At 49.2% G+C, this 53,176-nt stretch carries 46 protein-coding genes and 1 other annotated feature; of the genes, 28 read left to right on the top strand and 18 right to left on the bottom strand.

Going from position 1 to position 53,176, the window contains the following annotated elements:
* Nucleotides 1-534: 534 nt before the first annotated feature.
* A complete protein-coding gene (gene yegD / locus ABK821_RS22155; protein ID WP_138359896.1) occupies nucleotides 535-1,890 on the bottom strand; it encodes a molecular chaperone in 1,356 nt (451 codons plus the stop codon).
* A 136-nt stretch (nucleotides 1,891-2,026) separates the two neighbouring features.
* Between yegD and alkA the strand changes: the two genes are divergently transcribed.
* The 4 genes from alkA (at nucleotide 2,027) to asmA (ending at nucleotide 6,397) form a co-directional block, all read left to right on the top strand.
* Entirely contained in the window at nucleotides 2,027-2,875 is an 849-nt protein-coding gene (alkA, locus tag ABK821_RS22150; protein ID WP_343179205.1) for a DNA-3-methyladenine glycosylase 2, read from the top strand.
* A gap of 330 nt (nucleotides 2,876-3,205) precedes the next feature.
* The gene (gene udk, locus ABK821_RS22145; protein ID WP_138359895.1) at nucleotides 3,206-3,847 is read left to right on the top strand and encodes a uridine kinase; all 642 of its coding nucleotides are present in this window, start codon (nucleotides 3,206-3,208) and stop codon (nucleotides 3,845-3,847) included.
* 90 nt (nucleotides 3,848-3,937) lie between these two features.
* Entirely contained in the window at nucleotides 3,938-4,519 is a 582-nt protein-coding gene (gene dcd / locus ABK821_RS22140) for a dCTP deaminase (RefSeq protein WP_138359894.1), read from the top strand.
* A 27-nt stretch (nucleotides 4,520-4,546) separates the two neighbouring features.
* The gene (asmA, locus tag ABK821_RS22135) at nucleotides 4,547-6,397 is read left to right on the top strand and encodes an outer membrane assembly protein AsmA (RefSeq protein ID WP_395034165.1); all 1,851 of its coding nucleotides are present in this window, start codon (nucleotides 4,547-4,549) and stop codon (nucleotides 6,395-6,397) included.
* A 215-nt stretch (nucleotides 6,398-6,612) separates the two neighbouring features.
* Here asmA and ABK821_RS22130 read toward each other — a convergent pair whose 3' ends face one another.
* The 5 genes from ABK821_RS22130 to ABK821_RS22110 form a co-directional block, all read right to left on the bottom strand.
* Nucleotides 6,613-7,266 (bottom strand): RES family NAD+ phosphorylase, encoded by a 654-nt coding sequence (locus ABK821_RS22130; RefSeq protein ID WP_395034164.1) that lies wholly within the window; start codon nucleotides 7,264-7,266, stop codon nucleotides 6,613-6,615.
* On the bottom strand, nucleotides 7,259-7,969 hold the full coding sequence (locus tag ABK821_RS22125) for a DUF2384 domain-containing protein (protein WP_142503328.1): 711 nt from the start codon (nucleotides 7,967-7,969) through the stop codon (nucleotides 7,259-7,261). Before ABK821_RS22125 ends, ABK821_RS22130 begins: the two co-directional genes overlap by 8 nt.
* Before the next feature lie 254 nt (nucleotides 7,970-8,223).
* The gene (locus ABK821_RS22120; protein WP_395034163.1) at nucleotides 8,224-8,388 is read right to left on the bottom strand and encodes a hypothetical protein; all 165 of its coding nucleotides are present in this window, start codon (nucleotides 8,386-8,388) and stop codon (nucleotides 8,224-8,226) included.
* Nucleotides 8,388-9,974 (bottom strand): TerC family protein, encoded by a 1,587-nt coding sequence (locus tag ABK821_RS22115; protein ID WP_395034162.1) that lies wholly within the window; start codon nucleotides 9,972-9,974, stop codon nucleotides 8,388-8,390. Before ABK821_RS22115 ends, ABK821_RS22120 begins: the two co-directional genes overlap by 1 nt.
* Before the next feature lie 2 nt (nucleotides 9,975-9,976).
* Nucleotides 9,977-10,156: a hypothetical protein gene (locus ABK821_RS22110; protein WP_395034161.1), complete on the bottom strand. Its 180-nt coding sequence runs from the start codon at nucleotides 10,154-10,156 to the stop codon at nucleotides 9,977-9,979.
* A 2,844-nt stretch (nucleotides 10,157-13,000) separates the two neighbouring features.
* Here ABK821_RS22110 and galF point away from each other — a divergent pair.
* The 20 genes from galF (at nucleotide 13,001) to ugd (ending at nucleotide 38,033) form a co-directional block, all read left to right on the top strand.
* Complete coding sequence (gene galF / locus ABK821_RS22105) at nucleotides 13,001-13,897, top strand: UTP--glucose-1-phosphate uridylyltransferase GalF (protein WP_395034160.1); 897 nt, start codon at nucleotides 13,001-13,003, stop codon at nucleotides 13,895-13,897.
* Nucleotides 13,898-14,501: 604 nt separating this feature from the next.
* Nucleotides 14,502-15,131, top strand: coding sequence for a phosphatase PAP2 family protein (locus tag ABK821_RS22100; protein ID WP_395034159.1), 630 nt, complete (start codon nucleotides 14,502-14,504; stop codon nucleotides 15,129-15,131).
* A 1,003-nt stretch (nucleotides 15,132-16,134) separates the two neighbouring features.
* Nucleotides 16,135-17,574 (top strand): capsule assembly Wzi family protein, encoded by a 1,440-nt coding sequence (locus ABK821_RS22095; RefSeq protein WP_395034158.1) that lies wholly within the window; start codon nucleotides 16,135-16,137, stop codon nucleotides 17,572-17,574.
* A gap of 74 nt (nucleotides 17,575-17,648) precedes the next feature.
* On the top strand, nucleotides 17,649-18,785 hold the full coding sequence (locus ABK821_RS22090) for a polysaccharide export protein (protein WP_395034156.1): 1,137 nt from the start codon (nucleotides 17,649-17,651) through the stop codon (nucleotides 18,783-18,785).
* 2 nt (nucleotides 18,786-18,787) lie between these two features.
* Complete coding sequence (locus ABK821_RS22085) at nucleotides 18,788-19,222, top strand: protein tyrosine phosphatase (protein ID WP_395034155.1); 435 nt, start codon at nucleotides 18,788-18,790, stop codon at nucleotides 19,220-19,222.
* 17 nt (nucleotides 19,223-19,239) lie between these two features.
* Entirely contained in the window at nucleotides 19,240-21,408 is a 2,169-nt protein-coding gene (locus ABK821_RS22080) for a polysaccharide biosynthesis tyrosine autokinase (RefSeq protein ID WP_395034153.1), read from the top strand.
* 153 nt (nucleotides 21,409-21,561) lie between these two features.
* Nucleotides 21,562-22,905 carry a hypothetical protein gene (locus ABK821_RS22075; RefSeq protein WP_395034152.1) on the top strand — a complete coding sequence of 448 codons (1,344 nt, stop codon included), beginning with the start codon at nucleotides 21,562-21,564 and terminating at the stop codon, nucleotides 22,903-22,905.
* A gap of 25 nt (nucleotides 22,906-22,930) precedes the next feature.
* Entirely contained in the window at nucleotides 22,931-23,989 is a 1,059-nt protein-coding gene (locus tag ABK821_RS22070; RefSeq protein ID WP_395034151.1) for a glycoside hydrolase family 99-like domain-containing protein, read from the top strand.
* Between the two features lie 41 nt (nucleotides 23,990-24,030).
* Nucleotides 24,031-24,870 carry a hypothetical protein gene (locus ABK821_RS22065; protein WP_395034150.1) on the top strand — a complete coding sequence of 280 codons (840 nt, stop codon included), beginning with the start codon at nucleotides 24,031-24,033 and terminating at the stop codon, nucleotides 24,868-24,870.
* 42 nt (nucleotides 24,871-24,912) lie between these two features.
* The gene (locus ABK821_RS22060; protein ID WP_395034149.1) at nucleotides 24,913-26,031 is read left to right on the top strand and encodes a glycosyltransferase; all 1,119 of its coding nucleotides are present in this window, start codon (nucleotides 24,913-24,915) and stop codon (nucleotides 26,029-26,031) included.
* Nucleotides 26,028-27,131: a DUF1972 domain-containing protein gene (locus ABK821_RS22055; protein ID WP_395034148.1), complete on the top strand. Its 1,104-nt coding sequence runs from the start codon at nucleotides 26,028-26,030 to the stop codon at nucleotides 27,129-27,131. Before ABK821_RS22060 ends, ABK821_RS22055 begins: the two co-directional genes overlap by 4 nt.
* An 82-nt stretch (nucleotides 27,132-27,213) precedes the next feature.
* Nucleotides 27,214-28,617 carry an undecaprenyl-phosphate glucose phosphotransferase gene (wcaJ, locus tag ABK821_RS22050; RefSeq protein WP_395034147.1) on the top strand — a complete coding sequence of 468 codons (1,404 nt, stop codon included), beginning with the start codon at nucleotides 27,214-27,216 and terminating at the stop codon, nucleotides 28,615-28,617.
* Between the two features lie 242 nt (nucleotides 28,618-28,859).
* On the top strand, nucleotides 28,860-30,140 hold the full coding sequence (locus ABK821_RS22045) for a flippase (protein WP_395034146.1): 1,281 nt from the start codon (nucleotides 28,860-28,862) through the stop codon (nucleotides 30,138-30,140).
* Nucleotides 30,140-31,303: a polysaccharide pyruvyl transferase family protein gene (locus ABK821_RS22040; protein ID WP_395034145.1), complete on the top strand. Its 1,164-nt coding sequence runs from the start codon at nucleotides 30,140-30,142 to the stop codon at nucleotides 31,301-31,303. Before ABK821_RS22045 ends, ABK821_RS22040 begins: the two co-directional genes overlap by 1 nt.
* A gap of 159 nt (nucleotides 31,304-31,462) precedes the next feature.
* Complete coding sequence (gene gndA, locus ABK821_RS22035) at nucleotides 31,463-32,869, top strand: NADP-dependent phosphogluconate dehydrogenase (protein ID WP_395034144.1); 1,407 nt, start codon at nucleotides 31,463-31,465, stop codon at nucleotides 32,867-32,869.
* Nucleotides 32,870-33,109: 240 nt separating this feature from the next.
* Nucleotides 33,110-34,174, top strand: a complete 1,065-nt coding sequence (gene rfbB / locus ABK821_RS22030) for a dTDP-glucose 4,6-dehydratase (RefSeq protein ID WP_395034142.1) — start codon at nucleotides 33,110-33,112, stop codon at nucleotides 34,172-34,174.
* A gap of 14 nt (nucleotides 34,175-34,188) precedes the next feature.
* On the top strand, nucleotides 34,189-35,058 hold the full coding sequence (gene rfbA, locus ABK821_RS22025; RefSeq protein ID WP_395034141.1) for a glucose-1-phosphate thymidylyltransferase RfbA: 870 nt from the start codon (nucleotides 34,189-34,191) through the stop codon (nucleotides 35,056-35,058).
* Between the two features lie 31 nt (nucleotides 35,059-35,089).
* Nucleotides 35,090-35,980, top strand: coding sequence for a dTDP-4-dehydrorhamnose reductase (gene rfbD / locus ABK821_RS22020; protein ID WP_395034139.1), 891 nt, complete (start codon nucleotides 35,090-35,092; stop codon nucleotides 35,978-35,980).
* Nucleotides 35,981-35,995: 15 nt separating this feature from the next.
* Nucleotides 35,996-36,550: a dTDP-4-dehydrorhamnose 3,5-epimerase gene (gene rfbC / locus ABK821_RS22015; RefSeq protein WP_343179144.1), complete on the top strand. Its 555-nt coding sequence runs from the start codon at nucleotides 35,996-35,998 to the stop codon at nucleotides 36,548-36,550.
* A 316-nt stretch (nucleotides 36,551-36,866) separates the two neighbouring features.
* Nucleotides 36,867-38,033, top strand: a complete 1,167-nt coding sequence (ugd, locus tag ABK821_RS22010; RefSeq protein WP_395034138.1) for a UDP-glucose 6-dehydrogenase — start codon at nucleotides 36,867-36,869, stop codon at nucleotides 38,031-38,033.
* Nucleotides 38,034-38,600: 567 nt separating this feature from the next.
* Here ugd and ABK821_RS22005 read toward each other — a convergent pair.
* Entirely contained in the window at nucleotides 38,601-38,723 is a 123-nt protein-coding gene (locus ABK821_RS22005; protein WP_142503305.1) for a small membrane protein, read from the bottom strand.
* A gap of 454 nt (nucleotides 38,724-39,177) precedes the next feature.
* Nucleotides 39,178-40,182, bottom strand: coding sequence for an NAD-dependent epimerase (locus ABK821_RS22000; RefSeq protein WP_138362879.1), 1,005 nt, complete (start codon nucleotides 40,180-40,182; stop codon nucleotides 39,178-39,180).
* 159 nt (nucleotides 40,183-40,341) lie between these two features.
* Here ABK821_RS22000 and ABK821_RS21995 point away from each other — a divergent pair.
* A protein-coding gene (locus tag ABK821_RS21995; RefSeq protein ID WP_395034137.1) for an IS3 family transposase occupies nucleotides 40,342-41,855 on the top strand; the annotation gives its coding sequence in 2 pieces (ribosomal slippage) (nucleotides 40,342-40,795 and nucleotides 40,795-41,855; 1,515 coding nt in all).
* A gap of 576 nt (nucleotides 41,856-42,431) precedes the next feature.
* Here ABK821_RS21995 and hisIE read toward each other — a convergent pair.
* The 9 genes from hisIE to hisL form a co-directional block, all read right to left on the bottom strand.
* A complete protein-coding gene (gene hisIE / locus ABK821_RS21990; protein ID WP_142503303.1) occupies nucleotides 42,432-43,037 on the bottom strand; it encodes a bifunctional phosphoribosyl-AMP cyclohydrolase/phosphoribosyl-ATP diphosphatase HisIE in 606 nt (201 codons plus the stop codon).
* Nucleotides 43,031-43,807 carry an imidazole glycerol phosphate synthase subunit HisF gene (hisF, locus tag ABK821_RS21985; RefSeq protein WP_138361759.1) on the bottom strand — a complete coding sequence of 259 codons (777 nt, stop codon included), beginning with the start codon at nucleotides 43,805-43,807 and terminating at the stop codon, nucleotides 43,031-43,033. Before hisF ends, hisIE begins: the two co-directional genes overlap by 7 nt.
* Entirely contained in the window at nucleotides 43,789-44,526 is a 738-nt protein-coding gene (gene hisA / locus ABK821_RS21980; protein ID WP_395034136.1) for a 1-(5-phosphoribosyl)-5-[(5-phosphoribosylamino)methylideneamino]imidazole-4-carboxamide isomerase, read from the bottom strand. The genes hisF and hisA overlap by 19 nt, the downstream gene beginning before the upstream one ends.
* Complete coding sequence (hisH, locus tag ABK821_RS21975; protein ID WP_138361757.1) at nucleotides 44,526-45,116, bottom strand: imidazole glycerol phosphate synthase subunit HisH; 591 nt, start codon at nucleotides 45,114-45,116, stop codon at nucleotides 44,526-44,528. The genes hisA and hisH overlap by 1 nt, the downstream gene beginning before the upstream one ends.
* Nucleotides 45,116-46,183 (bottom strand): bifunctional histidinol-phosphatase/imidazoleglycerol-phosphate dehydratase HisB, encoded by a 1,068-nt coding sequence (gene hisB / locus ABK821_RS21970; protein WP_395034134.1) that lies wholly within the window; start codon nucleotides 46,181-46,183, stop codon nucleotides 45,116-45,118. The genes hisH and hisB overlap by 1 nt, the downstream gene beginning before the upstream one ends.
* Nucleotides 46,180-47,241, bottom strand: coding sequence for a histidinol-phosphate transaminase (gene hisC / locus ABK821_RS21965; protein WP_142503300.1), 1,062 nt, complete (start codon nucleotides 47,239-47,241; stop codon nucleotides 46,180-46,182). Before hisC ends, hisB begins: the two co-directional genes overlap by 4 nt.
* Nucleotides 47,238-48,542: a histidinol dehydrogenase gene (gene hisD, locus ABK821_RS21960; protein WP_395034133.1), complete on the bottom strand. Its 1,305-nt coding sequence runs from the start codon at nucleotides 48,540-48,542 to the stop codon at nucleotides 47,238-47,240. Before hisD ends, hisC begins: the two co-directional genes overlap by 4 nt.
* A 39-nt stretch (nucleotides 48,543-48,581) precedes the next feature.
* Nucleotides 48,582-49,481, bottom strand: a complete 900-nt coding sequence (gene hisG, locus ABK821_RS21955) for an ATP phosphoribosyltransferase (protein WP_138361753.1) — start codon at nucleotides 49,479-49,481, stop codon at nucleotides 48,582-48,584.
* A gap of 48 nt (nucleotides 49,482-49,529) precedes the next feature.
* Nucleotides 49,530-49,651: a sequence feature (His leader region), on the bottom strand.
* A complete protein-coding gene (hisL, locus tag ABK821_RS21950) occupies nucleotides 49,627-49,677 on the bottom strand; it encodes a his operon leader peptide (RefSeq protein WP_138361762.1) in 51 nt (16 codons plus the stop codon). It overlaps the preceding feature by 25 nt.
* A gap of 175 nt (nucleotides 49,678-49,852) precedes the next feature.
* On the opposite strand from hisL, the gene ABK821_RS21945 reads away from it, so the two are divergent.
* From ABK821_RS21945 to ABK821_RS21935, 3 genes are all read left to right on the top strand, one after another.
* A complete protein-coding gene (locus ABK821_RS21945) occupies nucleotides 49,853-50,677 on the top strand; it encodes an SDR family oxidoreductase (protein ID WP_138361752.1) in 825 nt (274 codons plus the stop codon).
* Between the two features lie 300 nt (nucleotides 50,678-50,977).
* Nucleotides 50,978-51,040, top strand: a complete 63-nt coding sequence (yoeI, locus tag ABK821_RS21940; RefSeq protein ID WP_395034166.1) for a membrane protein YoeI — start codon at nucleotides 50,978-50,980, stop codon at nucleotides 51,038-51,040.
* Nucleotides 51,030-52,388 carry an APC family permease gene (locus tag ABK821_RS21935; protein ID WP_395034131.1) on the top strand — a complete coding sequence of 453 codons (1,359 nt, stop codon included), beginning with the start codon at nucleotides 51,030-51,032 and terminating at the stop codon, nucleotides 52,386-52,388. Before yoeI ends, ABK821_RS21935 begins: the two co-directional genes overlap by 11 nt.
* A 552-nt stretch (nucleotides 52,389-52,940) precedes the next feature.
* Here ABK821_RS21935 and ABK821_RS21930 read toward each other — a convergent pair.
* Nucleotides 52,941-53,176: hypothetical protein (locus tag ABK821_RS21930; RefSeq protein WP_395034130.1), on the bottom strand; the 236-nt coding region annotated here is incomplete at its 5' end.

Below are 53,176 nucleotides of genomic sequence, written 5' to 3'. Positions count from 1 at the left end.
ATGTGGGCATGATAGCTAAATGGGCTTGTTATCCCCCGGTGGCGCTGCGCTTACCGGGGCTACAGGTCCTCAGCCGCCTGAAGGCGGGGAGCCCGGTATTTATGGGTTTCCAGGTCAGGTAAGGCGTTAACCGCCACCTGACAGGAATACGGGCATAATAGCAAAAACTCGCCCGTTATCCCCCGGTGGCGCTGCGCTTACCGGGGCTACGGGTCCTCAGCCGCCTGAAGGAGGGGGCCTGGTATTCATCAATTTCCAGGTCAGGTAAGGCGTTAGCCGCCACCTGACAGGAATACGGGCATAATAGCAAAAACTCGCCCGTTATTCCCCGGTGGCGCTGCGCTTACCGGGGCTACGGGTTCTCAGCCGCCTGAAGGAGGGGGGCCTGGTATTCATCAATTTCCAGGTCAGGTAAGGCGTTAACCGCCACCTGACAGGAATTCGGGCATGGTAGCTAAAATTTGCCTGCCATCCCCCGGTGGCGCGGCGCTACCCGACCCGCGCCTCGCTGCATTACCTGAAAAAGACCTGACGTCACTCACCAAACACCACCTGCGCCCAGCGGGCCAGCCCGGCGGTTACCGAACCAAAATCATCGCCACCGGCAACGGGAATTCCCGGCAGGTGGGCCGCCAGCGCCTGTTTAATCAGCGGAGAACGGGCGCTGCCGCCGGTCAGGTAAATGACATCCGGTTTGTCATTGCCGTTATCCAGCGCCAGCTGAACTTGCTCCATAATACGGGCCAACGGCTGACTCAGGGCGGCTTCCAGCCCCTGCTGACTAATGGCTGTCGCCAGATCTTCGCTGATAAAGGGGAGGCCAGTCGTAACGCTCGGCTGTGCGGAAAGGGCGATTTTGCTCTCTTCCGCGCTACGCACCAGACGATAGCTCAGACGCTGGCGCCAGACCTTCAGCAGCAGCGCGACCTTCTCGCTATCGCGGGCGCTGCGCAGCAAATCGTTCAGCAAGCGGCCATTGGCGGCGCTGTAAAAATCAGTCTGTGCCGGAACGTCGTTAATCGCCACCGCGTTCCACCACGGCAGAATTGGCAGCGCGATACCTTTTTCGCTGTCGCCGCCCATCCCCAGCAGCGGCATCAGGCATTTAAACGCCAGCGCGATATCCAGGTCGTTACCGCCGACGCGGCAGCCGCTGTGACCAAGCAGGCTTTGCTGGCGATCGGCCTTTTGCCGCCACGGCGGCCCCATCAGCAGCAACGAGCAGTCGGTGGTGCCGCCGCCGATATCGACAACCAGAACGCGTTTTTCCTCCGTGAGGGTCGCTTCGAAATCCAGCCCGGCGGCCACCGGTTCAAACTGGAACACCACGTCGCGGAATCCGGCGCGCTTTGCCGCACGTTCCAGAATCCCCTGAGCCTGCGCATTGGCCACATCGCCGCCGAGCCCCTGGAAATTTATCGGTCGCCCGATAACCGCCTGGTCGATAGTTTCCGTCAGCTGCGTTTGTGCCTGCAGCTTAATATGCAGCATCATGGCGCAGACTAAATCTTCGAACAACGCCACCTGCTGAGGCTTGAGCCCGCTGGCGCCGAGGAACGATTTTGGCGACTTGATAAAGTAGACCTCTTCCGGGTCATCAATGTACTGATGCAGAGAGGCGAGGCCAAACTGCACGCTATGACTGAGTACGTCGATATCTTCATCGCGGTTGTAACTGATGGCGCGCCGTAGCAGCGCCTGGTTCTCATCACCGTGGGTCGGGACGTTATGATGGCGATAAAGCCATTCGCTGACCGCTTCGCGCGTGGGGGCTGAAAGCATTGATGGCAGCAAGGCACTGCCATTCTCCAGCGTCAGCAGTTGCGGCGTATTTTCGCGCATTACCGCCACTGAACAGTTGGCGGTACCGTAGTCAAAACCAATAAACATAGCCTGCAAAATCCCCATGCCGGTGAAGAAGGGGGGCGACTTTAGCGGATTGGCGCGACAGCGACAACTGGAATTTAAAAGCAAGGCACCTCTGGCGCGAAACCGCTATCATTGACGTGCAGAAAAAGGAGCAATGATGACGCTGTTACCCTGGCACTCTCCCTATGACTGGCGGTGGATGTTTCGTTTTCTTGGCGCCCGTGCGGTGCAGGGCGTTGAAACCTTTACCGACGGGCGCTACATCCGCAGCTTCGCCCTGAAGGGGCATGCGGGGCTGATTACCGTCGTCCCGGATGACGCCGCGCAGGGGATGCGGGTGACGCTTTCCGCGGGATTACAGCCGGTAAAGGACCAATGCCTGGCGCGGATTGGGCGCTTGTTTGATTTATCCTGCGAGCCGCAGCAGATTGTCACGACGCTGGGTCCGCTTGCGCAGAACGGGCCGGGGTTGCGCCTGCCTGGCTCCCTCGATGCTTTTGAACAAGCAGTTCGCGCGGTGCTGGGGCAACTGGTCAGCGTGGCGATGGCGGCCAGACTGACCGGCAAAGTGGTGGCGCTTTGCGGCCAGCCGCTGCCCGATGCGCCCGGTTTTTTTCTGTTTCCGCAGCCGCAACAGCTGGCAGCGACCGATCCGCTGGCGTTGAAGGCGCTGGGGATGCCCCTACGGCGCGCGCAGGCGCTGATTCATCTGGCGCAGGCAGCCATCAGCGGCGACCTGCCGCTGGTCTCGCCGGATAATATTGAGGCCGGAATAAAGCAGTTACAGACGCTACCCGGTATTGGCCGCTGGACGGCGAACTATTTCGCGCTACGCGGCTGGCAGGCGCGGGATATCTTTCTGGCCGATGATTATCTGATTAAACAGCGTTTCCCCGGCATGACGCCAACGCGGATTGCGCGCTATGCCAGCCGTTGGCAGCCGTGGCGTTCCTATGCATTGCTGCATATATGGTATAGCGAAGGCTGGCTGCCGGAGGCGGAATAGGCCGGGCTGCATTGCCTGCCACGCGGCGGTTTACAGGATGAAACCTATAGCACTGGTATCAACGCGCTGAAATCCCTATAATTGCGGCGTTTGGCGGTTAACCGCCACCCTTCATATACGCAAAATCATTCAAGATGCGCCCCAGGCGCGTTAGCGTTTTGAACCGCGCTGGCCCCGAAAATGTGAGGCGGCAAGCGGTGTAACGCGGCGGGGACGTGAGCCCCGGAACTGACGAACGTCAGGGAACTGAGCGAGCAACGCCGCCGACAACAAGGCAGCTTGAACGGTCGAGTGTATACATTTCCAGGTTAATCAGGTCGCAAAAAAGTTATGACTGATACGTCTCATCAGTGCGTCATCATAGGCATCGCCGGCGCATCGGCTTCGGGCAAAAGCCTTATCGCCAGTACGCTTTATCGTGAATTACGTGAACAGGTCGGCGATGAACATATCGGCGTTATTCCGGAAGACAGTTATTATAAGGATCAAGGTCATCTGTCGATGGAAGAGCGGGTAAAAACCAACTACGATCACCCCAGTTCGATGGATCACAGCCTGCTGTTGCAGCATTTACAGATGCTGAAGAACGGCGAGCCGATTGAACTGCCGGTATATAGCTACGTTGAGCATACCCGAATGCCGGAAACCATCCATATTGAGCCGAAGAAAGTGATCATCCTTGAAGGGATCCTCCTGCTGACCGACGCCCGCCTGCGCAATGAACTCAGCTTCTCTATTTTTGTCGATACCCCGCTGGATATCTGCCTGATGCGCCGTATCAAGCGCGACGTGAACGAGCGCGGGCGTTCAATGGATTCGGTGATGGCGCAGTATCAGAAAACGGTGCGCCCGATGTTCCTGCAGTTTATCGACCCGTCCAAGCAGTATGCGGATATTATTGTGCCGCGCGGCGGTAAGAACCGCATCGCTATCGATATTCTGAAGGCCAAAATCAGTCAGTTCTTTGAATAACCCCAACGAATTGTGTAACGTGCAAAGAGAAGACAACCTGCCCTTATCCCCGGAAGGCGTAAGGGCGCAATGCCTTAAAGGAGAACGTTCATGCGTCTGTGCGACCGAGATATAGAAGCCTGGTTGGATGAAGGGCGGCTGGCGATTAATCCGCGCCCGCCGGTTGAGCGCATTAATGGCGCGACGGTCGATGTGCGTCTGGGGAATAAATTCCGCACCTTTCGCGGCCATACGGCGGGCTTTATTGACCTGAGCGGGCCGAAAACGGAAGTGAGCGCCGCGCTGGATCGCGTAATGAGCGAGGAGATCGTCCTGCAGGATGGCGACGCGTTTTTCCTGCATCCGGGCGAGCTGGCGCTGGCGGTGACGTTTGAATCGGTGACGCTACCGGCGGATCTGGTCGGCTGGCTCGATGGCCGTTCTTCGCTGGCGCGGCTGGGGTTAATGGTGCATGTGACTGCCCACCGTATCGATCCTGGCTGGTCCGGCTGTATCGTGCTGGAGTTCTATAATTCAGGTAAGCTGCCGCTGGCGTTGCGCCCGGGAATGCTTATCGGGGCGTTAAGCTTTGAACCTTTATCCGGCCCGGCGGCGCGGCCTTATAACCGCCGCGAAGACGCTAAATACCGTGACCAGCAGGGTGCGGTGGCGAGTCGTATCGACAAGGACTGATAATTTTAGTGGTTTGCTGAGGATGTCATGAGACGAATTCTGACCACGCTGATGATCTTGCTGACGGTGGTTGTCGCCGGTCTTACCGCGCTGGTATTGCTGGTTAATCCCAACGATTTTCGCGCCTATATGATTAAAGAGGTGGCGAATCGTAGCGGCTACCAGCTGGCGCTGGATGGCCCCTTGCGCTGGCACGTCTGGCCGCAGCTCAGCATCCTCTCAGGCCGTATGACGTTGACCGCGCCCGGCGCCGAAGAGCCTATTGTGCGTGCGGATAATATGCGCCTTGACGTCGCGCTGTTCCCGCTGATTACCCATCAGTTGCAGGTAAAGCAGGTGATGCTGAAAGGCGCGGTTATCCAGTTGACATCCAAAACCGCAGCCGTGCGCAGCCAGGATGCGCCGGTGGTCCCGCATGAAAATACGCTGCCGCAGGCGCCTGAGGATCGCGGCTGGTCGTACGATGTCCGGCAATTGCAGGTTGTCGATAGCGTGCTCTTCTTTCAGCATGAAGATGGCGAACAGGTTACGGTGCGAGATATCCATCTGCAGATGGAGCAGGATGAAAACCATCGCGCCGGGCTTGAATTTTCAGGGCGGATTAACCGCGATCAGCGGGATCTGGCGCTCTCTTTATCCGCGCAGATTCAGGGCGGGGATTATCCTCACTCCCTGAAAGCGGAGATTTCGCAGCTAGACTGGCAACTGCGTGGAGCGGAACTGCCTGCGGAAGGGATTAACGGCCAGGGCAGCATGCAGGTAAGCTGGCTGGAGGATGCCAAAAAGCTTAGCTTCGACAAGCTGAATTTATCGGCTAACGGCACGACGCTTGCCGGGAATGCCAGCGTCGTGCTGGGGGCGCAGCCCGACTGGACGCTGAACCTGCAGGCGGGGACGCTGAACCTTGACCGTCTCCTCAGCCATACCTCAGCGGCCAGGGATAACGGCGTTAATCAGCAAGGGCAAAATCTGAGCCCGCCGTTACGTCCGGTGATCGCGGATAGCGGTATGCAGCAGGATTATAATGCCCTGCGTGGTTTTAATGCCCGCATGACCCTGAAGGCCGACCAGTTGCAGTGGCGGGGCATGCATTTTACGCAGGTGAATGGCGATATTCGCAATCAGCAGGGGCTGCTGACGATCGCGAAGCTACAGGGGAATCTGGATGGCGGACGGCTGTCGTTGCCCGGTTCTCTGGATGCCCGCGGCGGGACGCCGCAAGCGTCGTTTCAGCCGCAGCTGGCCAATGTTGAGATCGGTTCGATTCTGCGGGCCTTTAACTATTCGCTAAACCTTAGCGGTAAGCTCTCTCTGAACGGCGAGTTCTCTGGCGAGAAGATTGATGCCGATGATTTCCGCCGCAACTGGCGGGGAGAGGCGCAAATTCAGATGACGGATACCCGCGCGGAAGGGCTCAACTTCCAGCAACTGGTGCAGCAGGCTATTGCGCGCAGCGCTAATCTCCAGACGGAGGATAACGTCGGTGATAACGCCACCCGGCTGGATACGTTTAACACCTCTCTGGCGCTGGCGAAGGGCGTGGTCACCTTAAGTCATATGCAGGGGCAATCCGCGCTGCTGGCGTTGACGGGGCAGGGTGAGCTTAACCTGCTGAAAGAAGCGTGCGATATGCGCTTCAACGTGCAGGTGCTCGGCGGCTGGAAAGGGGAGAGCAAGCTGATTGAGCGGCTCAGACAGACCGCGATCCCGCTGCGTATTTATGGCAACTGGCAGGCGATGAACTACAGTCTGCAGGTTGACCAGATTCTGCGGAAACAGCTGCAGGATGAAGCGAAAAAGCGGCTTAATGAGTGGGTCGAGCGCAATAAAAATAGCCGGGACAGCAAGGATGTGAAGACGCTGCTGGATAAGTTGTAAGCGCGTCAACGCGCGTTCTGCCGGCATTCCGGTTCGCCGGGTCGGCAACAGACCGGCACGGTAGCAACATCAGACTCGGTGATTTGTAGGCTGGGCAAGGCGTCAGCCGCCGCCCGGCAATCAGACGGGCACGGTAGCAACATCAGGCCCGGTGATTTGTAGGCCGGGCAAGCGCAGTTTGTCGGCAATCTGATTCTTTGGTAGAGATGTCTTCTCTATACCAACGCCTTGGGGATCAGCACCAGAGCCATTTCTTCGGCCAGAGCTGTGAGTTCGTTATTAACGTCCGTTGATATTGAGGCCGGTTCGGAATCGACAGTCACGTCGAGATCGCGAATATCTACGTGATCTCCAAACAACATAATGGCTTTATCGCCATGCTGTTTAGAAGGCCACTGGATTCCGTGGGCCTCAGGATTATCATTATGGATTTTTTCGGCCCATTTACGCGTTTCCGGGTAATTATCCGCGGAGGACCCGAGTAAATCGCCCTGCGTGATGCCAACTCTCTTCATAAACCGGGGATTGAGGTCAACAAGTTGAATATCTTTTTTGGCGGAAATCTGGCTTCGGGCAAGGTTGTCGAGAGTGGACAGCTCCACAGGCGCGTCTTCGCAGGGAATGGGGAGATCGTGTAACACCGTTTCCATTAGGGCGACAGGCAGGGTTTCCCCACCATATAATGTAGGGATGTTGCTGCCTTCGCTTTTAATGATTGGGCTGAACCTGCCTTTCCCTTTTCCTGGATTAAACTCTGTCGCGCCAAACTGTGATGAATGGATTCGCTCAATGGTTTTTCCTTTTGGCCAGGTTGTCAGCCTGGTCGAAAGATTATCAGTTTCTCTGGGGGTTTTGATTTTTTTAACCATGAACAGGCCCTTCCTTAGCCCTTAATGCGGCTTCCAATACCTGCTCTGGTGCTGAGATCAGGAGATCTTTGGGTTTTTTATTACCCAACCAACTGTTAGGGGTGCCAAACCAAACGGCCAGCGACCAGGCTGTTTTTGTTTCCCCGAACAGCGCTATAATCTTTCTCATCTGTGGCAGGGGCTGCCCGCCAATATCCAGCGCATATGCTGGATACAGGTCCCTCCCTTCCGATGTTATGGCGAAAATCTTTCCTGTCCGTTTCCAGCGATTGGGTAACCCACTGGGGTTTTTCACACTGGCGCTGGCCCCTCCCCGGCGTGAAACTTCCTGAGCAGGGAGCCATTCGCTATCATCCAGGATGTTCTTTTTAAGTTTCTCCAGACGTTCTGTATTAGTTGTGCCTGCGTTCTTTTGTCTGCCTTTGGCCTTAGCCTGTGCCGAAGCCGTTTTGTTTTGTGCAGTCGTGGGAAGTTGGCTCAACCCTGTTACCGCATGGAGAGCGGCTTCAAGTGCAATTTTAAAGGCGACGTCATTAATTGATGGGGGGTGTTTCAGTACATAGTACCGGTCTTCCTGTCCATCATGAAGATCCGGCACCGTAATAGTAACGTCGGCATGCCCGTCATGAGTCTTAACATACGAAATATTGCCTTCCGGGACTGCAATGATTTCAAAATCAGCGTCTTTGCCTCGTGTGATCATGATCTGATTCCTCGCCGTAGCTTAACCATATATCGTATATACCCTAAATAATTCGAGTTGCTTAAAGATGGTAAGGGAGTGAGTCCCCGGGAGCATAGATAGCAATGTGACTGGGGCTAATGAGCGAAACCAACACATAAGCAACCTGGAGTATGACGAGTATATATACAATATATTCGATATTCCGCTAGTGCGCCATGTGCAGAAGGTTCTGTTACATCGGATTATCGATTTTTTGGCAAAGTGTGGTGGGTTTACACTACCCGCTTGCGGTAAATCGGCAGAACATTGAGATCGTCGCTTTTGTCGGCCGGGCAAGGCGTCAGCCGCCGCCCGGCAATCAGACTGGCACAATAGCTAAAACAGCTTTGCCACCCGTCGTCGTTCGCAAGATTCTTACGCTGCCTCTCCGGCGGCATTACACATCATAATCCAGTTCTGCTTCTTCCTGCACCGGCGGGACTATCTGGACTTTTTGCACCCGATGGCTTTCAACCTGCAACGTGCGCAGAACATATCCGTCAATTACCACCTCTTCGCCCTCCTGCGGGACATGCTGCAGATACTCCATCAGCAGACCGGCAACCGTGTGGTACTCGCGTTTCTCATCCAGCGGCAGAGGAACGTACTGAACTAAATCCTCCAGCGGCATATGGCCATTGACCGTCCAACTGCCGTCGCTGTTGCTGTGAATATCATGGCGGGCATCAATCTCTTCCGCTTCATTAGGCATATTACCGGCGATGGTTTCCATCACGTCGCTGAGGGTCACAATTCCCTCAACGGAGCCAAATTCATCGACGACAAAGGCAAAGTGGGTTCTGGCGTTGCGGAACTGCTCCAGCGCGGGCAGCAGCGGCAGCGTTTCCGGGAATACCAGCGGCTGGCGAATCAAGGCCTGTAGATCAAGCGGCTGGTTATGGAGCGACTGCTGCAGTAGGTCGATAATATGCACGACGCCGAGCATATCATCATCGTCATTACCGCCGGTGACCACCAGACGGGTATGCTGATTTTTATCCAGCAGGGCGCGGATCTCTTCTTCCGGGGCGCTGAGGTTAATGTGTTCAATATCATGACGCGAGGTCATGATGCTGCTGACCGTACGTTGATTGAGATTCAGTACCCGCTCAATCATCCGCCGTTCCTGAGGGTTAAACAGCGGGGTGTCGTCATGCTCCGCAACCAGCGAGGCGCTGTCGCTGTCCAGCTCATTATTGTCCTTACGTCCGCTTAACAGATTCATCACCGCTTCGGTTGTTCTTTGCCGCAGCGTCATATTGGCGGAAAGAAAGCGACGGCGGTTGAAAATCGCCAGTTGGTTAAAGGATTCAATCATCACCGAGAAGCCGATTGCCGCGTACAGGTATCCTTTTGGAATCGGGAAGCCAAAGCCTTCGGCTATCAGGCTAAAACCAATCATCAGCAGGAAACTCAGGCAGAGAATAACGATCGTCGGGTGACTGTTCACAAAGCGGGTGAGGGCTTTGCTGGCCATCAGCATCAGGCTGATGGCAATGATCACCGCGGCCATCATCACCGCCAGATGGTCAACCATGCCGACGGCGGTAATCACCGAGTCGAGGGAGAAGATGGCGTCAAGCACCACGATTTGCGCGACCACGCCCCAGAATTTCGCCCCTCTGCGCTGGGTGGGGTTATCGCTGTCCTTCCCTTCCAGCCGCTCGTTAAGCTCAACCGTCGCTTTGAACAGCAGGAATAAACCGCCGAACAGCATGATCAGATCCCGGGCGCTAAAGCTCAAATCATGCCAGGTCAACAGCGGTTTGGTGAGCGTGACCAGCCAGGAGATAGACGCCAGCAGCAGCAGGCGCATCACCATTGCCAGTAGCAGGCCGGTTATCCGCGCCCGGTCGCGCTGCGCAGGGGGGAGTTTTTCCGCGAGAATGGCGATAAAGACCAGGTTATCAATACCGAGTACCAGTTCGATGACGACGAGCGTTATGAGACCTGCCCAGATTGAGGGGTCGGCAATCCATTCCATAATCAGTTAAAACCTTTACAACCTAAAAGTACCATCAATCGATCATGAATAAGCCAGAGATGAAATGCAATGTTTTCTGCCTTCTCCGGCGCATCAGGTGAGGAATCGCCATTGCGATAATTGTGCAGATTGATTGCTAAATGATGGGAATCTGGCTGATGCCGATCGGTTACGCGCGCCATCGGTGTTGTCGTTTGTTTGATAGGTCAATGGCAATCGCTATTTTAGTAGTTATGGAAAACATGCGCATTTTTCGTTTTTACCCATTTGATTCAGTGGGTTGTTCCGTTCACCGTCAGTTTCAGGTCAGGTAAGGCGCCAGCCGCCACCTGACAGGAATGCGGGCATGGTAGCGAAAACCGGCCTGTTATCCCCCCGGTGGCACCGTGCTGACCGGGAGGCGAACGCAGTGCCGGACTCTTATATTCCGGTCCCGTGGGCTGTTCCGTTCACTGTGAATACGCAGATAGTTTTTCTGACCCTTGCGAGTGAACGGGCAGGGGGACGTTTCGCCCGTCCCCCTGCACCCCCGGCATGGCGCTGGAAACCTGCCGCTTCGCGGTGCGCTCCACTCCGGCTTCATCTGGCGGACCGGGCGGGACTCGACGTCCCTGTCTCGACCCGCCCTCTGGCCGCCGTCCTGGCGGCCAGTCCTGGATGCGCGCCTGCGTTCCCGCCAGGTTTCCCTGATGCGCCCAACCCCCCTGCGGTGAGCCCGCAGGAAACCTGCAACTGCCTGGCCGCTGAAGATGATAAAAAACCGGGAGAAATATCTGCCACATCTGAAAGACTGACAATGAGTAGTCCGGGTAAGGCGTAGCCGCCACCCGGCAAAAATGCGGGCACAATAATTTCATACAGATTCGGCATCACACTCAAACCTGCTTCACATTCTGGTTCAGCGGGCTGTTCCGTTCACTGTGAATACGGAGATAGTTTTTCTGACCCTTGCGTGTGAACGGGCAGGGGAACGTTTCGCCCGTCCCCCTGCACCCCCGGCATGGCGCTGGAAACCTGCCGCTTCGCGGTCCGCTTCACTCCGGCTTCATCTGGCGGACCGGGCGCGCCTGCGTTCCCGCCAGGTTTCCCTGATGCGCCCAACCCCCCGGCGGTGAGCCCGCAGGAAACCTGCAACTGCCTGACCGCTGAAGGTGATAAAAACTGGGGAAAATACCTCTGCCTCACCTGAAAGACTGACATTAAGTAGGCCGGGTAAGGCGCCAGCCGCCACCCGGCAAAAATGCGGGCACAATAATTTCATACAGATTCGGCATCACGCTCAAACCTGCTTCACATTCTGGTTCAGCGGGCTGTTCCGTTCACTGTGAATGCGCAGATAGTTTTTCTGACCCTTGCGAGTGAACGGGCAGGGGGACGTTTCGCCCGTCCCCCTGCACCCCCGGCATTGCGCTGGAAACCTGCCGCTGCGCGGTCCGCTCCACTCTGGCTTCATCTGGCGGACCGGGCGCGACTCGACGGCCTTGTCTCGACACGCCCTCTGGCCGCCGTCCTGGCGGCCAGCCCTGGATGCGCGCCTGCGTTCCCGCCAGGTTTCCCTGATGCGCCAAACCCCCCTGCGGTGAGCCCGCAGTAAACCGGCAACTGCCTGACCGCTGAAAGTGATAAAAACAGGGGGAAATACCTGCCTCACCTGAAAGACTGACAGTGAGTAGGCCGGGTAAGGCGTCAGCCGCCACCCGGCAAAAATGCGGGCATGATAGCTAAATGGGCTTGTTATCCCCCGGTGGCGCTGCGCTTACCGGGGCTACGGGTCCTCAGCCGCCTGAAGGCGGGGAGCCCGATATTTATGGGATTCCAGGTCAGGTAAGGCGTAGCCGCCACCCGGCAAAAATGCGGGCACAATAATTTCATACAGATTCGGCATCACGCTCAAACCTGCTTCACATTCTGGTTCAGCGGGCTGTTCCGTTCACTGTGAATGCGCAGATAGTTTTTCTGACCCTTGCGAGTGAACGGGCAGGGGGACGTTTCGCCCGTCCCCCTGCACCCCCGGCATGGCGCTGGAAACCTGCCGCTGCGCGGTCCGCTCCACTCTGGCTTCATCTGGCGGACCGGGCGCGACTCGACGGCCTTGTCTCGACACGCCCTCTGGCCGCCGTCCTGGCGGCCAGTCCTGGATGCGCGCCTGCGTTCCCGCCAGGTTTCCCTGATGCGCCCAACCCCCCGGCGGTGAGCCCGCAGTAAACCTGCAACTGCCTGGCCGCTGAAGATGATAAAAACCGGGGGAAATATCTGCCACATCTGAAAGACTGACAGTGAGTAGGCCGGGTAAGGCGTCAGCCGCCACCCGGCAAAAATGCGGGCATGACAGCTAAATGGGCTTGTTATTCCCCGGTGGCGCTGCGCTTACCGGGGCTACGGGTGCTCAGCCGCCTGAAGGTGGGGAGCCCGATATTTATGGGATTCTCAAAATCATAATGTGGCAATATAAATGGCAAAAAAAACAGAGGTTAATTTTGTGTATCTAAAAAATAGACACAACAAGATAAAGTCACCAGGCGTGATGAATATCTGAGCGGCTGACTATAGCCGGGTGTTCAGCGAGCGAAATTGAAGAACGCGTAGTGAGCGTAAAATGCATCAAGTCTGGCTTAATTTTGCGCATTTTATCATGAAATGATAAATATCAGTGATTATTCTGCCTGACCAGAGGTTAATGAGTGGTCTCTTATCCTGCACGGGTTCATATTGAAAGATAGCCATGTGTCAAAAGCGTAATGAGGGACAAAAGATATGTATTATCGTTATATCTTATACGTTAAAATTACACGGTAAAATTATAACCTCTTGTAATTATTGAGGAATGCAGTTGGTTGAATGCACATAAGAATTTTCTCAAATCTGGCTACTGATCTGCGAGTTTTGTGCCTATTCTTAAGTACTAATCTGTAATTTCAGAATTTGACTGACAGTAGGGGAGTGATCAACCGTGTATCATCATAGATAAATGCCAGTGATACAATAATCTGACAGGAATCGATAGATTAATAACCATATGGGTGGGAATGATAATGGTGAGTTTGAAAGCAGTTATACCGGTTGCAGGGTTAGGGATGCATATGTTGCCTGCCACCAAGGCCATTCCAAAAGAGATGCTGCCAATTGTCGACAAACCGATGGTGCAGTACATCGTTGATGAAATTGTCGCTGCTGGTATTAAAGAAATTGTACTGGTGACCCATTCTTCCAAGAATGCCGTGGAAAACCATTTTGACACCTCTTATGAACTGGAAGCGCTGCTTGAGCAACGCGTAAAACGCCAGTTGCTGGCGGAAGTGCAGGCCATCTGCCCGCCGGGCGTCACCATAATGAACGTGCGCCAGGGGCAGCCGCTTGGTTTAGGCCATTCAATCCTTTGCGCCCGCCCGATCGTCGGCGACAATCCGTTTATCGTGGTATTGCCGGATGTCATCCTTGACGACGCCAGCGCCGATCCGCTGCGCTATAACCTCGCCGCAATGGTGGCGCGTTTTAACGAGACGGGCCGCAGCCAGGTGCTGGCAAAACGTATGGATGGCGACCTTTCCGAATACTCTGTGATTCAGACCAAAGATGCGCTGGAATCCGAAGGCCAGGTTGCGCGCATCGTTGAGTTTATCGAAAAACCTGATGAACCGCAGACCCTGAATTCCGATCTGATGGCGGTTGGCCGTTATGTGCTGTCCGCTGATATATGGCCGGAGCTGGAACGGACGCAACCGGGCGCCTGGGGCCGTATTCAGTTAACCGACGCCATCGCCGAACTGGCGAAAAAGCAGGCGGTCGATGCCATGTTAATGACCGGCGACAGCTACGACTGCGGTAAAAAAATGGGTTATATGCAGGCCTTTGTAAACTACGGACTGCGTAACCATAAAGAAGGGGCAAAATTCCGCGAGAGTATTAAAAAGCTATTAGCGTAATTTTGTACCCGGTGTTTTCAGGCGTATACGGATACCCTGAATAATTTGCGTTACAGGGCAAAAATGCGTCAGGCGTTTTTGCTCAGTTTTTGTGTTTGCTCAAAAAGCGAAGCCCTGAGACGGGCCGGGTTATTGCCCACGCTCAGGAAACGGGCAGTATGACGGCTATATAAACATCAACGGTTGCCGCGGTTTGTTAATAAACAGCGGCGCGAATCCGTTTATTTTCCTGAATGGCTGTGACGACTTGCCTTAATAAATTATCAATGTAAAACAATGTGTTACATTAATTTGTTATATTGTATCGCCCTGGCAAGGCGAAAAACGTTCGGAGGTTTCTGGTAGTCAAAAAGAGCGACTCATGATGGAATGGTCGGACTAGCTGAATTTAATCTTTGCTGATAACTACTTACCAGGATTTTTCTTAAAAAATAAGTTCTGAGTAGCGTGCGGTAGCAAAATAAAACTTGACTGGGATCATGTTTGCACATTAAACAACGGTAAGGTATGCACAATAATGTGAAGTTCATGGATGTGTATGCCCGGACTGACGTCGCAGTATAGACATTACGGACAGGAGAGATCGTCAAAGGATGAAAAGTAAATGAACTGGCAGCTTGTCACTTTTTTTGGCGATAGTACCGTGCTGTTACCCAGTGCGGCCGTGTTGTTTATCGTCCTTTTATTGCGCAGGGATTCAACGTCGGTGGCCTGGCAGTGGGCGCTGGTGTTTGGCATTACTGGCTCAATAGTTTGCGCATCAAAACTGGCCTTTATGGGGTGGGGAATAGGGAACCGCGAGCTGGATTTCACCGGTTTTAGCGGGCACACAGCATTATCCTCCGCTTTCTGGCCTATTCTTTTATGGCTGCTGTCTTCACGCGCTGTACCCGTTGTGCGTCTTTTTTCGGTTTTGTTTGGTTATGCCTTAGCCGGGTTGGTGGGTTACTCACGATTAATCATTCATGCCCATTCACCCTCGGAAGTGGTTGCCGGTTTACTGTTAGGCGCGGCAGGAAGCGCCTTGTTCCTGGTGCTGCAATTGCGTGCCAGTGGCGTACATACCGCGCCGCTGTCGTGGGGAAGCCTGGCAAGCGTGCTGATCATTCCCGTGTTGCTGTTGAACACCGGAGCAAAAGCGCCAACGCAGTCTTTATTAGCGGAGATTGCGGTTAAGATCGGCCCGCTGGACAAACCCTTTACCCGAGCCGATCTGCATAAGCGTTTTTACTGACAGAAACGGGCAACGGTGTGGGGAGTACGCTTCGCCACACGGTATGAATGGAGCCCCTCTATGGCGGGGCGTGCGGCGGTATCGCATTTCATATTCATGAAATAGATTGATGATATGACATTGTGCGCAACAATTAGCATAATGATAATCAACCAGGATGTATCCTAAATAATGTGTCAGGCCAGATATCGAATTTATTAATGAAAACAACAGTTGGATATAATTGTTTTTACTATTAAATCTTGTAGTTGACTAATTATAATTAATTTGCAAGTAAATCAACACAATTAATGTGGAAAAAAGATAGTAAAATCATGCTGTTGCGATTTTTTAAGCGATGATGGTTAGAATGTGTTTATAGGTATTTGACGGCAAACAATATTGTTATGAGACCCTTTGCTTATGCCGGTTGCATGGGAGTAAATAATCAAAATTACACTCCCAATTGACGGCAGAATCTCGTAAACTTATTGCCGAAAAATTGATTACCTTGCTGTATTAATTGCCGATTCGCTGACGCGATCGGTTGAATTTAAACGGAATTAAATGAACGAAGAAGTACAGTGCATTGGTAGCTGTTAAGCCACGGGCGGTAGCGTACCTGCTGACTGGGCTTTGCCGTTTGTTGTTACACTCATCTCATGCGAACAAAATTCTTAAAGTCGTCCCCCACAGGTGATTATCCCCACAAGCTGTATATACTAGCGTCTTTGTCAGCAGGCCCGCTGTTGACTGGCATAACGCATGCGGGAGAAATCTCTGTGCGCGCTCTGCTATGGAATGGCCTTTAATGATAATTTCGCTTACATTTATGTACGGCAGGCTCGCTGCTAAAAGCGGAGCAGGTATGATCCCTGGATGGCGTTCATGTCTGAGTTTGCTGCCGCCATAACAAAATTTGTCGCATGAACTTAGCAGGGGTGGCGCCAGAGAGCGCTGCGTCTATCAGTGTTTCCCTTGTTGTATCGGCTTGCGGAAACGGGGCTTAAATGGATCTTGTTCAATGATAAAAATTACGCGAATCGCACTGGCTCTGGGACTGCTTGCGTCTACCAGCTCACTTGCCTGGGCCTCCGGCCTGGTATTGAATGACAACGAGCTGCGTAATGACCTGGCATGGCTCTCCGATCGTGGCGTTATTCACCTCAGCCTGTCCACCTGGCCGCTGAGCCAGGAAGAGATTAACCGGGCGCTAAAAAAAGCAAAACCGTCCTATTCTTCTGAACAGATTGTTCTGGCGCGAATCAACCAACGTCTCGGTGCTTTAAAAGCGGATTTTCGCGTAAGCGGCTATACCTCAACCGATAAGCCGGGCACGCCGCAGGGATTTGGTCAGAACCAGCCTGCCGATAGTTCTTTGTCGCTAGCCTTTAACAACAGTGGCGAATGGTGGGATGTTCACCTGCAGGGGAATGTTGAAGGCGACGAACGGATCAGCAACGGCTCACGCTTTAACGCGAACGGCGCTTATGGCGCGGTGAAGCTGTGGAACCAGTGGCTCTCCTTTGGTCAGATGCCGCAGTGGTGGGGGCCGGGTTATGAAGGCAGCCTGATTCGTGGGGATGCCGCTCGCCCGATGACCGGTTTTTTAATGCAGCGCGCCGAACAGGCCGCGCCGGAAACCTGGTGGCTGCGCTGGATTGGCCCGTGGCAGTATCAGATTTCCGCCAGCCAGATGAATCAATATACCGCCGTGCCCCACACCAAGATTATCGGTGGTCGTCTGACCTTTGCGCCGTTCCAGTCATTAGAACTGGGCGCATCGCGCATTATGCAGTGGGGCGGAGAGGGGAGACCGGAGTCGTTAAGCAATTTCTGGGATGGTTTTACCGGTAAAGACAATACAGCAGCAAACGATCCTAACGAACCTGGTAACCAGCTTGCTGGTTTTGACTTTAAATTCAAGCTGGAGCCAACTCTCGGATGGCCAGTGAGCTTCTATGGCCAGATGATTGGTGAGGACGAGTCCGGCTTTCTGCCATCCGCAAATATGTTCCTGGGCGGCGTGGAAGGGCACCACAGCTGGGGTAAGGATGCGGTGAACTGGTATGTGGAAGCCCATGATACGCGTACCAATATGAGCCGGACCAACTATAGTTATACTCATCATATCTATAAAGATGGTTACTATCAGCAAGGCTATTCACTCGGAGATGCGATGGGCGGTGATGGTCAGCTCTTCGCCGGTAAAGTTGAACTGGTCACCGAAGAAAACCAGCGCTGGAGTGCGCGTCTGGCTTATGTAAAAGTCAATCCGAAAAATCAGTCGATCAATAAGGCTTTTCCGCAAGCGGATACCCTTAAAGGGATCCAGTTAGGCTGGAGCGGCGATGTGTATAAATCTGTGCGCCTGAATACGTCTCTCTGGTACACCGATGCAGATAACAGCGATAGCGATGATGTGGGTGCCAGCGCCGGGATTGAAATTCCCTTTAATTTATAGCCTTAACACAGCGGCGGGAAAACTTGCTGTCGTCAGGGGATTAAAAACTTTTGGTTTATTGATGATATGACATTATGACGAAAAAAATTGTTAGATTTTCTGCATTGGCATTAGCGATAGGGTTTTTATCAGGTTGTACGATTATGCCGGGCCAGGGGTTAAACAGCCTGCGAAAGAATGTGGTTGAGCTACCGGATAGCGATTACGACCTGGATAAGCTGGTGAATGTTTACCCCATGACGCCGGGGCTTGTGGAGCAACTGCGCCCTGAACCGGTGATTGCACGCTCTAATCCGCAGTTAGATAGTCTGCTAAAAAGCTATGAATATCATATCGGCGTTGGCGATGTGCTAATGGTCACCGTATGGGATCACCCGGAACTGACCACGCCTGCTGGGCAGTACCGCAGCGCCAGCGATACCGGTAACTGGGTGAACTCAGACGGGACGATTTTCTATCCGTATATTGGTAAGGTTCAGGTAGCAGGTAAAACGCTCAGTCAGGTACGCCAGGAGATTGCCAGCCGTTTGACTACCTATATTGAGAGTCCTCAGGTGGACATTAGTGTAGCTGCATTCCGCTCACAAAAAGCTTATGTTACTGGTGAAGTGGTAAAATCTGGACAGCAGCCTATCACCAATATCCCGCTAACGGTTATGGATGCGATTAACGCTGCTGGTGGGCTTGCACCTGATGCCGACTGGCGTAATGTGGTACTAACTCACAATGGTAAAGATACCAAAATTTCACTGTATGCACTCATGCAGAAAGGCGATCTCACTCAGAACCATTTATTGTACCCCGGCGATATTTTATTTGTGCCGCGCAACGATGACCTGAAAGTGTTTGTAATGGGCGAAGTGGGCAAACAGAGCACCATGAAGATGGACCGCAGTGGGATGACCCTGGCTGAAGCTTTAGGTAATGCGGAAGGAATGTCGCAATCATTCAGCGATGCTACGGGGGTATTTGTTATTCGTCAGTTAAAAGGCGATAAGCAAGGTAAGATTGCAAATATCTATCAGCTTAATGCCCTAGATGCCTCGGCAATGGTGTTAGGCACTGAATTCCAGCTACAGCCGTATGATATTGTTTATGTCACTGCTGCACCGCTTGTGCGCTGGAATCGTGTCATTTCACAGCTGGTTCCGACCATAACCGGTGTACACGATATGACTGAAGCTGTCCGCTTTATTAGAAATTGGAATTGATTATGTTTGACTCGATTCTTGTGGTTTGTACTGGGAATATTTGTCGCTCGCCGATTGGTGAACGGTTTTTACGGCAGGCATTGCCGGATAAGAAAATAGATTCTGCAGGGACTAGTGCTTTGGTCGACCATAGCGCCGATGAGAGTGCAATAAAGATTGCGGAAAAGCACGGTATTTCATTAGCGGGACATCAGGGAAGGCAATTTACCTCCGCGCTGGGTCGACAGTATGATCTGATTCTGGTAATGGAAAAATCGCATCTGGAACAAATTGGGCGGATCGTCCCCGAAGTCAGAGGGAAAACGATGCTGTTTGGCCAATGGATAAGTCAAAAGGAAATCCCAGATCCTTATCGAAAAAGTGATGAAGCCTTTGCTTCGGTATATCAGTTGATTGAGCAGGCTGGCTTACGTTGGGTCGAGAAGTTGGGCGCATAATTATCAGGAATCATTGCATGTCATCAGTGAAAAACAGAGCCGTCGAGAAAGAGGCGGATGAAATCGATTTAGGGCGTCTGGTTGGTGAACTTATCGACCACAGGAAGTTAATTATCTCTGTTACCGCGTTATTTACATTAGTGGCGCTTCTGTATGCGCTATTTGCTACTCCTGTTTATCAGGCCGATGCGTTATTGCAGGTTGAGCAAAAGCAGGGCAATGCGATCCTTAATAGTCTAAGCCAGATGTTACCGGATAGCCAACCGCAGTCGGCACCGGAAATTGCGCTGTTGCAGTCACGGATGATTCTGGGAAAAACGGTTGATGATCTGAATTTGCAGGCCCAGGTAGAACAGGACTATTTCCCTTTAGTGGGGAAGGGCTGGGCGAGGTTAACCGGGCAAAAATCAGGTAGTTTAAAAGTTAGCAGACTCTATTTACCCTCAGATAGTGACCTCGATATCCCTAATTTGGAGCTTGTCGTAAAGGATAAAAACCACTATAGCGTCACGTTTAACGATAAGCAGATGTCGGGAGCTGTAGGGTCCTTATTGGATGGCAATGGTATTGCGCTCAAGATTGACAGTATTGATGCAGAACCAGGTTCTGAGTTTATCATTTCTTATGTGAGTAAGCTGAAAGCGATTACAGACTTGCAAGAGGTGTTGTCAGTCGCCGATCAGGGGAAAGATACAGGAATGTTAACTCTGTCATTAACAGGTTCTGATCCGCAGTTGCTGGAAAAAATACTTGATAGTATCAGTAATAATTATCTGGCGCAAAATGTGGCGCGCCAGGCGGCGCAGGATGCTAAAAGCCTTGAGTTTCTTAACGAACAGCTACCTAAGGTACGCAATGAGCTAGATATTGCGGAAGATAAACTCAATCAGTATCGGCGACAGAAAGACTCGGTTGATCTCTCTTTAGAAGCAAAGTCGGTTCTTGAGCAGATCGTGAATGTCGATAATCAGTTAAATGAGCTTACGTTTCGCGAATCTGAGATTTCCCAGCTATACACCAAAGAACATCCGACCTATAAGGCATTACTGGAGAAACGTCAGACTTTGCAGGAAGAAAAGGCAAAGCTTAATCAACGTGTCTCAGCCATGCCAAAAACGCAGCAGGATATATTACAGTTAAGTCGGGATGTTGATTCTGGTCAAGCGGTTTATATGCAGCTTTTGAACCGTCAACAGGAACTCAATATAGCTAAATCCAGTGCCATCGGTAACGTGCGGATTATTGATAATGCTGTTGCCCAACCTAAGCCGATAAAACCGAAAAAAGTAATTGTTTTATTGGTTGGAATTATTTTGGGGGGGATAGTATCAGTCGGATTGGTACTGCTACGAGTATTCTTACGCAGGGGAATAGAAAGCCCAGAACAGCTGGAAGAGATAGGCATTAATGTCTATGCCAGCATACCAGTTTCGGAAACTTTTGCTAAACGAAGCGCGCAGTCTCTTAGACTACAGAAAAAAGCAGAGAGCGAATATCAAAGCTTTTTAGCTGTTGAAAACCCGGCAGATCTGGCTATTGAGGCGATTCGTGGTCTGCGTACCAGTCTTCATTTTGCTATGATGGAAGCGCGAAACAATGTATTGATGATTTCCGGTGCCAGTCCAAATGCGGGGAAAACTTTCGTCAGCTCTAACCTTGCAGCGGTAATTGCTCAAACGGGACAGAAAGTTTTATTTATTGATACAGATATGCGCAAAGGTTATACCCATAAGTTATTTAATTTAAATAACGATAATGGGCTTTCCGATATTCTTTCTGGAAAAATTGAGATCCCTAATGCAATAAAAACCTTTTCAATAGCTGGGTTTGATTATATTTCCCGAGGAGTTGTGCCACCTAATCCTGCTGAGTTATTAATGCATCGTCGATTGGGGGAACTGTTAAATTGGGCAAGTGAGCATTATGATATTGTTATATTAGATACCCCGCCTATATTAGCTGTAACTGATGCAGCGATTATTGGTCATTATGTTGGTACCACTTTATTGATCGCACGCTTTGAGCAGAACACAACTAAAGAAATTGAGGTTGGCTTTAAACGTTTTGAACAAAGTGGGGTTATGGTTAAAGGCTGTATTCTTAATGGTGTAGTGAAAAAAGCTAGTAGTTATTATGGCTACGGTTATAATCATTACGGCTATTCATATTCAGAACGCGATAAATAATAAACAAGCAGTATTGTAATAAATACAATACTGCTATTTTAGTATCAAACACGAAAAGCTGAATTAACGTCGAAACAAAGAAGAATAAGTGAAATAGTCATGTCAAGTTTCTGGATAAACTGTTCATGGAAAGTTTAGACTGTTGGGGTATACATGTTCACATTTACATTATTACTTTTCTCAGGTATTTTAAATTTATTTACCCCGATAGTGGTATTATCAAAATATAAAAAAATGGCGGTTTATATTTTATTTTTTTATTATTTTGGAATCGACTATCTAAATTATAATATGGGATTAAGTCAGGATGTTGTTAATTATGTTATCAAATCTTTTCCTGATGTATTGATGATATCTTTATTACTCCGTTTATTTTTATTTGAAGTACATAAAAAGAAAAAAACATCAAATGAAAATGAACAGGGAATAAATCTCTTTTTTATTTCGTTTCTGATCGTATCTTTAGTTTACATTATTTATGGTATTGCTAAAGGTAATGGATTTGCAAGATCAATACTTGACTGGAGAGATGTTGGTGTCCCTGTGCTGGTTATGTTTTTAATCGTTAGAACTAGGGTTATAAATTTCAATGATGGACACAAACTTATAAAGTTTATTGGTTTTCTAGTTATACTAAATGCGATAAAAGCCATTTACGATTATTATGTTTTCAACGGAAACGTTGAGAGTTCCTGGCGATATGATTTCCTAATAGAGTTGAATTTGAGGAATAATGCAGATTATGAGTCAAGAATGGCTGTTTATCAAATTATTAGGAATGGGAATCTGAGATCATCTGGTTTTTTTGTTAGTGCCTTGGAGTTTTCATTTATTGTTGGAATGTTTTTTTTCTATTACTATCTAACATTGTTAAATTCAATAAAATTTAACAATGCAAAAATGTTCCTCTATAGTATAGTATCTATGATTATTTGCTTCTTAGGGGTATATGTTAGTCAAGTGAGAACTGCTTTTATAATTATAGTATTTAATATAATATTTTACCATTTATGCTTTAGGCAAAATGTGATGATAAAATTTAGACCTAAACTTACACTCATTTTTGCTACAGCTTGCTCACTTATCATGTTTATCATTATTTATATTCTTGGGGATTCAGTTGATACGTCTTCTTATGGCCGATTGGCACAGTATATATATCTTCTAGAAGCCTTCAATCCTATTGGTGTAGGGTTTGGTGGGTATAAGGGAATGTTTGATTCTTTTTATGTATATGGCCTGTTGACATTTGGGCTACCATTTTTATATTTTATCTATTTTTTCATAATGAGATATGTAAAGATTTTTAGAGATAATATCTACGCTGACAATGTATATTTTCCTCTGGTGGGGCTCATTTTTACGGCCTTTCCAGTTATGTTACTTGCGATGAGTTTCCAGCATGTGGCTGGATCTTTATATTACAGTGTAAATTTGCTAGGCTTATTTCTTGCTGAAAAATATATATCAAATACTAAAGGAGACAGTATTTGTTAATTCTTCTTTAAAGTGAGGGTATATAATGAAGGTTGTATGTAAATATTTTATTCTTTCAATAGTGTCATTTATGCTAATCTTGGCAAAGTGCTATGCAACGGAAGTAGGTGTTTACTATTATCCTGGATGGAAAAAACCAGGTATTGATACGTGGGGGCCAATAAAAAAATATCCAGAAAGGAGACCTATATTAGGTTGGTACAAAGAGGGTGAAGATAATGTTATTAAACAGCAGCTTGAGTGGATGGAAAAATATGGAATCACTTATATCGCTTATGATTGGTATTGGGATAAAAAAACTGGGGTAAAAAATCGGACATTTGCTATCGATTCCTATTTAAGAAACTCTAAAAATACTAAGGTTAAGTTTGCTTTGTTATGGGCTAATCATACCGGCACTCCTCAAAGCTTGGGGGAGTTTGATAATATCGTAAATTATTGGTTAGATCATTATTTTAATAACAATAAATATTTAACTATAAATGAGATGCCAGTAGTTTTCATATTTTCATCTGGTAGGTTAGAGGATAATGCTAGGGATTTTAAGGAAAATACAAAAGGATTGTTAGATCATGCAAGAATGTTAGCAAAAAAGCGAGGCTATAAAGGTATATATTTTATTGGTTCATCTGGTTACAATAAAAATAAAAATCTTGAGTATAAATATCCTGATAAAACATATGACGCGATAAGTGCTTATAACTATCAAATAGGAGTAGATCAAAAAGGTTCTTTTCAAAGATTTTCTACAAGCTATTTGAATCTTGCTAAAGGATATAAGAAAACATGGATATCTATACTTAGAGCAAGTCCTTTACCTTATATTATCCCAGTAACTTCTGGTTGGGATCGCAGACCATGGGGCGGTAGTCAATACCCTGAGCATGACTTGTCGTTTAGCTCTCCCTATGAGTTTGGTAACATGATTCGGGATGCGACGCAAATGCTCAAAAATTACCCGAATAACACATTGAATAATATAGTTATTTGTTGCTGGAATGAATTTGGAGAAGGTTCATATATAGAGCCTACTCAGCAATATGGGCTAAAGTATTTAGAACAAATATTAAAGTCTATCCATTAATACAACATCCAACATATTGTATTTCACGACAGGAGAAATCAGTGGATAAAATATTATTCTTATGCATTATATATTCTACACCACCGGAAGATACAAGCACTGTTAAAAGTTTGTGTAAGATAGATTATTTTGGGAAAAATATAAAGCCTTTTTTTTATATATGGGATAATTCAATAAATGGATTTGATACAAAATTTGTTCATTCTATATTCCCAAAGAATAACTTACTAATTAATCATATTGGTAAAAATGAACGCCTTTCAGTTATTTACAATATTGTAATTGAGTCGTATAAAGGGCTGTTTGATTGGATAATTATCCTTGATGATGATTCAATAATTGATGATGAGTATATGGATTGTGTTAAAAAATTCATATCACAAAGTAAAATAAATAATGATATCAAAGTGGCAATCCCTAAAATATATAATGAAAATGTGATGATATCACCCGGTAAAATAGTTGGTGTCCGTGGTGCTATATTACCAACCATATCATGTGGGATTGTTAGTAAAAAAAATATAGTTTCTATGATGAGTGGCACTATGATTTCAATCAGTGGATATGAGCAATTGCCTAAATTCGATGAGAGATTAAGTTTTTATGGTGTCGATACAAAATTCTTTCTTGATCTTGACAACAGTTGTTATAAAAAGTATGTATTACCTTACACCATGGAACACAAATCAGCATTAAGAGATAAAAGTTTGCCAATCTCAGAACAATACAAGCGTTTCGATAATCTCTTTAAAGCTAGGAAGATTATTTATGAACATATCCCTTATTATAAATATCGATTATTTTTATATAAATGTCTCTTTAGCATTAAATATACTTTAATAAGAAAAAACTTTGTGTTTTTAAAGTTAATATTTAGCTAATGTGAATGTATTTAATATAAGATAAAGAGGTATTGGGGTTGTATGGAAAAAATTTTATGTATACACCAAAGCTCCGAACTATATGGTTCAGATCGAAGTTTCTTTAGTGCAGTAGAAGGTATTAATAATGAACGGAGTGTTGATGTAATACTGCCTTTTTATGGTGACTTATCTCAACTACTGGAAAATGCAGGTATAAATGTTATATACTATAACAAAGGAATTCTGCGGAAAAATGATTTAAAAAAGCCTTTTTCTTTTTTGATCAACTCTATAAAAGCCATTTTTTTTTATAAAAATATATTTGATAGATATGACACTATCTATATAAATACGATAGTTATGTTTTCTGCAATTATGGTGTCTTCTTTATATAGATTCACAAAAAAGAAAAAAATTTATTGTCATGTAAGAGAAATACCATCTTCAAAACAATTGAGCATATTTAAATTATTATTTGTTATTGCAGGTGTTCGACTTATATATAATTCCTTAGCTACAAAAAAAGCATTTAATCTTCCAGGCGAGGTTGTTTATAATGGTGTGTCGGATCTATTATTAGAAGATAAATATTTTCCTGGATCAGATAATAAAATTATTAAAATATTGTTGATTGGCAGGATTAATACTTGGAAAGGGCACCATTTATTAATTAATGCTTTAACTAATCTTAAGTTAAAATTAAAAGATGATTTTAGTTTTAACATTCGTATAGTCGGGAGTGTATTTGAAGGCTACGAAAATCTTCAGACCGAACTAGTTGGAAAAGTTAATGATAACGGTTTAACTGAAAATATTACATTTTTTAGTTTTACTAAAAATCCTATTGAACATTTCCAATGGGCTGATTACATTATTGTTCCCTCCACTAAGCCTGAACCATTCGGACGTGTTGCTATTGAAGCATTCTCTGCTGCAAGGCCGGTTATAGCTGCAGATCATGGTGGATTGTCAGAAATTGTATCAGATAGTGTCAATGGTTTTCTTTTCGAGCCGAATAACATTGAAAGTTTGCAGGCCGCACTTATGAAGACTGTGGAATGCAGTCAAGAGAAATATTTGTTGCTTTCGCAAAATGCACGAAGAGAATATGAAAAAACTTTTTCTGAAGAAAAATATCAAAATTCATTAAAAAAAATTATTTTAGGGGAGACTAAGTGAAAGAACTTATTATTACAGGTATTAGAGGTATTCCTGCTGCGCATGGTGGCTTTGAGACATTTGCTGAGAATTTGGCATTGTATCTTGTTGATAAAGGATGGCAGGTAACCGTTTATTGCCAAGAAGATTCAGGAGAGTTTTATATAGATTCATGGCATAATATAAAATTAATTCACATCCCAATTAAAAATAAGGGAGCTATGGGGACTATAATTTTTGATTTAAAATCTATAATTCATTCCTTAAAAGATAATAAATTAATACTTACCCTTGGATATAATACCGCGATATTTAATTTTGTCTACTTAATTATGAGACGCAAAAATATTATAAATATGGATGGTATTGAATGGAAACGAGATAAGTGGGGAATCTTTGCAAAGATGTGGTTTTGGTTAAATGAACGCTTTGGATGTTGGTTTGGTAGTCATTTAATTGCTGATCATCCTAAGATCAAAGAACATCTTGAAACAAGGGTTAGAAGTAAAAAGATTACAATGATACCATATGGCGCTCACTTAATTACTGAGAATAATTCAGATATTAACGCTTTAAAAAAATATTCTTTAGAAAGGAAAAAATATTTTTTGGTAATTGCTAGAGCTGAACCTGAAAATTCAATTTTAGAGATCGTCCAAGGTTTTTCAACGAAGCAAAGAAAAGAAAAATTAGTTGTGCTTGGGAATTATGATTTTAATAATAATTCTTATCATAAAAAAATCCGTGATGCTGCAAGTTCAAATGTAATATTTCTTGGTGCTATTTATGATGCAAAAATAGTTGCCTCATTGAGGTTTCATTCCCTCGCATATGTTCATGGCCATAGAGTTGGAGGGACTAATCCTTCGCTAGTTGAATCGCTCGGCGCTGGAAATGCAATTATAGCCCATGATAATAAATTTAACCGCTGGGTAGTAGGTGATGCAGGTATATTTTTTAATTCTTCAGAATCGTGCTCGGATTCATTTGACCGATTATCTGTAGATAAGGATTTGTGCTCTGAACTTGAGAGTATATCAAAATGTAGATTTAACCAATATTTTACTTGGGAATATATTCTAAAACAATACGATGTGATGTTAAGTAAGTGGGTAAAATAATATTTTTGATTTGAGAGTTGTTGTCTATACTCTACTAAGTTAATTTATGTAAATATACTTCAATTTTTATTGAGCTACTTAAATGAAAACTTTCGCAAGCAAAGTACGAGTGAGGCCGAATGCATCGTTGATATCTATGGCTCAACGATTTTCAGATATTATAATTATTTTTTTAGGATTGTATCTTACTTGTTTTTTCAATGATTTTGATTTCGATTATCCGAAGATATTAATTATTTTGATCTCTCTTGTTATATTTCAAATGATTGGTGGTATTACTGATTTTTACCGTTCATGGAGAGGAACAAAACTCAAGGATGAAATAATTATTATTTTAAAAAATTGGTTTTTTAGTTTATTGATTAGTTTAGGTATCATGTCTTTATTCGATTTTGGTACGACAGATAATTCTCTTTTCTATATAATTGAATGGTTTTCTGTTGTATGTATTGGTTTTATAATTGCTCGAACAGCAATAAGATTATTTGTCGGCTTTATGCGAAATTTGGGATACAACAATCGTTATGTAGCAATTGCTGGAGACTTGCCTGTAGGATTAAATTTAGCTAGAAGTTTTAAAGAACAGCCATGGTTAGGACTCATTGTTTTGGGTATCTACAATGATAAGCCAGTAGTAGCTACCGAAAATATTCCATACCTCGGCCCTTTTGATAAGCTTATTCAAGATGCGAAGAAACAAAAAATTGACCGGATATACATATCTATGGCTATGAAAGATGAGCTTAAGATTAAGTATTTAATTAATAAACTTACGGATACTACCTGTTCTGTTATTATTATTCCTGATATTTTTACCTTTAATATTTTACAGTCTCGCACTGAAGAAATTAATGGTATTCCAGTTGTACCATTATTTGATACTCCGTTAAGTGGTATTAATATGGTAGTTAAGCGTTTGGAGGATATAGTTCTTTCATCGATAATAATTTTATTAATTTCTCCTGTCTTAGCATTTATATCAATAATAATAAAAACTACTTCTCCGGGACCTATTCTCTTTAAACAAAATAGATATGGCATTGATGGAAAACCTATCAAAGTCTGGAAGTTTCGTTCTATGAAGGTTATGGAAGATGGTCAGGACGTTATTCAGGCAACGAAAGGAGATAGCAGAATTACACCTGTAGGTCGCATTTTAAGAAGTACATCTTTAGATGAACTTCCTCAGTTTTTTAATGTTTTCTGCGGTGAAATGTCGATTGTTGGACCACGCCCTCATGCAGTCGCTCATAACGAATTATATCGTTCTCAAATACAGGGATACATGCTGCGGCATAAAGTTAAACCTGGTATAACTGGATGGGCTCAGATTAATGGTTGGCGAGGTGAAACTGATACTCTTGAGAAAATGGAGAAAAGAATTGAGTACGATTTAGAGTATATTCGCAATTGGAGTCTTTGGTTTGATCTGAAAATAGTTTTTTTGACAATATTTAAAGGGTTTGTTCATAAAGCAGCCTATTGATTATGTTCAGTAAAACTAAGTTTTAGTTCTTTTTTTATTATATGTGTAGATTACCATCTAGTTAATATATCATATATTCTTAGCGATTGTTATTCATTCATATGTATTGATGTTAATTTTATATCATTCTATAAAGATAATAGTCTATGATTTTGTACTAAAACTTAATCTTATTAGTTAATCCCTACCAGTGAGTTTTCGCTATAATGAATAAACTGTTTCTTTTGTGTAAAAATAACTCAATGAGTAATATTATTTGGCTTATGCTGGATAGTATTATTAGACTTGGGCTGGGATTTATTGTAAGCGTATGGCTTGCTAGGTACTTGGGCCCAAATGGTTTTGGCCTTTTTAATTATGCTTACGCTATGATTGCAATTTATTCAGCAGTTGCTTCTTTAGGAATGAATGGTGTTGTTGTAAGAGAATTAGTACAGGATAAAATTTCCCCATGTATAATTATGGGAACTTCTTTTGTACTACAACTAATTGGTAGTTTGTTTGCATCAATACTAGTGGTTTTAACCGTAATTGTACTAAGACCAAATGAATGGAATTTACTCCTTGTTGTGCTATGTATGCTTCCTTCTGTAATGCTAAGATCGTCTGATGTTATCAAATATTGGTTTGAGTCTATTATTTCATCTAAATATACGGTATGGGCTCAAAATATATCATTCTTTATTAGTTCCGCTATTAAAATATGTATCATTTATTTTGACTGTGGTTATTTGGCAATTGCCTCAACGGTAACATTGGAATCTTTATTTGTTACTGTCTTGCTTTTCCTTTTTTATAAAAGAAAATCCACTTTTAAATGGAATGTTAGCATAATTGAGGCAAAAAGATTGTTTTCAATTAGCTGGCCATTAGTGTTGTCGGGGGTTGCGTTGATGCTTTATATGAGGATCGACCAAATAATGATTGGAAATATATTGGGGGATGCTGCTGTAGGTGTTTATTCTGTCGCTGTTAAAATGGTTGAAATTTGGTATTTTATACCGATTGCGATTGTTTCGACAATGTTTCCAAAAATTATAAAAGCAAAATTTATAAATGAGGATGAATATAATGAGAAATTGCAAATATTATACGATATATTGGTTATCATTGGTGTTATCCTTGCTTTAGCTGTAACTTTTTCCTCTGACATGATTATTAGCACTCTTTTTGGTCAACAATATACTGAAGCCTCACGGTTAATTAAATGGTATTCATGGGTTAGTATTTTCTATTTTTTAAGTTCAGCCAGTGGACGTTGGTATATAAATGAAGGGTTGCAAAAATTTGCACTTAATAGAAATATTTTAGGTTTGTTAATTGGTGTGGTTTTAAATTTTGCTTTGATTCCTTTATATGGTGCAGTTGGATCAGTATATGCTACTTTAATTGCTTATGCTTGTGCAGGTTATTTTTTTGATGTTTTAAGTTGCCGGACGAGAATTGCTTTTTACCAGAAATCTAAAGCACTATGGCTGCCGGGTACATTTGTTCGAATTAAAAATTATTTAGGTAAAATTTAATGAAACGACAAGTTGTTTTGTATGGTGCATTTGATCGGTACAATTATGGGGATAATTTGATGCCGATCCTTTTAGAACGATATTTACGGGAATTCCACTCTGATAAACTTACTGATGTAGAATTTGTCTACTCTTCTATTAAAGCTTCAGATTTGTCATATTATAAGTGTATGCCAACAAAACCAATGCTTGAAGTTTTAAATACTGTTGCTGAAGGAGCAACTATAATTGTAGTTGGTGGTGAGGTTTTGGGTGCAAGTGTTGGTGTTTTGTATACTCATGTTCAACATAGTACTTTCATGACAAGATTTTTGAGACTCATTGGTCGCATTTGCCCTCCATTATTAAACACAATATCGAAATACAGTTATCATGCGGTATGGAATTATCCTTATTTACCTTCTAGAAGTTCTTTTAAGAAGAGTATTAAAATTGTATATAATACGGTTGGCGGTAATCCTCCTTCGAGTGAGAAACATAAGATTATTGACGCTGATTATATATCTGTCCGAGATCAGAGAACCTTTGATAACATATCTGAGTATTCTAACCCCAAATTAGTTCCTGATTCCGTATTGCTAGCTTCAAGTGTTATTAATGATGACTTTTTTGAACGTGAGGTTAGAGAAGAGTTTAAAATATTGAATGAACAAAAATATATATGCATACAAGCATGCCCTTATAAAGTGAAGTTTTCTGCTGAAGAACTGGCGAGAGAAATTGATAGAATAATTTTTGAACGAAATATACAAGTTATTTTACTACCGATTGGATATGCAAGTGGTCATGATGATCTTCTCTTCTTAAAAAAAGTTAATTCTTTAGTTCAGAATGATATTCTGTTATTTGATGACTTGAATGTTTGGGAAATCATGTATATCATTTCACATTCTTCTGCATTTTTTGGTACTAGTTTGCATGGTGTTATTACGGCAATGTCTTTCTTAATTCCACATTTTTCTATTAATAAAGACATAGCTAAATTAACATCTTTCCTCAATACATGGAGTGTTCCTCCTTTCGATACTCCTATTGAGGTTACTTCTATTTGCGAAGTCTTGAATTTGTTTGGAAGTGATACCATTGTTGAGTTAAATCATTCTGTTAATCAGGCAAAGAGTATTATATCTTCAAGCATTAATGATATTGCTGAGATACTATAGCCAAGATTTCACTATAGAATTTTGAGGGCAATATTACTTTATTTTAGATATAGTTAAGCACATAATATGCCAAACTCGAATGTCTAGGGGTCATGGCGATGCTCTTGGACATATGATAAGTTTCATTTTTTAATGTGTCACACCTGACAGGAGTATGTAATGTCCAAGCAACAGATCGGAGTTGTCGGTATGGCAGTGATGGGGCGCAACCTTGCGCTCAACATCGAAAGCCGTGGTTATACCGTCTCCGTTTTCAACCGCTCTCGTGAAAAGACCGAAGAAGTGATTGCCGAAAATCCAGGCAAGAAGCTGGTCCCACACTATACGGTGCAAGAGTTTGTTGAATCGCTCGAAACTCCACGCCGTATCCTGTTAATGGTGAAAGCGGGTGCAGGCACTGATAGTGCCATCGATTCCCTGAAGCCGTATCTTGATAAAGGTGACATCATCATCGATGGGGGTAATACCTTCTTCCAGGACACCATTCGCCGTAATCGCGAGCTCTCAGCAGAAGGCTTCAACTTCATTGGTACTGGTGTATCCGGTGGTGAAGAGGGCGCTCTCAAAGGTCCATCGATTATGCCCGGCGGGCAGAAAGAAGCCTATGAGCTGGTTGCTCCGATTCTTAAGCAGATTGCCGCAGTGGCAGAAGATGGCGAGCCGTGCGTAACCTATATCGGTGCGGATGGTGCGGGCCATTATGTCAAAATGGTTCACAACGGTATTGAGTACGGTGACATGCAACTGATTGCAGAAGCCTACGCCTTACTGAAAGGTGGCCTGGCGCTTTCCAACGAAGAACTGGCGCAGACCTTTACCGAATGGAACGAAGGCGAACTGAGCAGCTACCTCATCGATATAACCAAAGACATCTTCACCAAAAAGGATGAAGAGGGTAAATACCTGGTTGATGTGATTCTGGATGAAGCGGCCAACAAAGGTACCGGTAAATGGACTAGCCAGAGTTCTCTGGATCTTGGTGAACCGCTATCCCTGATTACTGAATCCGTTTTCGCTCGTTATATCTCTTCCCTGAAAGATCAGCGTGTGGCCGCTTCAAAAGTCCTTACCGGGCCGCAAGCGCAAACTGCGGGTGATAAAGCTGAGTTTATTGAGAAAGTTCGTCGTGCTCTGTATCTGGGCAAGATTGTTTCTTATGCTCAGGGTTTCTCCCAACTGCGTGCAGCATCCGATGAATACAACTGGGATCTGAACTACGGTGAGATCGCAAAAATCTTCCGTGCTGGCTGTATTATTCGTGCTCAGTTCCTGCAGAAGATCACGGATGCCTATGAACAGAACGCGGGTATCGCTAACCTGCTACTGGCGCCATACTTCAAGCAAATTGCTGATGAGTATCAGCAGGCGTTGCGTGATGTGGTTGCCTACGCGGTGCAGAATGGTATTCCGGTTCCAACCTTCTCTGCAGCTATTGCGTATTACGACAGCTACCGCTCTGCAGTGCTGCCGGCTAACCTGATTCAGGCTCAGCGTGATTATTTTGGAGCGCATACTTATAAACGCACTGATAAAGAAGGTGTATTCCATACTGAGTGGTTAGATTAATTATTTATATTTTAAATCCTCGGGACTTCCCGAGGATTTAATAACTTAATATAACAAGATAGAGATCTTTTTGGTTTTTCTATTTTCAAACTTCATCATTAAAATATTTCTTTTTTGTTTTCTGTTAGCTATTAAATAATGTTCCTATGAAAAGTAAAATCACAATGATTTTAGATTGTTATAATCTAAATACGGTGTGGTTCTATTCTTTTTTCATGAGTAATTAAAGGTAAATTAAGTATGAAGATCCTTGTTACCGGTGGTGCTGGTTTTATTGGTTCTGCTGTTGTGCGTCATATTATTGACAATACCCATGATAAAGTTCGTGTAATAGACTGCCTCACTTATGCAGGTAATCTTGAGTCTCTGGCTCCGGTGTCTGGTAACGAACGCTACTCGTTTTCGCAGACGGATATCACCGATGCCAAATCTGTGGCGGAACAGTTCAGCGAGTTCCGTCCGGATATCGTGATGCACCTGGCGGCGGAAAGCCATGTTGATCGCTCAATTGATGGTCCGGCGGCCTTTATCCAGACCAACCTGATTGGTACCTTCACCTTGCTGGAGGCGGCCCGTCACTACTGGTCAACGCTTGATGCGGAGAAGAAGCAGTCCTTCCGCTTCCACCACATCTCTACCGATGAAGTTTATGGCGACCTGCACGGCACTGATGATCTGTTCACTGAAGAGACGCCGTATGCGCCAAGCAGCCCGTATTCAGCCTCTAAGGCCGGAAGCGACCATCTGGTCCGCGCCTGGAACCGTACCTACGGTTTGCCGGTGGTGGTGACCAACTGTTCTAACAACTATGGCCCGTATCACTTCCCGGAAAAACTTATTCCGCTGACTATCCTCAACGCCCTGGCCGGGAAACCGCTGCCGGTATACGGCAATGGCGAGCAGATCCGTGACTGGCTGTATGTGGAAGACCACGCCCGTGCGCTCTATAAGGTGGCGACTGAAGGCCGTAGCGGTGAGACCTATAATATCGGTGGTCACAACGAACGTAAAAATATTGACGTGGTGCGGACCATCTGCGCCATTCTCGATAAAGTGGTTGCGCAGAAGCCAAATAATATCAGCCAGTTTGCCGATCTGATTACCTTTGTGAAAGATCGTCCGGGCCATGATCTGCGCTATGCCATTGATGCCGCCAAAATTCAGCGCGATCTTGGCTGGGTGCCACAGGAGACGTTTGAAAGTGGGATTGAAAAAACGGTCCACTGGTATCTGAACAATCAGACCTGGTGGCAGCGCGTTCTGGATGGCTCCTATGCCGGTGAGCGTCTTGGCCTGAACAACTAAATAAGGAAACAATAATGAAAGGTATTGTACTGGCAGGTGGCTCCGGCACGCGTTTATATCCGATCACTCAGGGCGTTTCCAAACAGCTGTTGCCGATTTATGATAAGCCCATGATTTATTATCCGGTCTCTGTGCTGATGCTGGCGGGGATCCGGGATATCCTGATTATTACCACCCCGGACGATATGCCCGCTTTCCAGCGTCTGATGGGGGATGGCTCTCAGTTTGGGGTGAATTTCTCCTACGCTATTCAGCCCTCTCCGGACGGTCTGGCGCAGGCTTTTATCATTGGTGAAAAATTTATCGGCAATGATGCCTGCGCATTAGTGCTGGGCGATAACATCTATTTTGGTCAGAGTTTTGGCCGCAAACTGGATGCCGCAGCCAGTAAAACATCGGGCGCTACCGTGTTCGGTTATCAGGTTCTCGATCCTGAGCGTTTTGGTGTAGTGGAGTTTGATGAAAACTTCAAAGCGCTGTCCATCGAAGAGAAGCCGCTGAAGCCGAAATCAGACTGGGCGGTGACCGGCCTCTATTTTTACGATACCGATGTAGTGGCGATGGCTAAGGAAGTGGAGCCTTCCGCACGGGGCGAGCTTGAAATTACCACCCTTAATCAGATGTATCTTGATCGTGGCGACCTGCAGGTCGAGCTACTGGGCCGTGGTTTCGCCTGGCTGGATACCGGGACCCACGACAGCCTGATTGAGGCCTCACAGTTTATCCATACCATTGAAAAACGTCAGGGAATGAAAGTTGCCTGCCTGGAAGAGATTGCTTATCGCAATCAGTGGCTGGGCGCGGAAGGCGTGGCCGCCCAGGCTGAACGTCTGAAGAAAACGGAATACGGCGCTTATCTGAAACGTCTGCTCAATGAGCATTAATAACTGCTGCTCGTAAACAGGGTTTTACTATATGAAAATTTTACTGATTGGTAAGAATGGTCAGGTGGGCTGGGAGCTGCAGCGCGCATTGTCCACGTTAGGTGAAGTCGTGGCTGTGGACTTTTTTGATAAAGAGTTGTGCGGTGACCTGACAAACCTCGAAGGGATTGCACAGACGGTTCGTACGGTGAAACCCGATGTGGTGGTGAACGCGGCGGCGCATACCGCGGTGGATAAAGCGGAAAGCGAACGGGAACTATCCGACCTGCTCAATGACAAGGGCGTGGCCGTGTTGGCGGCAGAGTCGGCGAAGCTTGGTGCGTTGATGGTGCACTACTCAACGGACTATGTGTTTGACGGCCAGGGCAGTCATTATCGCCAGGAGGATGAAGCTACAGGGCCGCTGAACGTGTACGGTGAAACCAAGCGAGCAGGGGAGATAGCGCTGGAGCAAGGCAATCCGCGACATCTGATTTTCCGTACCAGCTGGGTGTATGCCACTCGCGGGACGAACTTCGCCAAAACCATGCTGCGCCTGGCGGGAGAGAAAGAGTCGCTGTCGATTATTAACGATCAGCACGGTGCGCCAACCGGTGCGGAGCTGCTGGCGGACTGCACGGCGATAGCCATTCGTGAAGAGCAGCGTAATCGCGCGGTAGCCGGGACCTATCATCTGGTGGCCAGCGGTGAAACCAACTGGTTTGAGTACGCCAAATTTGTCTTTGATGTGGCGCGTGCGCAGGGGGCGGAACTGGCGATTAAAGAGGTCAGCGGTATTCCGACCACGGCCTACCCGACGCCGGCAAAACGCCCGCTGAATTCGCGGCTGTCAAATGAGAAATTCCAGCGCGTATTTGGCGTAACGCTGCCGGACTGGCGTCAGGGTGTAGCGCGTGTGGTAACAGAAGTTCTTGGCAAGTAAACGGGTAGGCAAGACATGAATATTATTAAGACAGAGATCCCTGAAGTACTGATTTTTGAGCCACGTGTGTTTGGCGATGCGCGAGGTTTTTTCTTCGAAAGCTTCAGCAGCAAAGTGTTTGATGAAGCCGTCGGACGGAAAGTGGAGTTTGTGCAGGATAACCACTCCCAGTCGCAGAAAGGCGTCCTGCGTGGTCTGCACTACCAGCTTGATCCACATGCACAGGGGAAACTGGTGCGCTGCATCGAAGGTGAGGTTTTTGACGTAGCTGTTGATATTCGCCGCTCATCGCCGACGTTCGGTAAGTGGGTCGGGGCGGTACTGAGTGCGGAAAACAAGCGCCAGCTGTGGATCCCGGAAGGGTTTGCTCATGGTTTTATGGCGCTGAGTGAGACGGTGCAGTTTGTGTATAAAGCAACTAACTACTATGCACCGCAGTCTGAGCGTAGCATCATCTGGAATGATCCGCAGATCAACATCCAGTGGCCTGAGCTTTCCGGTTGTTCGCTCTCTTTATCCGACAAGGATTTGCAGGCGCATACTTTAGAAACTGCAGAAGTCTATAAATAGCGCCTAAATATATCTATACCCAAAATAATTCGAGTTGTTTAAAGACGGCAAGGGAGTGAGTCCCCAGAAGCATAGATAGCTATGTGACTGGGCTGAATGAGCGAAGCCAACACATAAGCAACCTGAAGTATGACGGGTATAAATACTGGTCAGGTTCTTTATAAACCAGGCCAGTATTTAAACATCTGGTCAATACTTTTATTCCTTGATCAACCTGGCTTGACTTACATTCTTCCTGAGAGTAGAAACATCCACAGTTTTGTTTAATTAGCGGCTAATAAGCCGCCATCCAGTTAACTGATTAAAGTGTGATCGAATGAAAATAACAATTTCCGGTACCGGCTATGTTGGTTTGTCGAACGGCATCCTGATTGCGCAAAACCACGAAGTGGTTGCGCTGGATATCGTTCAGTCCAAAGTGGATATGATTAACCAAAAGATTTCCCCAATCGTCGATAAGGAGATCCAGGAGTATCTGGCGGAAAAACCGTTGAATTTTCGTGCGACAACGGACAAGCACGATGCATATCGTAATGCGGATTATGTCATTATCGCTACGCCGACTGATTACGATCCGAAAACTAACTACTTCAATACCTCGACCGTTGAAGCAGTAATCCGCGATGTCACGGAGATTAACCCTGACGCGGTAATGATTATCAAATCAACCATTCCTGTTGGCTTCACGCGTGAGATTAAAGAGCGTCTTGGTATTGATAACGTTATTTTCTCGCCGGAATTCCTGCGTGAAGGTCGTGCGTTGTATGACAACCTGCATCCGTCCCGTATCGTGATTGGTGAGCGCTCAGAACGCGCGGAACGTTTTGCCAGTCTGTTGAAAGAGGGGGCAATCAAGCAGGATATCCCGACGCTGTTTACTGACTCGACGGAAGCAGAAGCTATTAAGCTCTTTGCCAACACCTATCTGGCCCTGCGCGTCGCGTACTTTAATGAGCTGGATAGCTATGCAGAGAGCTATGGGCTGAACAGTAAACAAATCATTGAAGGGGTATGCCTCGATCCGCGTATTGGCAATCACTACAACAACCCCTCCTTTGGTTACGGCGGCTACTGCCTGCCGAAAGATACCAAGCAACTGCTGGCGAACTATGCCTCTGTGCCGAATAACATCATTGGCGCGATCGTCGATGCTAACCGCACGCGCAAAGATTTTGTCGCCGACTCTATTCTGGCGCGTAAGCCTAAAGTTGTCGGGATTTATCGCCTGATAATGAAGAGCGGCTCAGATAACTTCCGTGCCTCCTCTATCCAGGGGATTATGAAGCGCATCAAAGCTAAGGGGATTCCGGTTATTATTTATGAGCCGGTGATGCAGGAAGATGAGTTCTTCAATTCCCGCGTTGTGCGTGATTTTGACGCTTTCAAACAAGAGGCTGACGTGATTGTCTCTAACCGTATGGCGGATGAGCTGGCCGACGTGGCTGATAAAGTCTATACCCGCGATTTGTTTGGCAGTGACTGATCTTTTTCTCTGGCCGGGGGAGTTGCTCCCGGCCAGACCTTCTCTTCAACCATCACCCGCCTGAACTCTGTCCAACTATTCATCCTGCAAATCTTCCCGAGCTTCCTTTCCGTTCTCTCCGCATAAAAATGTGACTCCGATTAAATTCCTGAATTGCGCATCTTGTCCTAATCATTCAGGTCGGATATGTTAAATCCACCTTGTGAAGAGCTACCGTCACTGAGATGTGGACGCTGGAGATAAGCGCCGGAAGGTAAGACAAAGCCTGCTTGCAGGCTTTTGTTATTTCTGAAGCCGCCCAGGGAAAGAGACCGTCAGTGCCATGAGATTCGCGCTGGCTTACACTGAACGGCCTGCGCGGGAGTGTTTCTGTGCAGACTCGTATGGTCGATGAAAAGATCAGCCATGTCGTCATACAAAGAAAATATCAATACCAGATCCGTGCTAAAAAATTCTTATCATTTTTTATTGGCTAATCATAAAGCCTTTCAACGTTAACCGAAAGGCGTGTTAATTTTCTTGCCGCAAATAGCTATTAATACACTTAATTATATTAAGTTTTTCTTTTTACCACTTATGCTTATTAAACGTTAATTTGTTCTTTCGTTGATCCCTGATATAAGAAACCAGCGAAAAAATAGAAATAATCAATAGAATAGCAGCGACGATCAGGAAAATTACGTTTGCCATAATTCGTCCCCCAGAGAAAGTGATGATATAAATCCATTCGCTCGTGAGTGAATACTGCATCGACAGCAATATGAACTACATGTTTAACATACCCTGGGTTTAAGAAATTTCCTAGATTTGTTTTTATGTAAGGCAATATATAAATATTCTTCTATTGGGTTATTTTATGGGTTGTATTTATGGATTTTATTATAATTATGGCAATGACAGCTAAAATATGTTGTTTTTGTGGAATAATACTCCATAAAAAATTAGATGAAAAAATGTACAAATGATGCTTTCTGGTGTGAATTGTTGTTGTTTTGTTAATAAGTTGCACTTTTTGTCGTTGTGATGGCTGGAAAAGTTATCCATAACCGCGCTACGCCTGATGCAGAACTTCTGGCAACCATCGCAGAATAGACAACCGCAGTGCTTGCACCGCGGTTTATCATGAGCGATCTGGCAATCGCGATTAGGCTTTGTAATAGGCTTTATACCAGTCCACGAAATTTTTCACGCCCTGTTTGACGGTCGTTTGCGGCCTGAATCCCACCATATCATACAGCGGTTTGGTATCGGCGCTGGTTTCCAGCACATCGCCGGGCTGGATTGGCATCATATTCTTCTCCGCGACCATCCCCAGCGCCTCTTCCAGGGCAGTGATGTAGTCCATCAGTTCAACAGGCGAGCTGTTACCGATGTTATACACGCGGTAGGGCGCGGAGCTGTCTGCCGGAGAGCCTGTTTCAACGGTCCACTCAGGGTTCGGCTGCGGGATAATATCCTGCATCCGCACAATCGCCTCAACGATATCGTCGATATAGGTGAAGTCGCGCTTCATCTTGCCGTAGTTGTAGACGTCAATGCTTTTTCCTTCCAGCATCGCTTTAGTGAACTTGAACAGCGCCATGTCCGGGCGCCCCCACGGACCATAGACGGTAAAGAACCGCAGTCCGGTGGTCGGGATACCGTACAGGTGAGAGTAGGTATGCGCCATCAGTTCATTGGCTTTTTTGGTGGCGGCATACAGCGAAACCGGATGGTCAACCGAGTCGTCGGTGGAGAAGGGCATTTTGCGGTTTAAGCCATAGACGGAACTGGATGAAGCATAGAGCAGGTGCCCGACTTTATTATGGCGGCAGCCTTCGAGAATATTCAGGTAACCGATCAGGTTAGCGTCGGCGTATGCAAAGGGATTTTCCAGGGAGTAACGGACGCCAGCCTGGGCGGCAAGATGGATCACCCGGTTGAACTGCTCCTGGGCAAAAAGACGGGCAATCCCTTCACGATCCGCCAGATCGATTTTGTGAAAGCTGAACTGGGGGGATTGCAGCAAATCCAGGCGGGCCTGTTTAAGATTGACATCGTAGTAGTCGTTCATATTGTCGATGCCGACGACGTCATGACCTGCCTCAAGCAGGCGTTTACAAGCATGAAAGCCGATAAATCCTGCGGCTCCAGTCACTAAAAACTTCATATTTATCCTCCGGGCTCGCTGTGTCCCGCATTATATAATGATTGATTTTACACTGGCTTGCTGTGTGGATCACCTGCTTTACCATTGCGCGGGTAGCCCTCAGTGTCAGGATAGTTGTCACCCCCTCTGAAAAAATACCCGAGGGTGCGGGAGTGACAAATGAAACGTATTTCACCGGAGCGTAAGGCTGCAACACTGGCGAAATTACTTCCCCCTTACAGCATGACCGTGGCTGCTGTTGCACAGATGGAAGGAATATCCGAAGCTACCCTGTATAACTGGCGTAATCAGGCTAAAGCAGAGGGGAAACCGGTGCCGGGTAACAGTAAAAACAGCGAACAGTGGTCAGCAGAAGCGCGTTTTGCCGCGATTGTCGAAACCGCCACACTCAGCGAGGCTGAAATCGCCGAATACTGCCGTAAAAAAGGCCTTTATCCTGAGCAGCTTATTCAGTGGAAACAGGGCTTTATACAGACTGAAAATCCCGCTGACAAAGCTGCCCTGAAGCAAAGCCAGAAAGAAATTAAGCAGTTAAAAAAAGAGCTGGCCCGTAAGGAGAAAGCCCTGGCGGAGGCGGCGGCCATACTGGTGCTGCGAAAAAAGCTCACGGACTATTACGGGGAAACAGACGGGGACGACTGACCCCGGCGGATGAACGGCAGTGGTTCATCCAGTGGATTAATGAAGCCGTGGTCTCCGGTGCAGGACGTGCCGTCGCCTGTCGTGAGGTGAATATCAGCCTGCGAACCTGGCGGCGGTGGCAGCATTCTTCCTGTGACGGACGGCCAGAAGCAGTACGGCCAGCGCCGTATAATCGCCTGAGCCCGAATGAAGAAGCCCGGATAAGGGATATCTGCCACCGGCCGGAATACGCGAGCCTGCCGCCATCCCAAATCGTGCCACGACTGGCCGATAAAGGCATTTATCTGGCGAGCGAATCAACCTTTTATCGGGTGCTTCGCCGTTATGGAGAAGTCCACCGACGGGGACGTCAGTTGCGGCCACAGCGGATGCCCGCCCCGACGACGTTCACCGCCAGTGCGCCCTGCCAGGTGTGGTCATGGGACATCACCTGGCTGCCCTCAGTGGTGCGCGGTCGCTGGTTTTATCTGTATATGATAATCGACCTGTACAGCCGGAAAATCACGGGTTACGAAGTGCATGAAACGGAAAGTGGCGAACAGGCGGCGGCCTTAATGCAACGCAGTGTGATGCGTGAGGGATGCTGGCGTCAGCCGCTGGTGCTGCATGCGGATAACGGGGCCGCCATGAAATCACAGACCCTGCAGATGAAACTGTATGAACTGAATATCACAGCGTCACACAGCAGGCCACGGGTGAGTAACGATAACGCGTATGCAGAGTCGCTGTTCCGTACGCTGAAATATGTGCCACAGTGGCCGTCATCGGGGTTCAGAACACTGAGTGAGGCCCGTCAGTGGGTGGAGACATTTACCCGCTGGTACAACGAAGAGCACCGTCACAGCGGGATACGGCATGTGACGCCGGGACAGCGTCACCGGGGAGAAGATAATGCCCTGCTGAAGCAGCGAGATGACCTGTACCGGATGGCAAAACAGGCCCATCCTGAGCGGTGGTCAGGCAGAACGAGAAACTGGCAGCCGGAAGGTCCGGTAACACTGAATCCGGAGCGGGAAAAACAGTCTGCTTAAATTAACCCGGGGTGCCAACTACCTTGACACTTACCGGGTAGCGCGCCTGCATAAAAGCATGGCCGGGGTGCGTTTGAGCGTGGAGGCGAATCTGTATCAGCGATTGTGCGCGCATTTTTGCCGGGTGGCGGCTGACGCCTGACCCGGCCTACACGACTTTCAGCATTCGGCGACGCAGGCACGTGCAGGCGCAGCGCCGCAGGGCGATTCCGGAACAACGCGCGGTGTCAGCAGTGTGAAGTGGGTTAGTGCGTTTGAGCGTGGAGGCGAATCTGCATCAGCAACTGTGCCCGAATTTTTGCCGGGTGGCGGCTGACGCCTGACTCGGCCTACACGACCTTCAGCATTCGGCGACGCAGGCACGCGCAGGCGCAGCGCCGCCAGGCGATTCAGTAACAACGCGCGGTGTCAGCAGTGTGAAGTGGGTTAGTGCGTTTGAGCGTGGAGGCAAATCTGTATCAGCGATTGTGCCTGCATTTTTGCCGGGTGGCGGCTGACGCCTGACCCGGCCTGGAATTTCAATACAATCAACACAACGGCAAAAACAAAGGGAGGCGCCGGGCCTCCCTGTCATCATCAGGCTTTAGTGTGCCTGCTACGCAAATTCTCCACCACATCCGTCAGGCTCAGCCCCTGATCCTGTAGCAGCACCAGCAGGTGATACATCAAATCCGAGGCTTCATTTTTCAGCTCGAACTGGTCATGCACCGTTGCCGCCAGCGCGGTCTCCACGCCTTCCTCGCCCACTTTCTGCGCAATGCGCTTGGTGCCGCTGGCGTACAGCTTCGCGGTATAGGAACTCGCCGGGTCAGCGTGCTTGCGTTCCGCCAGCAGTTGCTCCAGTTGATAAAGAAACAGCCACTGGTGGCCGGTTTCCGCGAAGCAGCTGGAAGTGCCTTTATGGCAGGTCGGGCCAATGGGATTGACCAGCACCAGCAGGGTATCGTTATCGCAATCCGGGGTGATGCTCACCACGTTGAGGAAATTGCCGGACGTCTCGCCTTTGGTCCACAGACGCTGTTTGGTCCGCGAATAAAAGGTCACTTTGCCGGTTTCTTCGGTTTTTGCCAGCGCCTCCTGGTTCATATAGCCCAGCATCAGCACTTCCCCGGAAATGGCGTGCTGCACGATGACCGGCATCAGGCCGTCGGTTTTTTGCCAGTCCAGTTGTTCAGTTAACATACCCTAATCTCCACGCCCTGTGCTGCCAGGTACGTTTTCAGTTCACCAATATTAATAATTTGCTTATGGAACACCGAAGCCGCCAGCGCGCCGTCGACGTTGGCGTCGCGGAAGGCTTCCAGGAAGTGTTCCATGGTGCCCGCGCCGCCGGATGCAATCAGCGGCACATGGCATACGGCGCGCACTTTGCTTAATTGCTGCAGATCGTAGCCGTTACGCACGCCGTCCTGATTCATCATATTAAGGACAATCTCTCCGGCCCCGCGCTTCTGTACTTCCTGCACCCAGTCGAGGGTTTCCCACTGGGTCACGCGCGTGCGGCTCTCATCGCCGGTATACTGATTGACGTGATACTTACCGCTGTCGGCGTCAAACCAGGTATCGATACCCACCACAATACACTGCACGCCGAAACGGTCCGCCAGACGCGTAATCAGCGTCGGGTCCGCCAGAGCAGGGGAGTTGATGGAAATTTTATCCGCGCCGAAAGAGAGGATCTGCGCCGCCTCTTCCAGCGACTTAATGCCCCCCGCCACGCAGAAAGGAATGTCGATCACTTCCGCCACCCGTGATACCCAGCTTTTGTCCACCACGCGGCCATCGCTGGAGGCGGTGATATCGTAGAACACCAGCTCATCCGCGCCCTCGTCGGCATAGCGTTTTGCCAGCGGAACGATATCGCCGATGATTTCGTGATTACGGAACTGCACGCCTTTCACTACCTGGCCGTCGCGAACGTCGAGACAGGGGATTATCCGTTTTGCCAGCATTGAATGGCCTCCGTTACGTTGAATTTACCTTCCAGCAGCGCGCGGCCGACAATCACCCCGCGCACGCCGGTGCCGCGCAGGGCGGCGATATCATTAAGATCGCCGATGCCGCCGGAGGACTGAAACGCCACCTGCGGATAACGGGCGCAAACTTCTTCATACAGCGAGACGTTAGAGCCCGCCAGCGTTCCGTCGCGGGAAATATCGGTACACAGCACATGCTGCAGGCCCACTGACTGATAGCTCTCCACCAGTTCCTCCAGCGTCACCCCGGAGTTCTCCTGCCAGCCGCTGACCGCCACCTGCTTAGCGCCTGCGGCGTCAATGCGCACGTCGAGCGCCAGCACCAGATGCTGCGGGCCAAAACGGTTAAACCAGCCTTTCACCACGTCCGGGGATTTCACCGCCGTTGAACCGACGACTACGCGCGCCACGCCCGCATCGAGCAGGGCGGCCACATCCTCTTCGCTGCGCACGCCGCCGCCGACCTGCACCGGCACATCGACACCGGCAACCAGCGTTTTCAGCAGCGGGATCTGGCGCTTCGCCGGATCTTTCGCGCCGGTCAGGTCCACCAGATGCAGGACTTCAGCCCCCTGCGCGGCATAGGCTTGCAGGCGCGGCAGCGGATCGTTGCCGTAGTCGCGCTGCTGGCCGTAATCGCCCTGATGGAGACGGACAACAGTGCCGTCAATTAAATCTAAAGCAGGAATGATCATCACATCTCCAGGAAGTTTTTCAGCAGCTGCGCCCCGGCGCTGCCGGAGCGTTCAGGGTGGAACTGGACGCCAAAAAAGTTATCTTTTTGCACTGCGGCGGTAAACGGCTCGCCGTAGTTGCACTGGGCGATGGTATAAGGATTCACCGGCATCGCGTAACTATGGACAAAATAGAAATAAGCCCCGTCTTCAATGCCGCGAAACAGGCGATCCCCGGCTTTGGCGGACACCCGGTTCCAGCCCATGTGCGGCAGCGGCAGGCCGTGGTCGTGCATTTTCGGCACATCCTGATCGATGATACCCAGCAAATCGACGCCGTTATTCTCTTCGCTGCGCTTGCCCAGCAACTGCATGCCAAGGCAAATGCCCAGCACCGGCTGGGTACAGGCCTTGATCAGTTCGATTAATTCGCGCTCACGCAACTGGTCCATCGCCGCCTGCGCGGTGCCGACGCCAGGAAGAAACAGTTTATCGGCGCGCAGCACCACATCCGGGTCGCGGCTGACCACTGGCGTATAGCCGTGGCGGCTCACCGCCGATTTCACCGAATTGAGGTTGGCGCAGCCGGTATCGAGGATCACCACGTTCATCACAGTACCCCTTTTGAAGACGGCAGCGTATCGCCCTGGACGCGAATCGCCTGGCGCAGGGTGCGGCCAAAGGCTTTAAACAGGCTCTCCACGCGGTGATGGTCGTTTTTGCCTTTGGTTTTCAGGTGCAGCGTGACCGCCATGGTGTAGGAGAGCGAGCGGAAGAAGTGCTCGACCATTTCGGTGCTCAGATCGCCAACGCGCTGATAGCTAAACTCGGCTTTATATTCAAGATGCGGGCGGCCGGAGATATCCAGCGCGCAGCGGGCCAGGCACTCATCCATCGGCAGCACAAAGCCGAAACGGCCAATGCCGCGCTTGTCGCCCAGCGCCAGCTTCAGCGCTTCGCCCAGCGCAAGGCCGGTATCTTCCACGGTGTGGTGATCGTCGATATAGAGATCGCCGCCGACCTTAATTTCCATTCGGAAGCCGCCGTGGGTGGCGATTTGGTCGAGCATATGATCGAAAAAGCCGACGCCGGTGGAGATTTTGCTGCCGCCTTCGCGGTCCAGCCACACTTTGACGTCAACCTGCGTCTCTTTGGTGTTGCGCTCCACGTGGGCGTAGCGGTCGCGGCGGGTCAGCTGTTCGCAAATGGTCGGCCAGTCCAGCTTTTCACGGTCATAGCGCAGGCCGGTGATGCCCATGTTGTCCGCCAGCTGGATATCGGTGGCGCGGTCACCAATCACGTAGCTGCGCGCGGTATCCATAACGCCCTGTTCCAGCCACGGCAGCACCAGTTTGGTTTTTGGTTTGCGGCAGTCGCAGTTATCAGCCGGAAGGTGCGGGCAAATCAGCACCTCCTCAAAGTTGACGCCCTGCGAAGAGAAAATCTGCATCATCAGATTATGCGGGCCGTCGAACTCGTCCTGCGGCAGGCTGGCGGTTCCCAGACCGTCCTGATTGGTGATCATCACCAGCTTATAGCCTTCCTGCTGGAGCTTCAGCAGGGCCGGGATCACCTGCGGCTCAAAGGCCAGCTTATCAAAGCGGTCTACCTGAAAATCAACCGGCGGCTCGGCAATCAGCGTGCCGTCACGGTCAATAAAGAGAAACTTCTGAGTCATACATTCTCCGCATTCAAAGCGTCAATTACGCGCTGGCTCTCTGCACGGGTACCGATAGTGATACGCAAACAGCCGCTTAATGACGGTTGTTTATTCTGGTCACGTAAGATAATGCCCTGATCCCACAAAGATTTAAATACTGCGCTGGAGGCGGTGATCCGCACCAGAACGTAGTTGGCTTCGGAATCGAACACCTCTTCAACGCAGGCGATGTCGCGTAGCTGGCTGACCAGATAGTCGCGCTCGCTGAGGATCTGCGCCACCCGCGCCCGCATGGCGGCGATCCCTTCCACGCTGAGCGCCTGGGCGGCAATATCGGCGACCGGCGTCGAGAGCGGGTAAGGGGCGATAACCTTCAGCAGCACGTTAATCACTTCCGCGTTGGCCAGGGTAAAGCCGCAGCGCAGGCCCGCGAGGGCAAAGGCTTTCGACAGCGTGCGCAGCACCACCAGGTGCGGGTACTCGTTCAGCCAGCCCGCCAGCGTCGCCTGCGGGCAGAATTCAATATAGGCTTCATCCGCCACCACGATGGCTTTCCCGCGCGCCATTTCCAGCAGAGTGCGGAAATCTTGCGGGTTGATGATCTGCCCGGTCGGGTTATTCGGGCTACAGACGAAAATCACCTTCACGCCGTCGAGATTCGCCGCGATGCCCGGCAGATCGAGCTGCCAGTCGGCGAGGGTCGGCACCGTGCGGCAGGTAACGCCGATGGTCTCGGCGCTGACGCTGTACATGCCGTAGGTCGGCGGGCAGTAGAGCACCGTGTCCTGGCCCGGCTCGCAGAAGGCGCGGATCAGCAGTTCGATGCCTTCATCGGCACCGCGGCTGACCAGCACCTGCTCCGGCTTCACCCCCGCATACTGCGCATAGCGTTCAATCACCGCTTTCGGCTGCGGTTCCGGGTAGCGGTTCAGCGTCTGCGCGGTTAACTGGAACTCGACCGCCGTCGGGAATTCATTGGCGTTCAGCCAGACGTCGCCTTTACCGCCCAGGCGGCGAGCAGACTGATAGGGCGTCAGGGCGCGAACGTTGGCGCGGGCTAAATCTTCGATGCTCATGCTTGCTCCTTAAGGGCTGCGACGCGCAGCGTAACGGCGTTTTTGTGGGCGTCAAGGCGCTCGGCGGCGGCCAGAACTTCAATGGTGGAGGCGAGGGCGGCAAACCCTTCCCGCGACAGTTCCTGTACGGTCATGCGTTTCTGGAAATCCGCCAGGCCGAGGCTGGAGCAGGTGGCGGTGTAACCGTAGGTCGGCAGTACGTGGTTGGTGCCGGAGGCGTAATCGCCAGCGGACTCCGGCGACCAGTCGCCGAGGAACACCGAACCGGCGCTGGTGATGTTGCTGACCAGTTCCCGGGCGTTGCGGGTCTGAATAATCAGGTGCTCCGGGCCATACTGATTGGAAATCGCCACGCACTGCGCAAGATCGCGGGCCACGATGATTCGGCTGGCGGAGAGCGCTCCACGGGCGGTTTCCGCGCGCGGCAGGGCCGCCAGCTGGCGTTCCACCGCTTGTGCGACGCGCGTGCCCATTGCGGCATCCGGCGTCAGGAGGATCACCTGCGAATCCGGGCCGTGCTCCGCCTGGGAAAGCAGATCCGAGGCGACGAAGTCCGGGGTCGCGCCGCTGTCGGCGATCACCAGCACTTCCGACGGCCCGGCGGGCATGTCAATCGCCGCGCCGTCAAGACGCTGGCTCACCTGGCGTTTCGCTTCGGTGACAAAGGCGTTGCCCGGGCCAAAGATTTTATCCACTTTCGCCACCGACTCGGTGCCGAAGGCCATCGCGGCAATGGCCTGCGCCCCGCCGACGTTAAAGATATTGCGCACGCCGCAAAGCTGGGCGGCGTAGAGGATTTCATCGGCGATCGGCGGCGGCGAGCACAGCACCACCTGCTGGCAGCCCGCAATGCGCGCTGGCGTCGCCAGCATCAGCACCGTCGAAAACAGCGGCGCCGAACCGCCGGGAATATATAAGCCGACGGAGGCGATAGGGCGGGTCACCTGCTGGCAGCGCACGCCGGGCAGGGTCTCCACGTCAACGGCCTGCAGTTTCTGCGCGTTATGGAAGGTTTCGATATTTTTCACCGCCACCGCCATCGCTTGCTTGAGCTCATCGCTCAGGCGCGCAGCGGCGGCGGCGATCTCCTGTTCGCTGACTTTCAGCGCCTTAACGTCGGTTTTATCGAATTTCGCGCTGTATTCGCGCAGCGCAGCATCGCCGTTGTCTTTAACATTATTCAGGATCTCCGCCACCGTTCTGCTGATGCTGGCGGAAGCGGAAATCGCCGGGCGCATTAAGAGTTGCTGTTGTTGTTCTGCGCTACAGCCGTTCCAGTCGATGATTGTGTTGAAGCTCATGATTGTTTCCCCTGTTTGTCCTGTGACCGACCCGCCGGATTACTCCATCATCTTCTCAATCGGCAGCACCAGAATGGAGCTGGCGCCCAGCACTTTCAGTTTTTCCATGGTTTCCCAGAACAGCGTTTCGCTGCTGACCATGTGCATCGCCACGCGCTGTTTGTCGCCGGCCAGCGGCAGAATGGTCGGACGCTCGGCGCCCGGCAGCAGGGCGATCACTTCTTCCAGGCGCTCGGTTGGCGCGTGCATCATGATGTATTTCGATTCGCGGGCCTGAATCACGCCCTGAATACGGGTCAGCAGGCGGTCGATCAGTTGCTGTTTGGCATCCTCCATTTCACCGTCGCGCTGAATCAGGCAGGCTTTGGAGCGGAACATCACTTCCACTTCGCGCAGGCCGTTCGCTTCAAGGGTCGCGCCGGTGGAAACCAGGTCGCAAATCGCGTCGGCCAGACCGGCGCGTGGGGCAACTTCAACAGAACCGTTCAGCAGACAGGATTTAAACGAAATCCCTTTCTGGTCGAGATAACGCTTCAGCAGGTGCGGGTAGGAGGTGGCGATGCGTTTACCGTCCAGCGCCGCCGGGCCGTTCCAGCTTTCGTCTACCGGGGTGGCCAGCGACAGGCGGCAGCCGCCGAAGTCGAGACGGCGCAGGGTGAAGTAGCGCGGATCTTCGCCCTGGGCGCGACGGCTCAGCAGCTCTTCTTCCAGCACGTTTTCGCCGATAATCCCCAAATCCACCACGCCGTCCATGATCAGGCCGGGGATATCGTCATCACGCACGCGCAGAATATCGATCGGCATATTTTCCGCCAGCGCAATCAGGCGCTGGGTGTGCAAGTTCACTTTGATGCCGCAGCGGCTGAGTAATTCGCGTGAATCTTCGCTTAAACGCCCCGATTTCTGAATAGCTATGCGTAAACGGCTGTTGTCTGACATGCTTGTTTTCCTCTGTATACCTGTCTGAATTTGTCTAAATTACGTCTAAAAAAAAGCCCCCGGAAGTGAATCTTCCGGGGGCTCTCATTGCGTTCATGCACCACTGGAAGATCCAAACGTCTTCCAGCACACATCGCCTGAAAGACTAGTCAGGATGATGGTGATGATGGTGGTTGTTAAATTGAACGCTGTTCATAAAATTCTCTGCGAATGGCTATGCATTTGATGCCTTTTAACCTAAACCACTTGAGCGGCATAAAGCAAGGGCTTTTTTCCATCATTAATTCATTTCATATTCACTGAAGAAATTGTCAGTTGCCGCTGGCTGGCGTAGCCTTAAGTCAGCACAGCGAAAAGTCAGGAGCGAGGGGATGAAAAAGGTCGCAATCGTGGGTTTAGGATGGCTGGGTATGCCGCTTGCGCTGTCGTTGATGTCACGCGGATGGCAGGTTACCGGGAGTAAGACAACGCAGGATGGTGTTGAAGCGGCGAGGATGTGCGGCATCGACAGTTATCCGCTTCGTCTGGAGCCGCAGCTGGTCTGCGATAGCGAAGACCTGGATGCATTAATGAACGTTGATGCGCTGGTCATTACCTTACCGGCGCGCCGTACCGGGCCGGGGGAGGATTTTTACCTGCAGGCGGTGCAGGAAATTGTCGATACCGCGCTGGCCTATCATGTGCCGCGCATCATCTTTACCAGTTCGACCTCGGTATATGGCGACGCCAGCGGGACGCTGAAAGAGAATTCGCCGCGCAACCCGCGAACCGCCAGCGGTAAAGTGCTGAAAGAGCTGGAGGACTGGCTGCATAATCTTCCCGGCACGTCGGTGGATATTTTGCGCCTTGCCGGCCTGGTGGGGCCCTCTCGTCATCCGGGGCGCTTCTTTGCCGGTAAATCCGCGCCGGATGGTCAGCAGGGCGTCAATCTGGTGCATCTCCAGGATGTGATTGCCGCGATTGAACTGCTATTGCAGGCGCCGAAGGGCGGGCACATCTACAATATCTGTGCGCCAAAGCACCCGGCGCGCGGCATCTTTTACCCGCAGATGGCCCGCGAGCTTGGGCTCCCGGCGCCGGTTTTTGCCGATAATCCGCAGAACGGCGCGGGCAAGATCGTTGACGGAAGCCGTATTTGCAACGAACTGGGGTTTGAATATCAATATCCCGATCCGCTGGTGATGCCAATGGAGTAACGGGCGTCAGGAAACCTGGTGAACATAATCTGATTTTTTCGCCGGGCGATAATAAAACCGTATGAATATTAGGCTGTTGAATAAGGCAATGAACTATTTAGCCATGTAACGTCTTGTCATCGTGGCGGAAGTTGTTGCAAAATATGCGCCCTGAAAATCAGAAACTGGCCGACGCTTTTTTAAAGCGTCGGTTATTTTTTTGGTTGAAAGATACATCATTCAATACCAAGAGGCCGGGCTTCGTACCGGATAGATATTTACTAAAAACCGACAGTCGTTGTCGCTGAGGAATACAAAGAAATGGGGCTATTTTTTGCTTACGCGCTGGCGTTCACCGTAAAAGGGGATAACTATGCCGCTTAACGCTACTCCAAAGACCTCTCGCGTGGAATTACGTAAAACGCTTACGCTGATTCCGGTTGTAATGATGGGCCTGGCCTATATGCAGCCAATGACGCTGTTCGATACGTTTGGTATCGTCTCTGGTTTGACCGGCGGTCACGTCGCCACGGCGTATGCCTTTGCGCTGATCGCTATCCTTTTTACGGCACTGAGCTACGGTAAACTGGTGCGTCGTTTTCCGTCCGCCGGTTCCGCCTATACTTACGCGCAGAAGTCCATTAATCCGGCGGTCGGCTTTATGGTGGGCTGGTCGTCGCTGCTGGACTATCTGTTCATGCCGATGATCAACATTCTGCTGGCGAAAATTTACTTTGAAGCGCTGGTGCCTTCTGTTCCATCGTGGATCTTTGTTGTCGCGCTGGTGGCTTTTATGACCATCTCCAATCTGCGTAGCATCAAGAGCGTGGCTAACTTCAACACCCTGATCGTGATCCTGCAACTGGGGATCGTGACGGTGATTGTTGGCCTGATTATTCACGGTGTGATGCACGGCGAAGGCGCGGGTACGCTGACCAGCACCCGTCCGTTCTGGTCCGAAGGCGCGCACGTGGTGCCAATGATCACCGGTGCAACGATTCTGTGCTTCTCGTTCCTCGGCTTTGACGGTATCTCTTCTCTGTCGGAAGAGACCAAAGACGCAGAGCGCGTGATCCCGCGGGCGATTTTCCTGACCGCGCTGATTGGCGGCCTGATCTTTATCGGCGCGTCCTACTTCCTGCAGCTGTACTTCCCGGATATTTCTCGCTTTAAAGATCCGGATGCGTCACAGCCTGAAATCATGCTGTATGTTGCCGGTAAAACCTTCCAGTGGGGCGTGCTGATTTTCTCCAGCGTCACCGTTCTGGCATCCGGTATGGCCGCGCACGCGGGCGTTTCCCGTCTGATGTACGTTATGGGCCGCGACGGCGTGTTCCCGACCCGTTTCTTTGGTTACGTTCATCCGAAGTGGCGTACCCCGGCGTGGAACGTGCTGCTGGTGGGCGCGATTGCGCTGCTGGCGATTAATTTTGACCTGGTTACCGCGACGGCGCTGATTAACTTTGGTGCGCTGGTGGCGTTCACTTTTGTTAACCTGTCGGTGATTTCTCAGTTCTGGATCCGTGAAAAACGCAACAAGACGCTGAAAGACCACTTCAACTACCTGGTGCTGCCGGTGTGCGGCGCGTTGACGGTGGGCGCTTTGTGGATCAATCTGGAAGAGAGTTCAATGATTCTCGGCCTGATTTGGGGGGCGATTGGTCTGGTGTATCTGGCCTGCGTGACCAAAAGCTTCCGTAACCCGGTACCTCAGTACGAAGATGTTGCTTAATCACTTTTTGTGATGAGAAAAGCCGGAGGGAAACTTCCGGCTTTTTTGTTTCTGGCTCTCGGGGATTTCCCCGGCGGCGCTGTGCTTGCCGGGGCTACGGGTCCTCAGTGAGTAGGCCGGGTAAGGCGTAGCCGCCACCCGGCAAAAATGCGGGCATGATATCTAAATGGGCTTGTTATCCCCCGGTGGCGCTGCGCTTACCGGGGCTACAGGTCCTCAGCCGCCTGAAGGCGGGGAGCCCGGTATTTATGGGTTTCCAGGTCAGGTAAGGCGCCAGCCGCCACCTGACAGGAATGCGGGCATGGTAGTGCAAACAGGCCTGTTATCTCCTTGGTGGTGCTGTGCAAGCGCCCCACATTCTGGTTCAGCGGGCTGTTCCGTTCACTGTGAGTACGCCGATAGTTTTCTGACCCTTGCGTGTGAACGGGCAGGGGGACGTTTCTCCCGTCCCCCTGCACCCCCGGCATGGCGCTGGAAACCTGCCGCTGCGCGGTCCGCTCCACTCCGGCTTCATCTGGCGGACCGGCTGAGACGCGGCATCCTTGCCGCGACTCAGCCTCTGGCCGCCGTCCTGGCGGCCAGTCCTGGATGCGCGCCTGCGTTCCCGCCAGGTTTCCCTGATGCGCCCAACCCCCCGGCGGTGAGCCCGCAGGAAACCTGAAACTGTCTGGCCGCTGAAGATGATAAAAAACCGGGAGAAATATCTGCCACATCTGAAAGACTGACAGTGAGTAGGCCGGGTAAGGCGTAGCCGCCACCCGGCAAAAATGCGGGCACAATAATTTCAT

Origin of the sequence: Klebsiella sp. KE9456, assembly GCF_043832615.1 — a bacterium.
Classification (GTDB): Bacteria; Pseudomonadota; Gammaproteobacteria; order Enterobacterales; family Enterobacteriaceae; genus Klebsiella; species Klebsiella indica.
This window is presented reverse-complemented; position numbering and strand designations above follow the sequence as displayed.

What these genes read in the sequence shown, in the direction of transcription:
- hisH (WP_138361757.1), bottom strand. Translation starts at nt 45,116, where the DNA reads ATGAACGTGGTGATCCTCGATACCGGCTGCGCCAACCTCAATTCGGTG.
- ugd (WP_395034138.1), top strand. Translation starts at nt 36,867, where the DNA reads ATGAAAATAACAATTTCCGGTACCGGCTATGTTGGTTTGTCGAACGGC.
- ABK821_RS22130 (WP_395034164.1), bottom strand. Translation starts at nt 7,266, where the DNA reads ATGGTTAAAAAAATCAAAACCCCCAGAGAAACTGATAATCTTTCGACC.
- ABK821_RS22085 (WP_395034155.1), top strand. Translation starts at nt 18,788, where the DNA reads ATGTTTGACTCGATTCTTGTGGTTTGTACTGGGAATATTTGTCGCTCG.
- rfbA (WP_395034141.1), top strand. Translation starts at nt 34,189, where the DNA reads ATGAAAGGTATTGTACTGGCAGGTGGCTCCGGCACGCGTTTATATCCG.
- udk (WP_138359895.1), top strand. Translation starts at nt 3,206, where the DNA reads ATGACTGATACGTCTCATCAGTGCGTCATCATAGGCATCGCCGGCGCA.
- ABK821_RS22095 (WP_395034158.1), top strand. Translation starts at nt 16,135, where the DNA reads ATGATAAAAATTACGCGAATCGCACTGGCTCTGGGACTGCTTGCGTCT.
- yegD (WP_138359896.1), bottom strand. Translation starts at nt 1,890, where the DNA reads ATGTTTATTGGTTTTGACTACGGTACCGCCAACTGTTCAGTGGCGGTA.
- asmA (WP_395034165.1), top strand. Translation starts at nt 4,547, where the DNA reads ATGAGACGAATTCTGACCACGCTGATGATCTTGCTGACGGTGGTTGTC.
- ABK821_RS21945 (WP_138361752.1), top strand. Translation starts at nt 49,853, where the DNA reads ATGAAAAAGGTCGCAATCGTGGGTTTAGGATGGCTGGGTATGCCGCTT.
- rfbC (WP_343179144.1), top strand. Translation starts at nt 35,996, where the DNA reads ATGAATATTATTAAGACAGAGATCCCTGAAGTACTGATTTTTGAGCCA.
- hisD (WP_395034133.1), bottom strand. Translation starts at nt 48,542, where the DNA reads ATGAGCTTCAACACAATCATCGACTGGAACGGCTGTAGCGCAGAACAA.
- wcaJ (WP_395034147.1), top strand. Translation starts at nt 27,214, where the DNA reads ATGAAAACTTTCGCAAGCAAAGTACGAGTGAGGCCGAATGCATCGTTG.
- ABK821_RS22110 (WP_395034161.1), bottom strand. Translation starts at nt 10,156, where the DNA reads ATGGCGCGCGTAACCGATCGGCATCAGCCAGATTCCCATCATTTAGCA.
- gndA (WP_395034144.1), top strand. Translation starts at nt 31,463, where the DNA reads ATGTCCAAGCAACAGATCGGAGTTGTCGGTATGGCAGTGATGGGGCGC.
- hisB (WP_395034134.1), bottom strand. Translation starts at nt 46,183, where the DNA reads ATGACTCAGAAGTTTCTCTTTATTGACCGTGACGGCACGCTGATTGCC.
- ABK821_RS22125 (WP_142503328.1), bottom strand. Translation starts at nt 7,969, where the DNA reads ATGATCACACGAGGCAAAGACGCTGATTTTGAAATCATTGCAGTCCCG.
- hisIE (WP_142503303.1), bottom strand. Translation starts at nt 43,037, where the DNA reads ATGTTAACTGAACAACTGGACTGGCAAAAAACCGACGGCCTGATGCCG.
- ABK821_RS22100 (WP_395034159.1), top strand. Translation starts at nt 14,502, where the DNA reads ATGAACTGGCAGCTTGTCACTTTTTTTGGCGATAGTACCGTGCTGTTA.
- ABK821_RS22045 (WP_395034146.1), top strand. Translation starts at nt 28,860, where the DNA reads ATGAGTAATATTATTTGGCTTATGCTGGATAGTATTATTAGACTTGGG.
- alkA (WP_343179205.1), top strand. Translation starts at nt 2,027, where the DNA reads ATGACGCTGTTACCCTGGCACTCTCCCTATGACTGGCGGTGGATGTTT.
- ABK821_RS22070 (WP_395034151.1), top strand. Translation starts at nt 22,931, where the DNA reads ATGAAGGTTGTATGTAAATATTTTATTCTTTCAATAGTGTCATTTATG.
- rfbB (WP_395034142.1), top strand. Translation starts at nt 33,110, where the DNA reads ATGAAGATCCTTGTTACCGGTGGTGCTGGTTTTATTGGTTCTGCTGTT.
- ABK821_RS21935 (WP_395034131.1), top strand. Translation starts at nt 51,030, where the DNA reads ATGCCGCTTAACGCTACTCCAAAGACCTCTCGCGTGGAATTACGTAAA.
- ABK821_RS22005 (WP_142503305.1), bottom strand. Translation starts at nt 38,723, where the DNA reads ATGGCAAACGTAATTTTCCTGATCGTCGCTGCTATTCTATTGATTATT.
- hisC (WP_142503300.1), bottom strand. Translation starts at nt 47,241, where the DNA reads ATGAGCATCGAAGATTTAGCCCGCGCCAACGTTCGCGCCCTGACGCCC.
- rfbD (WP_395034139.1), top strand. Translation starts at nt 35,090, where the DNA reads ATGAAAATTTTACTGATTGGTAAGAATGGTCAGGTGGGCTGGGAGCTG.
- ABK821_RS22080 (WP_395034153.1), top strand. Translation starts at nt 19,240, where the DNA reads ATGTCATCAGTGAAAAACAGAGCCGTCGAGAAAGAGGCGGATGAAATC.
- ABK821_RS22120 (WP_395034163.1), bottom strand. Translation starts at nt 8,388, where the DNA reads ATGCCGCCGGAGAGGCAGCGTAAGAATCTTGCGAACGACGACGGGTGG.
- ABK821_RS22090 (WP_395034156.1), top strand. Translation starts at nt 17,649, where the DNA reads ATGACGAAAAAAATTGTTAGATTTTCTGCATTGGCATTAGCGATAGGG.
- ABK821_RS22000 (WP_138362879.1), bottom strand. Translation starts at nt 40,182, where the DNA reads ATGAAGTTTTTAGTGACTGGAGCCGCAGGATTTATCGGCTTTCATGCT.
- ABK821_RS22075 (WP_395034152.1), top strand. Translation starts at nt 21,562, where the DNA reads ATGTTCACATTTACATTATTACTTTTCTCAGGTATTTTAAATTTATTT.
- hisA (WP_395034136.1), bottom strand. Translation starts at nt 44,526, where the DNA reads ATGATCATTCCTGCTTTAGATTTAATTGACGGCACTGTTGTCCGTCTC.
- galF (WP_395034160.1), top strand. Translation starts at nt 13,001, where the DNA reads ATGATAATGGTGAGTTTGAAAGCAGTTATACCGGTTGCAGGGTTAGGG.
- ABK821_RS22060 (WP_395034149.1), top strand. Translation starts at nt 24,913, where the DNA reads ATGGAAAAAATTTTATGTATACACCAAAGCTCCGAACTATATGGTTCA.
- ABK821_RS22040 (WP_395034145.1), top strand. Translation starts at nt 30,140, where the DNA reads ATGAAACGACAAGTTGTTTTGTATGGTGCATTTGATCGGTACAATTAT.
- dcd (WP_138359894.1), top strand. Translation starts at nt 3,938, where the DNA reads ATGCGTCTGTGCGACCGAGATATAGAAGCCTGGTTGGATGAAGGGCGG.
- hisG (WP_138361753.1), bottom strand. Translation starts at nt 49,481, where the DNA reads ATGTCAGACAACAGCCGTTTACGCATAGCTATTCAGAAATCGGGGCGT.
- hisF (WP_138361759.1), bottom strand. Translation starts at nt 43,807, where the DNA reads ATGCTGGCAAAACGGATAATCCCCTGTCTCGACGTTCGCGACGGCCAG.
- ABK821_RS22115 (WP_395034162.1), bottom strand. Translation starts at nt 9,974, where the DNA reads ATGGAATGGATTGCCGACCCCTCAATCTGGGCAGGTCTCATAACGCTC.